The organism is Methanobrevibacter millerae, from assembly GCF_900103415.1.
Classification (GTDB): domain Archaea; phylum Methanobacteriota; class Methanobacteria; order Methanobacteriales; family Methanobacteriaceae; genus Methanocatella; species Methanocatella millerae.
Map to the genome: position 1 here is coordinate 1 of NZ_FMXB01000023.1, position 41,266 is coordinate 41,266.

Sequence of the window (41,266 nt, forward strand, 5' to 3'; positions counted from 1 at the left end):
ATCGAGATTCATACAAAGACTTAAAGATAAATTCCAACTCTACAAACCCGAAGCAGACGGTGTACAATTCACAAACGCAAAAAATACAAGCAAAACATGCCACCACTGCCAACACATCAATGAAGATTTGGATGTAAAAGAACGGGAATGGATGTGTCCGAAATGTGGAAAAATACTTGATAGGGATGTAAATGCCGCAATTAATATACTGAACCGTTGGTGCGACGGGGATAGCCTAGTTCAGACTTAATAGACTATTAAGCAAAAAAAATCTAGGAATCCCCGACCTCTAAAAGGTCGGGGAGGTTCAAAATTTTTATTAAACTTTCATTTTCAAATAATTATACTTTAAATATATTAAACAATAAAAAATAATTTAGAGACTAGAAAATATTTCTGCTCTAAACATGATAAATACTGGTGTTTTTAATGAATAAAAAGATAGGTTTTATTTTAGCTTTAATTGTAATAGCCTTTGTAGTCATGGGTACTGCCAGTGCAGGCTTATTTGACTTTTTAGGTGGTGGAAATAATGCAACTAAAGTAACTAATGATAATAATACTTTTATTGTTGGATTTGATGCAGAATTCCCACCATATGGTTTTAAGAACGGTTCTGAGTACGTAGGATTCGACTTGGATTTAGCAAAAGAAGTTTGTAAAAGAAACAACTGGACTTATGTAGCACAACCAATCGACTGGGACGCTAAGGACGCAGAATTGGATTCCGGCTCCATCGATTGTATATGGAATGGATTTACCATTAACGGAAGAGAAAACAACTACACCTGGTCTGAACCATACATTGACAACAAACAGGTATTTGTAGTAAAAGCGGATTCAAACATTTCTTCAATCGCTGATTTAAGCGGCAAAGTTGTAGAAACCCAAAAAGATTCATCTGCTTTAGCATCTCTTGAAGGAGACAACAAAACCATCAAGGATACCTTCACTAACTTAGTGCAGGTTGCAGACTACAACACTGCATTCATGGATTTACAATCCGGTGCATGTCAGGCTGTTGCAATGGATATTGGTGTTGCACAATACCAAATCAACTCATCCAACTCTTCTAGCTCTTTCATCATCCTGGATCAACCTCTTTCATCAGAACAGTATGGTGTAGGATTCAAATTGAACAACACTCAATTAAGAAACCAGGTACAGGCTACTTTAGATGAAATGTACGCTGACGGTACTATCCAAGCTATTGCAGCTAACTACTCCTCATACGGAGTTCCAGGTTCTCTTATTCTTAAATAGATAGAAAGTATTTTGGAGAATAGTTCATGATATTAAGTTCGATGGTGGAATTATTGATTGGGGGTATGATTACCTCCATCGAAATATTTTTGCTTACATTGCTGTTTGCGCTTCCTTTAGGTCTTCTAATATCCTTTGGAAGGATGAGTAAGTTCGCACCGCTCAGATGGTTAATGAAAATATATATCTCTATCATGAGGGGTACTCCATTAATGCTGCAGTTAATTGTAGTGTTTTTCGGACCGTATTACATATTTGGAATGACTCTTTCACCTGATTATAGGTTCATTGCAGTTATCATTGCCTTTTCAATAAATTATGCTGCGTACTTCGCTGAAATTTACAGGGGAGGAATCGAAGCAATTCCGAAAGGCCAGTATGAGGCTGCTCAGGTTTTGGGTTACGGCAAGGTACAGACATTTTTCACAATTATTTTGCCGCAGGTATTCAGGATTATTCTCCCTTCAGTAACCAACGAGGTAATTACTCTTGTAAAAGATACTTCATTGTCATTCGTTATAGCAATTCCGGAAATGTTTACCGTAGCAAAACAGATTGCTGCTGCAGACGCTTCAATTGCGGCCTTGCTTGTTGCAGGATTGTTCTATTACATATTCAACGTGCTTGTCGCATTTGTCATGGCACGCCTTGAAAACCGCTATAATTATTTAAGTTAGGGGATTATTATGAGTTTATTGGAAGTTAAAAACCTTAAAAAGAGTTTTGATGAAAACGTAGTGCTTAAAGATATTTCCCTTAGCGTGGACAAGGGTGAAGTATTATGTATAATCGGACCTTCAGGTTCAGGAAAGTCCACACTGCTCAGGTGCATTACCAGACTTGACCATGAGGACAGCGGAAAAATAGATTTCGACGGAACATTCGGGTTAGTGTTCCAGGATTTTAATCTCTTCCCGCACCACAATGTTTTGAAAAACATTACCAACGCTCCAATCAAGGTCCAGAAAAGAGACAAGGCGGAAGTGTTAAGCACAGCCCGTGACCTTTTAAAGAAAATGGGTCTGGAAGATAAGGAGGAAGCTTATCCTCACGAATTGTCCGGAGGCCAGCAGCAGAGGGTTTCAATCGCTAGAGCTCTTGCAATGAATCCGGATATCCTGTTTTTCGATGAGCCGACTTCAGCTTTGGATCCCGAGCTCACTTCAGAGATTCTGGTTGTAATAAGGAATCTTGCGGCTGAACACATGACTATGGTCATCGTCACTCACGAAATGTCTTTTGCCCGTAACGTTGCTGATAAAATAATTTTCATGGATGACGGATACATTATCGAAGAAGGTACTCCTGAAGAGGTATTTTCATCCGATAATACCAGAATGAAAGAATTTTTAGGAAAATTTTACGATTAAAGGAATGAGAATTAAATCCCTATTCCTTTAAACATATATTTTTATACTCGCAGTTGCCGCACTTTTTTTCGCTCATTTTTACATTAGGAACCTTTGCGTCGTATTCTATTTCTTTTACTTCATTAATGATGTCAAACAATGATTTTCTGATGTTGACATCCATTACCACAGGCCTTCGTTCGTTGATTTTGGCGTATTCGACGAATCCAACGAAGACTTCAGTCTTGAATTCCTCTTCTATCAGCAGTGCGCACATTCCGACGTCAACGGCATCCTGGTCCCAGACTCCCTTGGCCGGAGGACTGTTGTATTTGATGGAAATGGGGTAATATTTGCCGTCAACGATTTCTATCTTGTCGCACACTCCGCTGACTTCCATGCGGGCATCCTTGAGGTGGTAGGAATACATGCAGTTCGGGAAAAACATGTCCACAATCGCATAGCCGTTTTTTCCCAGAAGTTCCATGGCCTGTTTTGCTTTAATTGCCTGAAGCTTGATGCTGAAATAGGTTTCATTGTTTATTTCAACGATCTGGTCGGTCGTCAAACCCAAATCCATGCTTTCAATGGAGGAGAAAGTGCTTTCAAGATAGCTTGGGATGTTTTCTGAAAGGATTTCCTCCACTTCAACAAGGCCCATTTCCTTTTTCAGCTTTCGCATATTCTTCTGTATAAGGTCCTGCGTGTCTATTTTAATCTTTTTAAGCTCGAGATTTAACTGCATGTCGTTTCTTTGCCTGTTGTCAACATGCGTCTGCAGATACAATTTCATCGGGCAGTACATGTGTGTTTTTATTGAAGATATTGTTATCATTTTTTAACCTCTTAATTTTTGTAATATTAGATTGTACGTTCTGATATAAAAAAATAGAGGTTATTGATGCCGTAAATTCTTATTAAATAAGTAAATATGGTGTGGTTAGGTAAATTCTTAGCTTTGACATGAATTCTTAGGAGTCAGGACAATTCTTCATGCAGGAGGAACTTTCAGCTTGAGATATTCGTCAATGGCTTCCCGTGTGGTGCCGACAACGATCCTGTAATAATCGTCCTTTCCGTCCTGTATGACCTTTTCGACCTTGCCTTTGGCGATTACGTGTTCTCCGTCAATGACTTCGCCGGCATAGGTGTGGGTAAATGAAACGACTTCAACAATGTCCTTTTCAACCCCTTCAAGGGTTTTCACGTTTTCAGCGGTGTATAATGAAGGATTGTCAAATGCTCCAAGGGCACTTATGATGTCGCATTCGATTTTGGCAATTCCCTGAGGCTCGTATCTCGTATCGCCCCAGCTTCCTTCGATTTCATCATAATTCTTGGTGGCTAAAATGTCGAATAACGTTCCGTCAATGGTTCCACGGTTCGCCTTCCTGTTTTCATACCATTTGAACTCTTCAGGTGTAAGGCTGGAATCGCTCATCCTTTTGTTGTAGACGAAATCCCAGTAATCGTCGGTGATTCCGTTTAAAGTGATGTGCTTGTCCTTTTCCTTGATGTAAACTTCAGAGTTTCTGTGCTCTTTAAAAGCTTGAATGGCCTTTCTGTGATTGTCAAGGCCGTAAATCACATAATCCAAATCGGAAACTTCCTTTTTTTGGAGTCCCGGAAGGATTGATCCGGAAATTCCCATGTTTTCATAGGGGATTCCTGCAATGTAGTGGAAAAAGTCACAGACGTCCATTAATTTGGCAATGATTTCGGGATTCTTGACTTCGCCTCCGGACTCGAATGTCTCTTTAAGTCCCAAAAGCCTCTGTTCCGGCTTGATAATCCTTTCAACCTTGTCGATAGGAACTCCCATCATTTCAACGTTGGTAATGTCGCAGAAATATAAGTAATCAGGATAATTTTCACGCAGGTAAGTGTATGCTTCCTCAGAACCCACTTTCCTATATCTCATGCCGTCCTTTTCACGATCTCCGTTTTCATCAGGTATGTATCTTAAAAATGAGATGTATCTGTCTTCGGGATGGATATAGTTCGTTGATGCAAAGTACATTCCGTCCGTCGTGTAGATAAAGTCTCTTGTTCTTACTTGTTCCATATGAATAACACCTTCTAAAAGAATTTTTATTTTAACTATTAAATCTAATTTTCTATTGCTGTTGATATGAAATACTCAAAAGTTAAATGGCTATTGAATATCGAAATAATCATTTTTAGGCATTAATTAATGATTAATGTGCTTGAAACTGTTATTCGTGATGTTTCGTTCAAGTTTCTTATCACGGATAAAAAAGTAAAGTTTATATGCTATTTGTTGTATAATTAATATTACATTAAGTTGGTGGAGGTGAAAATATTAACAAAGTGATTCCAGTCGTTGTTTTAGTATTGGCTATTGGTTTAATCGTTGGAGGTTATTCTTTAACTTTAAATGAAGTGGAAAATGTAGTTGCAGATGTTTCTTCTTCAAATGACGTATCTAATGATAATGTTACAGTTGCTGATGAAAAAATGCCTGCAAAGGATATTTCATTTTCTGCTGATTCAGTGTTTAATTACATTTTAAACAGCATGTCTCCAAAGACATTTTCCGGCGAATCAATTGCTTTGCTTTCCAATGCTGGCGGCAATTCATCTGAACAGTTGCCTGTTAGTGAAGATTCCTCTTCTCAGGGTGGCGATTATCAAACCTCTAAACAACCGAATATTGGGGGCGATTCTGCTGCAAAACCTGCAGGTTATCAATATGGTGGTGCTGCAGCGTATACAATTGGGGAAAGCACTGCTCAGGACAGGATTAACCCAGAGGATCCGTATTCTTACCCTTTAAAGCCGGTAAGTGAATCCTATTTCCCTTTCAATAATATAAACAAGAGTGAATATATGCTGTCTCCTAATTTCAATGACCATATTTTCATTAGGATTGGCCAGGATTTCACGGACAAATATGCTCAATGCGTTGAAGCAGGTTTCATACCGTTGGGAAATATTACAAAAGTTATCCCTAAACTTGATATTTGTGATTTTTCCTGTGGATTGGGCGATAGTTATTTCGATTTGGATAGTGTAGGCATTTATGATTATGATGAGGTTCAATATTATATGAATCATCATACATTCCCATCAGAAACTCAAAAACATCAGGAAGCGCTTCAGAGAGAGTATCTTCTTTCAAATTACAGATTGGTTGATGGTGAAGTAGAGCTATATGTAAATGTAAATCAGGATTTCACTGACATGTATCTGCAATGTGTGGAATGCGGAAGATTTATTCCTTTAGGAAATGTTACAACACCATTAAAGGATATAATGATTTGTGATTATATATACCGTTTTGGCAATGAAAATTATATTAATCTTGGTCCGGGCGTAATTTCCAATGATACTGCATATGAATATTGGGCTCAAAATTCCTTAGAAGAACTATATTCTAACCCGGATTATGTTCCGGTTCATTACGCGGATTCATCTGATGTGGCTGGTGTAGATTATACCGGGCCTGCAGAAAATAACGACGTGGCTTCTGGACAAACTCCAGATAAACAAATTCAGTTCCATGTTGTGGATGTGAGCAATATTGGTCTGAACCCTGTAACAGTAGGTTAAATTTTTATTTCGGAAAAATTTTATTTTTCCACCATTTTTTCTTTTGATAATTCAGGCATTTGCGCACAATTATTCAAATACTACAATCAAAAACTCCAGTTTTAATTCATCATTTTTTCAATATTATTGCAAAACCACTTATTTTCAGGATTTTCTTTCCCATTAATGTACATGTTTTAATGTATAAATAGGATTGATTACATATTATAATTGTCAATTCTGATTATTGATGTGGATGCTGAAATCCACAATTTTAAAAAAGCAGGTTTTAAAGATGGAAATAACTCATAAACATGTAGAAGACATTTTCGAATATGATGGCAGTCAAATCAATCCGTCATGGGCGTTTCAGGAGTTTGGAATCTACGGATCTTCAATAGTAACATGGATAGGTCCAGTCAACATTACTCCGGACAATCTGAAGGATTTCGCCGATGTGGGGCTTGAAATAAAGTCAAATAACATGGTCAATTTCATCTGTGAATTTTTCGATCAGCAGCCTCCCAACATGAGGATTGCATATCTTCGCCAAAGGCTTCTCGTCATGATTTTCAGGGAAATATTAACCGAAAGGGGAGTTAAAACAACCCGTGAAGGGGATGACATTTTTGTCGACGGCAGGAAACTGAGCATTTCAATAGCAAGCGTTTCCCTAAGCTCCGCAAAGATTCATTTTGCCCTCAATATCGAAGATAAGGGAACTCCCGGCGACGTTGAATGCATCGGCCTTTATGATATCGACGGCGGAAAGGTCTTCAATGAAAACAATCTGAAGGATTTAATATTTGAAGTTGCAAACCGCTTCATTGATGAGTTGAAAACCATTGAAAAAGACATTAGTAAAACTAAGGTGTTAGGATGAAAATTTTGGTAAACGGAATTCAATCCAATTTAAGATTCTCATCTGCCCATGTCATTCCCGGCCACGAATCATGCGGTTTCATCCACGGTCATTCCTATTTCGTTGACGTGGAAATCGAAGGGGAAAGGGCAGGTGAATTCGAATTTGTTGTTGATTTTAAGGACGTTAAAAAGTACACGAAAGCCCTATGTGACGAACTTGACCACAGGCTTCTGATTCCAGTGTACAATAGCTTAATAGACTTCAAGGATTTCGATAAGGAATCAGATTCTATTTTCGAATTGAAAAAACAGAAAAGCGTCTACTTCAAGATTGACGGCAAGGGTTATACTCTGCCTGCTGTTGACTGTGTATTTTTGCCGCTTCCATATACGTCAGCTGAAGAGCTCTCCAAATTCTTTGCAGAGACTTTGGCCCGCAAACTGGGCGAAACTTACGACAATTTGGAATACATTTCAGTCTGCGTCAATGAAGGAATCGGCCAGGGAGCTCAATTTAAGAAAGAATTCGTGGAATAGTTATGAAAGCTCCAATTATCGAAATATTCTCTTCATTTCAAGGTGAAGGCTTATTAATAGGTCAGAGACAGATTTTTGTACGTTTTGCAGGCTGCAACCTGAATTGCGCATACTGCGATACGAAAAACAGCATTTCAAAAGATGACGGCATTCTCATGACGCCATCCGAAGTGGCCTCAAAAATCGAAAGTATTTTAACTCCGGACTGTCAAACAATATCTTTTACAGGTGGTGAACCCTCACTGTATCCGGACTTTATCAATGAAGTGTCACGTCTTACAAATCTTGATATAATGCTGGAAACTAACGGGACTTTACCTGATAATATTGATTTAATTGATAATTTGGATATGGTATCTCTTGACATTAAGCTAAAAGAGCATTTTGAAGGCGATTTTAAAGAAGATATTTTTTTAAATGAAATTAAATCACTAAATTTATTAATAGAGAAATCTATAAATGTATATTGTAAAGTAGTTATATTACCACAGTTAAATTTGGAGTCATTTGAAGAGGTAATTAAAAAAATTGATGAAGAGATAATTGATAAGAATAACGTTCAAATTATTATACAGCCGTCAAGTCCGCTAAACGATTGGGAAAATCTTTCCTCTCGCTTATTCGAATTTTCAGAGGCTGCCGGCAAATATTTTGAAGTTTCCACCATTCCCCAAATTCATAAAATTTTGAATATTGAATAATGATTAAATTTAATGTGTGTAATTATAATTTAGAGGTGTATAAATGAAAGAAAAAACATCCATTAACTTGAGAAAATCTATGAATAGAGGATCTGTAGAACAAGAAACTAAAATTCATGATAAACCTGGAGAAATAATGAAGATTGCAACTTCAGACGTTGTATCAATTCCTCCTAGTAAAAGTATTAAGGATACTGCTAAAGTAATGATGGAACATGAATTCAGGAGATTGCCAATCACTGATCCTGGTTCCGGCAAAGTTTTAGGTATTGTAACAGTAATGGATATATTGGATTTCTTTGGTGGAGGAAATAAATTTAATATTATTGAGAAAAAATACGAAGACAACTTTTTAGCAGCTATTAATGAACCTGTACGTGAAATCATGTCACGTGATGTAATTTCATTATCCAGCAAATCTTCCATTAAAGAAGTTGTTGATTTGATGTTGGCAAAACAAATTGGAGCGCTCCCTCTTGTTGACGGCGACGATAAACTCGTCGGTATCGTAACTGAAAGGGATATCGCATTGTCATTTGCAGGCGAATTGGATGAAAAGGCTGTACACGATTACATGACAACCAAAGTCTTCACTACCACTCCAGGTACTCCAATCGAAAGTGCCTGTAAGATTATGGTCAGAAACGGCTTAAGAAGAATTCCTATTGTTGGAGGAGAAGCCGACATTTCAAAGGCAGCTAAAAAATTATTGGGAATCGTAACTTCAACTGATATTATTCGTTTCTTAAACGCAAAAGAGTTATTTGATAATTTAAACTCCAATGCAGCAAGCAAAGTACTCGAAACTAAACTGTCTGATATCATGGTTAAGGATGCAGTAATTGCAGAACCTGAAGACAGCATTAACGAAATCTGCGAATTATTCAAAATCAGCAACATCGGTGGAGTGCCTGTAGTCAGGGATAATGATGTAGTAGGTATCATAACTGAAAGGGATATCTTGAGAGCTATTAAAAACTTATAATTATGGAGAATTAATATGCAAGTTAAAAATTTAATGTCTAAAACGCTAATTACCATCGACAAAGACCAGAGTCTTGCCGATGCATTAAAATTACTTAGGAAAAATAGAATTTCCCGTCTTCCTGTTCTGAACAACAAGGAACTGGTGGGTATAATTTCAGAAAGAGACATTGCAGCTAAGCTTGGTTCTTCAAAATATGAAAGCATGCCTGCTTCAAGGCTTCACGTTTCATCCGTTATGGTCAAAGACATTATTACTGTTCCTCAGACCATGCAGCTTGATGAAGTGGCAAACATAATGCTTGAAAACGGAATCGGATCCGTGCCTGTCATGGAAGACGACAAAATGGTCGGTATCGTTTCAAAAGCTGACTTCGTCACATTGGCCGTAGATGGCGAATACGACAAAATCTGTACAAAGGATTTAATGACCAAGGATGTAAAGACTGTTTCTCCATCCGAAAGGCTTATCCACGCAAGAAGAGTAAGTCTCGATTCAAAAGTCGGCAGACTGCCAGTTCTTGATGACAGCGAACTTGTCGGAATGATTACTTCCAAAGACCTTATGAGGGCATTCATCGACTTCAGGAAAAAGGTTCCTGAAAAGTATCAGAAATCCCAAATCAAGGAAGTGCTCGTTGAAGACATCATGTCCACAAACCTTACCGTCGTAAGCAAGGACACCTGCATTTCAGAGGTCTCAAAAATCATGATGGACACCGGCTACAACGGTTTGCCTGTTGTGGAAGACGATGAGCTTATTGGAATCGTAACCCAAACAGATATCCTAAGGCTCATTGCAAAACTCGAAGCATAGTGTAGCTATAATTAGCTATACTTTAAAATTTTTTCTTTTTTTCATTTCAAGGTGGTATTATTTCTGAATTAATCTCTTTTTTAGGTCCCAGGGGAACATTTACCCATGAAGCGGCGTCAACAATAGGCGATAATCTAATCCCGTACTGTACGATTCCCGCAATAATGGAAAGCATCGTTTCGGGAGAATGCAACAAGGGCGTAGTGCCTATTGAAAACTCAATTGAAGGCTCCGTCGGCATAACTCTCGACTCCTTAGCCCATAAATATGACTTAAACATCGTCGGTGAAATCGTTCTGCCGATCAATCAGAATTTAATCGTAAATCCTGGAACAAGCCTTGATGACATTGATGATGTCTATTCACACGCCCAGGCGATTGCCCAGTGCCAGGATTTCATCAGTTCAAATAATATTCAGCCCCATTATGCGGTAAGTACGGCAAGGGCTGCAAAAGGCATCATAGGACACAAGTCCAAGGCAGCTATCGGAAACGCCAAAAGTGCCGAGCTGTACGGCCTTGAAATACTTAAGGCCAATATCCAGGATGTTTCAAACAATGAAACCCGTTTTGTCGTTTTATCTACACAAGACACTGAGCCTACCGGCAGGGACAAGACCTCAATAATATTTTCAATCTATGAGGATCGTCCTGGAATGCTTTATAAGATACTTGGAATCTTTGAAAGGGAACACATTAACTTAACTAAAATCGAATCAAGGCCTTCCAAGGAAGGTTTGGGCAAGTATATCTTTTTTGCCGATTTTAACGGTCATCAAAAAGATGAAACAATTAAAGGCATAATAAAAGAAATCGATGATAATACTTATTTTTTAAAAGTTCTGGGTTCATACCCTGAATTTTAAGAAAACTTTAAATTATTGTTTCAATATAATAATTAATATTAATAATTTAGGAGGGTTGGTATGTCCACAGATAAAGATAAACTTCTTCAAATAATGGCCAGTCTGGAATCAGATTACGCTCATGGAAAGATATCCAGAGAAAAGTATATTTATTTCCGTTCAAAATATGAAGACAAGCTTAATGCTTTGGATGCAAGAGAGGCTACCAATAGAATCAGATCAATGCAGGGAAAACCTTCCGATTCTCCTAAAAAGGTTGAAAAACCTAGTGAAAAAGAAATAAAAGAGAAAGAGGATTTAGTTCAAAAATACATCATAAATCCTAAAAAGGGTGACAAGCAGCTTAAGGAAAAGACTCCAATGGATTCAGGTACCTTCAAGCTTGTAGCCATTTTGATTTTGGCTGTCGGCTTTACCGTCGGCGCCGCATTTGGTGTATTCAATTTTGATTTCCAAACCTTTTCAGAAACCAATGCTGTAGCTATCGTTACCGATACCGCATTTCCTGATGTTGCAGACATTCATGTAAATACTACAAAAACGGTCAGCAACACCACATATGTCCAGAATACGACGGATTCGTCCTCGGTACAGACTTACCAGGACACTTCAACCCAGAGCGTCGATACGAGCCAGAGTTCAAGTCAGAGCTCAAGTCAGACTCCTAGTCAGAGTCCGTCTCAGGATTCAGGTTCACAGGCTCCGTCTCAGGATTCAGGTTCACAGGCTCAAGCAGGATAGGAATGATTTAATTTAAACGGTGAATATATGAAGAAATTAACTATAATAGGAGCTGTAGTGCTTATATTAATTATTGCAGTTTGCGGATACATTGTTCTAAATGATATCCAATTCAATGCAGGAAGCAGTAAAAATACAGGCAGTACCAATGAATCCGTTACTATGCTATCCATTTCAAAAGGCGGTGTCACAATAGAATATCCTTCCAATTGGGTAATGTCCCAGGCAACTTCAAACAATTCCGTATTGGCAATCTCAAAAGCCAGTTCAGTGGACAATCTTGAAGTCGGCCAGGTTAACATACACGTTGAGAAAAAGGATTTCACGGGCGACTTTGACCGCTTCGTAAACAGCACTTACAATAACATTCAGGCCGATGAGGCCTTCGATCTGGTATCCTCAGGCGAAGTGGACCTTAACGGCGAGAGGGTTCTTCAGTACATCTACACTTCCTCATCAAATAACGGTGTCGTCAAACAGCACAAGGCATTATGGTTCGACAGGGGAAATGAAGCTTACGTTGTCATGTACAGTGCTCCTATCGATAAGTATGAGGTTAACCTGCCTGCTGCAGACTACATTATCCAGCATATCAAAATCAACTAATTTTATTTATTTTTTTAGAGGTATTATCATGATTGTATTATGCGTTACGGGCAGCGTGGCTGCCACACAATCAGTTAAATTGGCTAGAGAATTCAAAAGACAGGGCATTGATGTCAAATGCTTCATGAGCGAGGCCGCCTGCAAAATCATCCATCCTAATTCCATGGAGTTTGCAACCGGCAGCGAAGCGATAACGGAACTTACGGGCAATATCGAGCATGTAAGGTATGCCCAGGAGGATTTGATACTTGTAGCTCCGGCTACCGCAAATACCATCTCAAAATTCGCTCATAAGATTGCCGACAATCCGATTTCCACATTGCTGATAACGGCATACGGTCATGACACTCCGATTCTTTTCGTTCCGTCAATGCACGATTCAATGTTTAAGGCAATCGAGGAAAACATCGAAAAGATCAAAGCAGAAGGATCAGCATATTTCATGCCTCCGGTAATGGATGAGGGAAAGGCAAAGTTCCCGTCCAAGGACGATATAGTCATGGAATCCTTAAGATGCATTAACCTGAATAAGAAGTGATTACCATTCGAGGAAAAAAAGTTTTAATCAGTCTTGGAGGAACGTTCGAGCCTATAGATTCCGTAAGGGGAATCACCAACAAGTCCTCCGGAAAGATGGGCCTTGCCCTTGCAAAGCAGGCATATATCCTGGGAGCAGACGTTACTTTGGTTGTTGCCAATGTCAGCGTTGAGATTTCACCCCTTTTTAATGTAATTCCCGTTGAAACTTCCAAACAGATGGCCAAAGCTATTTTTGAAATCGTTAAGGATTTTGACATTTTCATTTCAACGGCTGCCGTTTCGGATTTTGAGGTCGTCGAGAGAAAAAGCAGAAAAATTGATTCAGATTCCTCGCTAGCCATCAACCTGAAGCCGACGGTTAAAATCATTCGCCAGATTAAAAAGATCAATCCGTCAATATTTCTTGTGGGATTCAAGGCGGAATTCAACATATCTCGTGAAGACATAATCTACTGTGCCCACAAGCAGATTAATGATGCCGGAACCGATCTGGTCGTTGCAAATGACGTTTCACGCAAGGACTGTAATTTCGGGTCCGATAAAAACGAGGTTTTAATCATTGACGATGAGGTCATGACGGTTCCGCTTGCAAGCAAGGACGAAATAGCCAAAACCATCATGGAAGTCATTTCTAAAAAGACTACATGTAGATAACGCTAATGATTTTACATTTTCTTTTCAATGTCATGCATAATTAATGCATTAATGATTAATTATATTGATTTATTTTTCGAAGCCATTAATTTAATAATTCGTTCATTGCAAATGCTTGACGGAAATTTTCATCCTGTTTTTTGATAATATTTTTTTAGGCATGGCTCAATTAACTTTTAAGCTTTTTATTTTTAAATCATTAACTTGCACATATCTAATTTATCCAAAGTTTTGTGTGAAATAACTGAAAATTAATATTGCTTTTTTTGTGATATATGAAGGGTTAATGATAGCTTTTTAGTAATACTTTTTTGAAAAAAAGACAGTATTTTAGCTTAAAAATTAAAATTCATAAAAAAGAGTTTTTGACAAAAAGAAGTTCAATCCTTTAGGATTTACATAAATGAAGTGATTAGTAGAGTGAATTTACCTAAAGGATTATTGAGTGAACTTTTTTTTTATTTGCATTAGCATATATTATATTTAATTTTATGGTATAAAAAGCTATCGAAGTAATACTTTTTCGGGTATTTTTTAACATTTTTTAATAATATTTTAAAGAAGTTTTTCATCTATTGTGGAATGAAAAACAACTATTTTTTTTTAAAAATTTTTCTCTATGAGAAATGAGATATGGTCTTTTTCGTAAGGTTCCAGTTTCACTTTTTCGATAATTTTAAAACCTTTCTCTTTCAATTTCTTCTCTTCTTGTTTGAAAATCTTTTTAGGCTTCTGTACCACGTCGATGCTTCGAGCCTTAATCATCAATATTCCCAATGCATCATCCTTTGCGAACATGTTCATGTTTCTCATAAAGAGGTTCGTCTGGGTAGGCTGGGCAACATCGCAGTATAATAAGTCAACCTTTTCAACAAGGTTCATGTATTCTTTAGGCTTTGTAGCATCACCGAGTATAGGGTAAATATTGGGCCTCTGGCGTGACAGCCGGGTTAACTTCTTGGCGGTCACAGGAGAAAACTCAACCGCATATACTTTTCCCTCATATGCAATGTCTGAAATGTGGGAAACGGTCGTACCGGTTGAAGCTCCGAGATATAACACCTTGGAGTCATTTTCAATTCTTAAATTATTAAGTCCGTTTAGGATGGCGGCAGCAAGTTTTGACCTTCTCGGATTCCATATCCTGTATTCGGCCTCTTCCTCAATCAGCTCTTCGCCGTAGACTGAAATTCCAGGGGTCAAATTTCTGGTTGCGACCTGATCGTCCTTTAAAAAAACATCCATTTTCTATTTCCTCCTTCTTTTTTTGCCTTTTTTACTCTTCTTTTTGCCCTTTTTCTTTTCTTCACTTCGTTTCTTTGACGTCTTTGTTGGAAACGGATTGTTTTTTTCTATCTCTTCTGCCTTTGATTTGAATTCATCGAATATCTTTTCATCAAAGTCATGGGTGAAAACGTCCTTTCTCACGGCCAGTGATATTCTTGATGCAAGCAGCCTGGCAATCTTTCCCCGATTCCACCATTTTGCGCCCCTGACCTGGGGATGCTGGTATATCAGACCGTATTTAGGCGGCCTGTCTCCGCTTTTCAGATGCCTGAATAAGGCCTTTTCAGCACCCATTATCTGAACCGTGCTTGATGGATAGCTTGCAAGCCTTTTAAGTCCGCCGGCATGTGATATCAGTTTGGCACCCAGTGATGAGCCCACCAATAGTTTCAAATTAGGAGCGACGGATTCCATCTTCTCGTCAATGTAGTCAATAATGTTTTTTCTGGTCTGCTGAAGCTCATAAATCGATTTGGCGTAATTGTTCATTATTTCAAGGTCGTTTGGATCTATGTCCTCTTCAATGTCCAGCATGTCTTCGGGAAAGGCATCGATTTTTGCGTTGATGATTTCCTCTTTTGTCTTGTTTTCATAAATCAGCTTGATATATGTCTCATTGTTTTTTATTAAATCCATTTCAGGGAAATAAAGAGCATACCATTCGCGTATCCTCTCGATTAACCGTGCAATTGACTCATCAATCTCGTCAATGGAGTTGATTGCCTGAATCAGGTGCTTGTCCTCTGATGACTGGGCCTTTTTCATCCTGTAGATGGCCAGCTTCTGATAGATTTCATTGTCGCAGTCCAGTTCATATTCGCTTCTTAAAAAATCTCCCGCCTTGTTGGGATTAAGCACCCTTACTTTTTCGCAGCCGTAATCTGACGCTCTCTTGTTTGATTCTATAATGATTGAATCGTAATCTCGAGCCAGTTCATCAATCAATTCCCTTTCCTCTGATGGAATTTCCTTATTGTCAATTTCAATGAGTTTTTGAAGGATTTCATCCTCTTTGAATAACTTTTCCTTAATTAATGCATTGTCCTCGTTAAAAGCATAAAATCCCTTGATAGAGTAAGTAATATAACATTCCATGTTCTTAAATTATTTTCTTTATTTCTAATATATTTTGGCTTTCAAAAAGTTTATTATCATTTGAATTCAAATATTTCTGTAATGTCAAAGCAAAGTTTCAGAGATTTAAAGGACGCAATCGATTTGAAAGACGGTGAAATAGACGAGCTTACAATGGAGCTTGAGGCCAAAAACGAGGAAATCAATAAATTGAAATTGTATTCCACCAAGCTGAAGTACGAAAAGCAGAATCTGGAATACAAGCTGGATAATGAAATCAACAACGAAAAGGCCAAGATAAAAGAGCTTGACGATTTAAACCAGAAAATCGCAGAAAAGCAGCAGATAATCGATGACAAGCAGGATCAGGTCAAATATTTAAGGGGTCTCATTGACGACTACAGAAATCAAGTCAAAAGCAATTCCGAGGAGCTTGAAATACAGCTTAGAAAGATTTCCAAAACCTACGAATCACTGCTTCAGCAGAAGGATAAAATCATTGAAAAGCAGGATGAAAGCATCAAACTGCTGATGAAGGAAAAGGAAGAGATAATCAAATCCAACAAGACCAACGTAATCAGCCTGAAACTGCAGAACGACAACTATCGCCAGCAGCTTGAGAAATATGAAAAATGATTTCTCTTTTTTTCAATCCACTAATTTTAAATTATTTGTAAAACAAACATTAATACATAATAGAAATCTGGTGGAATTATGTTAGAAACTGATGTTTGTGGAGTTCATTTTAGAAATCCTTTAATGTTGGCTGCCGGAATCATGGGAAGCACAGCCTCTTCCATGAACTGGATTTTAGAATCAGGCGCAGCGGGCGTTATAAGCAAATCATTTTCTTTAAAGCCTCATCCTGGATACAAGAACCCGACCACCGTCGGCGTTGAAGGCGGAATAATCAACGCAATAGGCTTGTCCAATCCGGGTGTTGAGAACTTTAAAGAGGAATTAAAACTAATCAATAGAGAAAACAATGTCGTTATAGCATCCATTTACGGAGCCACTCCCGATGAGTTCAGCACTCTTGTAGAGGAAGTTCAGGATTATGTGGACATGATTGAGCTTAACATTTCCTGTCCTCACGCAATGGACGGTTATGGTGCTTCAATCGGTCAGGACTGCAATTTAAGCCATACCATAGTATCCGCTTCAAAGGATGCAAGTGATGTCCCGATTATAGCCAAGCTCACCCCTAACGTGACTGACATTACCGGAATCGCCAAGACCTGCGAGGATGCGGGAGCAGACTGTGTGAGCCTCATTAATACCCTGGGTCCGGGAATGAAAATCAATATCGACGCCGCAAGGCCTGTTCTTTTCAACAAGTTCGGCGGAATGAGCGGAAAGGCAATAAAGCCAATAGCTATAAGCAACGTCTATTCCGTTTATGAAGCGGTTGACATTCCTATTATCGGCGTCGGAGGAGTCTACACATTTGAAGACGTTGTTGAATTCATATTTGCCGGTGCTAGAGCGGTTCAGATAGGCACTGCAATCATGGATGAAGGCGTTGAAGTGTTTTCACAAATTAACGCTGATTTGGAAGCCTTCATGAAGGAAAAGGGCTATTCATCAATTGATGAGATGGTCGGGCTTGCACACGGAGGTGATTAGTATGATTAGGGCACCTCAAATAGTTGAAATCAAGAAAATCGTTGAAGAGACTCCTACAATCAAGACATTCACCTTTGAGAGTGATATTAACGCCAATCCCGGCGAATTTTTAATGGTTTGGAACTTCAATGATGAAAAGCCGATGTCAATTTCAAACATTTCAGACGGTGAACTTTCAATTTCCGTTAAAAACATCGGTGAATTTACCTCACAGCTTCACGAACTTAAGGTAGGCGATAAAATCGGCGTAAGGGGAAGCTACGGAAACGGTTTTACAACAGATTTTGAAGGCAAAAAGCTTCTTGTAATCGGCGGAGGAGTCGGAATGGCACCTGTTACCGCATTAACCCATGAGCTGGTTAAAGATAATGACGTTGAAGTTCTTGTAGCGGCGACCACAAAGGATGAATTGCTGTTTTTGGATGATTTAAAAAATTCAGGCGCAAAGGTTCATCCGTGCACAGATGACGGATCTTTTGGATTTAAGGGATTCGCCTCAGATTGTCTAAATGATTTGCTTGAAGATTCGACTTACGATTATGCATTTGTCTGCGGACCTGAGATAATGATGATAGGAATATTCAATATCCTTGAAGATGCAGGCATTCCGGGAGATTATTCCCTTGAAAGATACATGAAATGCGCACTTGGAGTATGCGGACAGTGCTGCGTTGACAATACCGGCTGGAGAATATGCGTTGAAGGTCCTGTATTCGATAATGAAAAAATAAGAATGATAGATGAATTCGGAAAATACAGGCGTGACTCCTGCGGCGTAAAATACTGATTGATGATTACTATGGAAAAAGACTTAAAAGACTATATGACACCTCCGGTAATGCTGGTACTCTTCTTGCTGGCTGTTTCACTGATATTCATATTTCCGGTTCTTAACATGATTGTGCTGGGGGCGATTCTGGCTTACTGGATAAGGCCTATTGCCTGCAAAATCCAGTCCAAGCTAAGGTTCGAGTCAATCTCGACAATACTGGCAATGATTCTTGTTATAATACCTCTGATACTTCTGGTGAGCTATATTGTATTCGTAATCTCCGGATTCATATCTGATGTCCTCTTAGCCAATTCCAATTTCGACTTCAATGTGGCCATGGCGCAGATTTCATCATACATTCCGCAAAATCCATTCATTGACGCAAACAATATGGCTTCCATGGTTCAAAGCGTCGCAAAATACGTTTTAGGCTACATCTCAGGAAAGGCAGGTTCAATCATGAATATCACATTGGATTTGTTCATACTGGTCTGTTCAGTCTATTACTTTATAAAGGATGGGGATGACTGCTTGAACTTTATCAAATCATTCGTTCCCGATGATCACATTGAATTTTTCGACAATACTGTCAAATCCGTTGAGGACGTCTTGAAAAGCATTTTCTACGGACACTTTCTCACTTCAGTGATAATCGGAATCTTCGGTGCAATAGGATATTCCCTTCTGGGCTATCCTTACGGAATATTTCTGGGTATCATAACCGGAATACTTCAGTTAATACCGATATTCGGCCCATGGCCAATCTACTGGGCATTAGCTATTCTTGATGCAGTATCCGGCAATTATCCGAGAGTCGTGGTCGTATTGCTTTTCGGATTTTTCCTAAGCCTCGTAGATATGTACATCCGTCCGGCCATATCCTCCCACCATGCGGATATCCATCCTCTGATATTGCTGGTAGGTTTCCTGGCAGGACCTCTGGTTTACGGCATTGTGGGATTCATTGTAGGTCCGCTGATACTCGGCGTCACCTATACGATTTTGGACAGCTTTAGAAAGGAATTAAACGGAGCCTAAACAATGGAAAAGGAAGTTGTTATTTTAGACATTGACTATATCTCATATGAAGAAAGGCCTGTAATACGCCTCTTTTCAAAGGATGGGGACAAGAACGTTGTATTAATAGACGATTCGTTCACTCCATACCTTTACGTTTACAGCAAAAACCCTGATGATTGCATAAAGGATTTGGAAGAGCTTTTGGAAGACATTGAAATAGAAAAGGTAGTAAAAAAGGACTTCCAGATTGAAAAAACCTTCATTAAGGTAACTTTCACCCATCCCCAGGAGCTTTCAAAGCACAGGGACGAAATCAGGGATTTGGACAGCGTAATTCAAATCAGGGAATTCGATATTCCATTCTACAGAAGATACCTGATGGACAGGGACGTCATTCCGATGACAAAGGTAAGGGCTTCAGGGGAAGTCATAGATTCCTTTTCGGCTTTAGAAAGTGTTAAGCATGACGTTGAAATAATAAAGCTCGACAAGCCTTTGGAAAGGGTGGATGACAACATAAACGATTTCAGGATTTTAAGCTTTGATTTGGAAGTTAGAAACCCTCACGGCATGCCCGATTCCGAAGAGGATGAAATAATCATGATAGGAGTTGCAAGCAACTTCGGCGTAAATCAGGTAATATCCACCAAGACAAAGTCCTCAGGTGAATGCGAATTCGTAAATCAGGTTGAATCCGAAGAGAAAATGATTCAAACCTTTGTAGATATCATCAAAGAGAATAACGTTGACATTATCGTCGGCTACAACTCAGACAATTTCGATTTTCCATATATAATTGACAGGGCCAAGATTTACGGCATCGACCTGGACCTTGGAATGGACGGCTCAGACATTCGCTTCATTAAAAGGGGCTTTAACAATGCGGCATCAATGAAAGGATTAATTCACGTTGATTTATACCTTGTCATGAGAAGATACATGTCTCTTGAGCGCTACACTCTTGAAAGGGTTTATTATGAACTCTTCGGTGAGGAAAAAATTGACGTTCCCGGAGACCGCATATGGGAATTCTGGGACAACGGAGGCGACGAGCTGGATAATTTATTTGATTACTCTCTTGATGACGTAGTATCCACGTTGAAAATCGCAGAACAGACTCTGCCTCTCAATTTGGAATTGACCCGTATTATCGGGCAGCCGCTTTTTGACGTAAGCCGTATGGCAACAGGCCAGCAGGCGGAATGGTTTTTGGTAAAGCAGGCTTATTTTGATGATGAAATCATTCCAAACAAGCAGGGATCCAACTTTACCGACCGCGCAAACGCCGAGGACAATGAAGGGGGATTCGTTCTCGAGCCGGACAAGGGACTTCATGAAAATCTGGTCCAGTTCGACTTCAGGAGCCTGTACCCGAGCATTATCATCTCCAAAAACATTTCACCGGACGTTCTCATAACGGGGGATGTAGATAATCCCGATGACTATAACATTTCACCGGAACACGATTTGAAATTCAAAAAGACTCCTCAGGGATTCATTCCTTCAGTCATTGATAAAATCCTTCAGGAACGTTTCAGAATCAAGCGTGAAATGAAGGCAAGTGACGATCCCACAGAGAAAAAGTCCCTCGACGTACAGCAACAGGCCATTAAAAGGCTTGCAAATACGATGTATGGTATTTACGGTTTTCCACGCTTCAGATGGTATTCCTTTGAATGCGCAAAAGCCATTACTTCATGGGGAAGGCAGTACATTAAGCATGCCATGAAGGAATCTGAAAAGTACGGTTTCAAGGCAATCTATGCTGATACCGACGGGTTTTATGCTAAATATGAGAAGAAATGATATTTTTTTTTGAAATTAATTCTGTACTTCTCATGTTAATCTTTTTTTTTAATTTATGCGTGTTCGCATTTTACGAACGCTACTATATAAATGACCGCTCGCATTTTACGAACGCAGTGAAATTGTTATCTAAAATTAAAATAATTATTTTTTAAAAGTGATTGTTAATAAATGGTAAACTAATAAAAAAAGAAAAGAGAATTATTTCAATTCTTCTCTTACATCATTGGCGGCTACAACGAGCAGTACTGAAAATGCTAAAAGCAATAGGCTGAACCCGATTACAATGAAGTTCAGCACTGCAATTACGATGTAGGCTTTCCAGACTACATCATCGTTATCATATCTTGTTGAAAGAAAATAGATTACGGCAGCAAAGATAAAGTAAAATATCACGCCGAAAACCAAATCGGAAATGGAAGCTCCTCTTTGAGCCAATAATGCAGCACCGGTATCTGAGTTCAGTGCAAGTGCAACGACCAAAAGCAGGACGCCTGCAATTACATAGGCGTAGGACGTTATTTTTGCTAAGGTTCTTCCTCTTCTTCGCTCTTCAAACATGCCAATCTATTCTTCAAGGTATGAATCCAAATCAATGTCTAAATCGTCACAGATTCCTTTAAGCTGTTCATATAGCTTTTCATCGATTTCGATTCCGTTTTCTTCAGCGTCTGCGATTCTTTTGACTTCCAAATCTCCCGGAATTGCAACGGTTTCGCCGGTTGCCCTTACCTGGGATACGAAGTCCTCGGTATTTGCCACGAAGTCTCCGAAGTCTCCGAATTTGGACGGATCGATTGCTAAATATAAGTCTCCTTTTGTACAGTTCTTGTCAGGGGAAGCGGTACCGGTTACGCCGTGGCCGTATCCTGCCTGTACAAGAGGTCCTGTTAATATTTCAACCATTAATGCAATGGCGTATCCCTTGAATCCGCCGAAAGGAAGGATTGATCCTCCGTCAAGGGCAACTTCAGGGTCGGTTGTTGGTTTTCCTTCCTTGTCAAGCGCCCAACCTTCAGGCAATTCAAGTCCTTTTCTTTTTGATTCGATAATCTTTCCACGTGCGGTAACTGATGTTGCCATGTCCACGGTAATGTAGGTTTCTGATGGAATACCGATAGCTATTGGGTTTGTTCCAATCAATGCTTCCTTACCGCCTAATGGTGCGATTGCAGGGTCGGTATTTGCGATAACTATTCCGATAACGTTTTCCCTTAAGGCCAAGTCTGAGTAGAATCCGGTCACTCCGAAGTGGTTTGTATTGTGCACACCGACACATCCGATACCGACTTCCTTTGCCTTCTTGATTGCAAGCTGCATTGCTTTGTATGAGACAGCCTGTCCGAATCCGCTGTTACCGTTGATTAATGCGATTGCTGGGGTTTCCTTTTCGATTGTAATGTTGTCTTTTAAGTTGATTGTTCCTGCGTTGATGCTTATTAGATATTGCGGAAATCTTCCAAGTCCGTGTGATGTGAATCCTTTCATGTCTGCGTCGAGGGTAGCTTCAGCCACCAGCTGACAGTCCTCATCACTGGCTCCCAATTTCTTTAATACTTCCTTGACAAGAGCCATTTCGTTATCTTTCATTATCTTCATACTTTCCCTCCCTAGTATTCAATCGTTGAGCCTTCGAAAGCTTCAACAACAATTTTTTCATCGTCAGTTACTTTGCCGATTATTTGGCATTTGCAGTATTCATTTAAGGTGCCCATTATCTTTTCGGCTTCAGCCTCACCGCAGATTACGACAAAGCCGATTCCCATGTTGAATACCTTATACATTTCCTTAATGTCAACGTTCTGTTCGTAGATAAGCTTGAATATTTCCGGTGTTTCCGGAAGATCGTTAATCTCGTATCCGACACCCTTTTTGAGGCGTCTGAGGTTTGTGAATCCTCCGCCGGTAATGTGAGCCAAACCATTGATTTCATATCCCTCTTCAAACAATGCTACAATAGGCTTCACGTAGAGTTCGGTAGGCCTTATGAGCTCTTCGCCGATAGTAGTTTCGCCGTTAGGCATCTTGTCTTTTACGTCAAATCCTGCATCGTCAAACAATGCTTTTCTTGCCAGACTGTATCCGTTTGAGTGGATACCGTTACTTTGAATGCCTATCAGTACGTTTCCAGGCTCGATGTCTTCTCCTGAAATGATTTTGTCAACGTCAACGAAGCCTATTCCTGTTCCAGCTAAATCAAAGTCCTTAATGATGCCAGGCAGTGATGCCGTTTCTCCGCCGATAATTGCTATTCTTGACTCTTCAGCGCCTTTTACCAGTCCTTCAGCTATTTCAGCTGCCCTTTGAGGGTCAGGTTTTTCAACGGCAAGGTAATCGACCAAAGCTATAGGTTCGGCGCCGACGCATAAGATGTCGTTTACCACCATCGCAATACAGTCGATTCCAACGGTATCGTATTTGTTCATCATTTCAGCTATTAGAATCTTACTTCCCACTCCGTCAGTACTCATTGCAATAGCTTTGTCTCCTAATCTAACTAAAGCAGCGTAATGGCCGCTGTCAGTAATAATATCTCTACATTCCAATGTTGATTGGAGTTTGGCAGCTATTTCGGATACTGTCTTTGCTTCCAAATCAATGTCAACACCGGATTCTGAATAAGTAACCATCTATTCACCCATTGCATTTTTTTTATTAAATTAATTTATATTAATTAAATATTTGTCATCGATTAGTATATATTTTTTATTAATGGATTCTTACACAATCTAAATTAACAGGAGTCCTGGTTTCGATTTTATAGCTTCTGTGGATTGATGAAGCCAAATCGACTGCCTTTTTAGGGTCTCCGTGACATGTAATGACTTTTTCAGGTCTTGGATTAAGCCTTTTGACATATTCCATTAATTGCCTTCTGTTGGAGTGACCACTGAATCCGTGAATGGTCTTGGTTTCCATATTGACCTTGAATTCCTTGGTTCTTCCGTCATCGTCTTCAAGAGGCACTTCTTTTCTTCCTTTCTGGATTCTTCTACCCAGTGATCCTTCAGACTGGTATCCTACAAAGATTAAGGTGTTCCTTTCGTCTTCGCACAGCCACTTGAAGTATTCAACGGAGTTTCCTCCGGTCAGCATACCTGAAGTTGAAAGTATGATTGCAGGATTCGGACTTTCGACGATGTCCTTTCTCTGGTTGTGGTTTTGAACCTTTTCAAACATGTCTGAGACGAACGGGTTTCTTCCCATATGGAATATCTGGTCCCTCAAGTCCCTGCTTAAGTATTCAGGCCTTGCGGTGTGGATTGCGGTAGCTTCCCAAATCATACCGTCGATGTAGATAGGCACTTCCTCAATCATTCCGTGTCTCATGTACTCTTCAAGCACTACCATAAGTTCCTGTGCCCTTCCCACTGCAAATACAGGAACAAGAACTTTTCCGCCACGTTTCAACGTTCTGTAGATTGTTTTCATCATTTCCTTTTCTGCGGAGTTTCTTGAAGGCTGAACGTCTTCCCTTCCACCGTAGGTACTTTCCATGATTACGGTTTCAGCACGTGGGAACCTTATTGTTGCAGGCTCCAGAAGCCTTGAAGGCTCATACTTGAAATCCCCTGTGTATACGAGGTTGTGTGCGCCGTCTCCGATGTGCATGTGGGAAATCGCTGAACCTAAAATGTGTCCCGCATTGTGCAGGGTTAAGCGGATGTCCGGTGAAATGTCTGTTACTTCACCGTAGTCTAAAGTGATTGTATTTTTAATAGCCTTGTGGATATGCTTTACGTTGAACGGTAAAGGATTGCCTTCCCTGTGTGCAATATCGATATGGTCGAGCTGGAGTAATGTAGTCAGGTCCCTTGTAGGGGTTGTACAGTAAACCGGCCCTTCATATCCGTAATGGTAAAGGTAAGGCACGAATCCACAGTGGTCAAGGTGAGCGTGAGAAATGATTACCGCATCAAGCTCTTCGATTGAAAATTCGGGAGCGTTCAAGTAAGGGAATGCGGTTTTGTTGTCAGGTGCGGCTACGTTAACGCCGCAGTCAAGTAATACTCTACTGTTAGGGGTCTGCAAAAGCATTGATGAACGTCCTACTTCCTTGAATCCGCCCATGGAAGTAACCCTTGCCCAGTCGTTAGGGTATTTGCTTCCCTGGTGAATCTGGCGTCCGAGTCTCTGAAGCAGCTTTTTCCTGTCTTTGCTGCTGTTTTTCAAGGTCGTTCTTATTTTTCCGATAACGTCAGAGCTGATCGGTGGGGTTCTTAAAATCTTAGGTGCCCAACCAGTATTCTTTACGATATTTCTTGACGTTGCACCGTACTTTCCGATAACGAGTCCCGGCTTTTTGGCCGTAATTACAACTTCGCACGTTACCGTGTCAAAGTAAATGTCTGTAATCTCTGCTCCTTCCGGAACGATTTCATGAATCTTTTCGATGGTTTTTTCCGGTTCAAGCAATGCGCTTTTGTCAGATCTAATAATAATTCTTTTTCTAAGTTCTTTTGCAAGTGACCTTATCAGATCACCGTTTTCAGTAATAACCTGAGGATTTTTGGTATAAACCACCACTTCAGGCCCTTCAAACTCTACTTTTGAAACCTGCGTTGTCTTCGGCAGTTTTGCCATAATCTCTTTTTTAATTTCATCTAAAATATCTGAAGTCATATAATCCCTTCAAAAAAAGTGTAGTGTATAGAATAGTCTGTGAAAAGCCTTTCAGCTATAATCAGTTAACTTCACAAACTATGTACACTTATTATATCAAAAAAAGTTAGTTTATGAAAAATTAGTTATCGCTTATATTTTTTCTAGAACTTCATTAATTTTTTCATTGTCTAACATTTCAAATCCGTCTTTGTCTACTTTAGCAACCAAATATCCGTTTCCGGAATATGTGTCACGTTCAGCAGCTGCTCTTATAGCTCTAATGGCTATTTCAATTCCTTCGTCAGTTGTAAGATCATCCCTGAACCTGTCTTCAAGAACACCGTATGCAACGATGGATCCAGATCCGGTTGATATATAAGTATCTTCAATCATACCACCAGCTGGGTCAAGTGAATAAAGGGAAGGTTTGTCTCCATCCATTCCACCGAGCAAGGTCTGAACATACATAGGTCCTGAACGCAATATGTTGGCAGTCAATGATGCAGCTGCTTTAACGCTTATTGCATCGTTGTTTCTCATCTGATAGAGTGAAACTTCTGCTTCAATTATTTTCATAAGACTCTGTGCATCTCCAACTGAACCAGCTATGGTTGTTACGATGTGATCGTCAATTTTAAATATTTTTTCTGCGACTTTGTGAGCTACAAGGTTACCCATACTAGCTCTTCTTTCGCTTGCAAATACAACTCCGTCCTTACAGGTAATACCTACGGTCGTTGTACCTTCCAAAATTTTGTCATCCATTTAAAAACACCTCTATAAGTATTTAAAATATAATTTCAACTACTTCTAGGTTATCTTAATAAAATATTGTTTAATTTTATTTAAAATCAGAATCAATGTGTCAGTTTAAACTAACAATTTAATATTAGCTATTGGAGTATATAAATGTTTTCTTTAATTTCTCAGACATTAATGCTGATTTATATATTTTGGGATTTCTTCTTTTGAAAGGCCTGTGATTTTTTCCAATTCATTTATCAAACTTATATTTGTGTATCCTAAATCCTTATTGTCTTGTTTTCCATCTTAATTAGGCAGGGATACCTTGATCTCTTTTGGTCGTGGAGGAATTGTCCATCTCCAATCTACTAACCAACCTTTAATAGGTTCTAATAATTTTAACTTCTTACTGTTTGTGCTTTGGCTGATAACTGTCCCATCAAATGATTTTAACTGGAAGTAGCCGTTGCTGCGTTTTCCGGTAATGAAACATTCAATGCCGTTATACATTACTTTATCGTATCTTCTAAAGTCATTAATGATATAATGTGATTGGTTTTTTCTGCGTTTTCCTCCTTTGCTTGGTTTGGCTTTATGGATTTGTCGGTTGTGTCTTCTTACTTTTTTAAACAAATATTCAATGCTGGATTGTTCTGCTTGTGGATTGTGGCTGATTATAAAAGCGTCATTGCAATGGGACTTAGGAATGCCTAGTTTTTCACGGTTATATTTGGTTAAATAGCCAAATGTTTCATGAACATTGTCAAATTCTTTTTTAAGTAGTTCCATAAGTCTTTTTCGTATGATATTCATATGGGAAGTATGATTGAATCTTGTTACTTTCTTGTTAAATTTTAATTCGCCGTTATGGACTTTATGATGACATTCGCTGCATAGTGTTGTGAGATTTTCCATTCGGTTAGATCCGCCTTGGCTTTTGGGTATTATGTGGTGAGCTTCGAATTTTACTTGTTTTTTTCCACATATTTGGCAGGTATATTTGTCTCGACTTAAAACGGCTTGTTTTACATTATAAAAATCTTTGCCTTCACCGTTTTGGTATTCAACTCCTTGTACATTAGGATTTTTTAATTTGTGAGTGTCGAATTCTGCAGTTTCAACAATTATATTCTGTATGGGAATAATGTTGCAGACTCGTTTGATAATGGTGAGGTGGCAGTCTATCTTATGCTGAATGCTTGGAGCCAGTTTTCCTTTTTTGCCACGATTTTTAAATCTTGGCGGACGATACCTCAATTTTCTTGTCCTGCGATTTCTACGTAGAATACTTCGGTTTTCTAGTAATTTAGGAATGTCCCGTCGTAATTCTACAGTGGCTTTAAACAATTCCTTATTAGTGGTTGTTGCGGATAAGCCCACATATTTGCTTCCTGCATCAACACCTAAATTAACAGGTTGTTTATGTCCATAACTGCCATACAACAATTGTATGGTGAATGGTGTTCTATTTACCACTTTTGCTTTTTTTTCTTTCAATAATATTCTTGCTTTTCTTGGTTTACATGGCATCAAAGGTTCACCATGCATGTTTAGTACGTAAACAAACATAATGTTTACCTCCTATTCCTGAGTTATTTTATCCCTCGACAAAGTTATCCCAAGGTTTTAGATTGTAAGCAACACTGTTCCTACCATCACAGAACTTGTTTAATCACTTACCGTAGAGCGTGGAACTGGGATTAAACATTCCACGGTACCTATGATATTCTTGGGTAACGTAGACCACGATTTAATGGTCTGAGTCTATTAAACTTGTAGATTCCCAGAAAATTCTAGAAATCTACGGCTTCTATAAGCCGTGGTAGTTTAACTATTAAACCTCTTTTTTTCATATTATCTCCTGTGTGCATTATCATTTTGTGCTGCAGTTGCTTTGTTGTCTGTATGTGGTTATATTTTTTCTGGTTAATGTATGGTGTTGTTGTGGTTTTTAGAATTTCGGAGAGTTTTTGAGTTGGGTGGTTGATTATTGATTTTGGATGGCTTCAATTTCTGTTATTGACAGTCCTGTGATTTCTGATATTTTTTCTAATCCGCAGTTTAGTATTGTTAATCTTGTTATTGCACTTTTTAATGAGATTTCGTTATCATTTAATAAATCTCGAATTGTTTCTATTTTTCCTGTGTTGTATTGTTCTTCTCCATAATCTTTTATAAAATCTACGTTGTTCATAAAATCCCTCACTTGTTTATTAATTTCTTCTGAAAAAATGGTTAATTAACTACCAATAAGCAAAATATATTAATTAAACATAATACTATCTCCATTATTAGTAAAGTTATAACTATTTTTTTATTATATGCTTTTTTTTGAGCAATCATATAAACTATTATTATTAATATTAATGTAATTAGTATTGTGATTATTAACATTATTTTTTATTCCCCCCTAAATCTTAAATATTTAAATAATCATATAATACATCATAGTGGGATTATTAATCCCACTCTGTATTATATAAAGTTAGTATCAACATACACATCCCAATCAGAATGTTAATCATGTTGAATACTAACTCTAAGAACTCAATTTCCACCACCTCCTATTAAGTTCTATACAATATTATGGTTATACTACTATTTAAATTGCTTTGTTTTGAGTTAGAACAATTCTTATGACTCAAGGAAACATTTTTGACTCAAAGCAATTCTTAGAAGTGAAAACAATACTTATGAGTTAGAACAATTCTTAGCAGTGACGACAATTCTTAGTGGTGAGAACAATTTTTATATACAATCCGATTCATATAATCTTTTAATGAAATATAAAAAAATCGGTGATATTCTAATTTTAGATGAAAATCCAGGTAATTTGGATGAATTGGCCAGAAAGCATAATGTTAAAACGATAATGAGAATCAATCATATTCAGGGCACTAAAAGGGAACCTTCTTATGAGGTTTTATATGGCAGCGAAACCGAAACCGTCAACAGAGAGAACAAGTGCCTGTTTAAGCTTGATTTGTCAAAAGTGATGTGGTCAAAGGGAAATACGAATGAACGGTTGAGAATTGCCAAAATGGTCAAAAAAGACGAAACGGTCCTTGACATGTTTGCGGGAATCGGATACTTTTCCATTCCGATAGCTGTCCATTCCGATGCAAAGAAAATAATTTCCATTGAAATCAATCCCAATTCCTATCATTACCTGTGCGAAAACATTAAATTAAACAAATGCGATAACGTTACTCCGGTTTTGGGCGATTGCCTTGTTGAAACTCCAAATTATAAGGCTGACCGTATTGTGATGGGTTATGTCAAGACCACTCATCATTACCTTAAGGTCGCCGTCAACAGCCTCAATGAGGGGGGAATTATCCATTATCATGAAACTGTTCCCGAAAAGCTGATTGAAACGAGACCAATTTCAAGAATAAGGGACGCTGCCGGTGAGAGAAACGTTGAGCTTTTAAAAATAAATAAGATTAAAAAATATGCTCCAGGTGTGGAGCACGTAGTTATAGACGCTTTAATAGATTAAGGGTCTTTTCCAGAAGCCTGTCGTTAAGCCATTCGCTTGTAACGTACTTTTCATAAATGCAAAGCCTTTCTGTTAACTCAAAGCCTTCGCTTACGGTTAAGTTTCTAAGCACGTCTATTGTGGGCCATGGAGATGTCGGATTGACGTAATCGATGCTTACAGGTGAGACTCCGCCCCAGTCGTCGGCTCCGCAAAGCAGGAAGCTCTGGGCGGTATCGTAGTTTAAGTTCGGCGGCACCTGAATGCTTACGTCGGTATCTCCAAAAAGCATTGTGGCTGCCGTAACGGTCCTTATCATGTCAAGAAGGCTAGGTTCTGGCCAGTCCTTCATTTCAATGTCAGGCGTTGAGGTAAAGTTCTGTATGATGATTTCCTGGATATGGCCGTATTCATCATAGATTTCACGGATGTCAAAAAGGGAATCTACAATTTCCTCTTTTGTCTCGCCGATACCTATCAGTATGCCTGTAGTGTATGGAATCTTCAGCTTTCCCGCATTTGAAATGGTTTCAAGCCTTAATTTAGGATCCTTTCCCGGACTTTTTTTATGAGCCGGAAGCTCCATCAGCCTTTCGGAGGAGTTTTCAAGCATCAGTCCCATGGACACGTTAACTTCCTTAAGTCTTTTTAAGGCGTCATAGCTGAAATTGCCTCCGTTGGTGTGGGGAAGCAGGCTTGTTTCATCAAGGGTCATCTCGCAGATGTCAACGATGTAGTCGACCATGCTGTCATAGCCCCAGTCATTCAGTCTCTTTAAAACCACTTTGTCCTCGTCTGCATCTTCGCCGAAGGTAAACAGAGCCTCCTTGCAGCCGTACTCTTCAGCTGTCTTGAGCTCTTTAAAAACCTCTTTTTTGCTTTTCAGAATAATGGCTTCGGAATCGTTTGAATCCTTTTTAAAATTACAGTATCCGCAGTCGTTTCTGCAGATTTCAGTTAATGGTATAAAAACGTTTTTAGAATAAGTAATAAGATTATTCTTCCTGTATCGTGCCGCTTTGGCCATATATTTAAGAAGGTCTAAACGTTTTGCGTTCAATACGGAAAGAATATCTTCTTTTGTGTATTTCGTCATGTTTTTTACTCGACTCTTTCGGAAACGGTAACTTCAACATATAGCGGCGGAATTCCGTTTTTGTCTTCCCAAACTGCGATGATAACGTCAAAGCTTGGAAGTTCAAAAACCTTATAGACAACCACAAGCCCCATTGATTCAAGCTCTTCCTTTACCCTTGAAAAGCCTTTGCCGTCAACGGTTACGGTTGTCAATTCGCTTTCCTTTATATGCTTGTCACCCAGTTTCATTATTTCTTCGATTTTGGTGGATGTTGCAGGAATTTCAACGCCGCCAAGTTCCTCACCGATTTCTAAAACCTTGCTTTCAAGCTCGTCAACCGGTATTGCTTTTCTTGTACGGCTTCTAACGATTAATATCTTGTCGTTGTCGATTGCCGGACGGGATCCTTTAAATGAATCGAAAAATCCCATAACGCTTCCTGCAATTTCGTATCTCTTTAGCATTGCATCAAGTCCTTACATGTTTAATTCGGCTTTCAGTTCGCCCATAGTCGTTACTTTTTCCGCATATGCGTTGTGTCTGTGGATACTTTCTTCGTTTTCCTGTCTTGCAGTAATTAATGTCTCGTCAGGCAGGTCTGAGTATTTCTCAGCAATCATTTCCATCATGTTTCTCACACAGTCCTCAACGAATGCAGGGTTTCTGTGGGCGTTCAGGACATTTGCGTTCTCGTCAGGTCTTTTGAGAAGTTCAAATACTGGTGCAGACATTGACTTTTCGATGATTTCGATGATATCCTCCCCTTTGACTTCCCATCCTTCAGGAACTTCAATCAATAATGTTCCGATACCTCTCTGGTTGTGGGATGCGAAAGTCACTGTATCAAGCACTTTCTGTGTGGTTTCTTCATCCAGGAATTCCAGCAATCTGATTTTGTCGGATTCCCTTACGGATTCCTGGGCGCATGGGCAAACGGTCATTCCAACCAGTTCCGCACCGATGCTTTTCCTGATTTCCACGTTTCCTTCTTCATCTCTTAAGCCGACTGCCTTTGCTTTGAGATTGCACATTTCCTGTGTTTCCCTTTTGGTTGCAGGTGACTCTCTCATGAACATGTAGTCGCTTGTCATGGAAATTTCAACACGTTCAGCGTATTCGTGCTTTTCCATCATCCTTTCAACAATCTTTGCACATAATGATTCCACTCCAACACTTTTGTCTTTAGAAACGTCATCCAAAACTTCGCTGATAGCTTCGGGGTTTCTTGACATATGCACTCCTTTCTGATTGTTTGGCAAATCAACAAATGCATCAAAGGTCGGCAATAGAATTATTGGTCTTTTATTTGCTCGTTCGAGTTGCAATAGTTTTTTAACACCGGTTACTCCTACTCTAGTCAGTTTAATAGGAATATGCGGTGCACCGTCTTGGGTGTCTGGTAAACAAACTGCCAATTTCATAACCTCTAATTAATATTTGATAATATAAGTTTTTTGTTTTCAAGATATTTAAATTAATATCATATAAAAATTTTAGATTTTTTTGATAGATTTTAAAATTTTTTGAAAAAAAGTAGATATTCAGTTTGATTGACTGTTCAATAAATAAAATAAAAATAGTTAATACAGTAGGGTTTTGCTACTGTATCTATAAGATGTTAGATGATCCCATATCCTCTTTGATTACATCCAGTACGGTTTGGGTGTAAGTCCTTTCAATGATTGGGTCTTTCAACAGTTCTTTGATGAATGAATTCAATTCGTTGGTGTTTCTGAATTTAGCTATCAGGAACGCGTCGTATTCTCCTGTAACATCATATATGCCTACAACGTTTTTATTGAAGAAGGTTTTTTCTTCCCAGTTTTTGAGTTTTCCGCCTTTTACTCTTACTCCAATAATCGTTGTCAATACGAATCCCAGTTTTTCATGGTCAATGACCGGTGAAAATTTCTTGATAACGCCGGTTTTAACCATCTTGTCGATACGGTTGTGAATGGTTCCGACTGAAACGTCGAGGTCTCTTGAGATTTGTCTGTAAGATGTTCTTACATCCTTGTTGATGATTTTTAAGATTTTTACATCTGTTTCATCTAGCTTTACTATGTTGTCTTTTTCTTTAACCATTAGTTTTATCCTCCCATTTGGATATGTTTTATAATATTTATATTGTATTATAAATTATTTAAACATTTTGTATTTTTTTATAATAATGTAATATTTTTTTATTGAAATTCATTTATATTAATGTATTAAAATTGTAATAAATTGGATTGCATTCTATTAATTAGGGCTTCGTTTAGCCATTTGTAATATTGTTTAGAAAATTTTTGAAAATTCTAGAAATTTAATAGAATTTCCTTAATGTCATTAATGCCGGCATCTGTTTTTATTCCGATTGGGCTGAAATGGGTCTTGACGGCTTTAAAGCCTTTATTTTCCAGTTCATCAAATATTAAATCAAGCTTTGGGGCGCTAATCTTCAATGCTTTGCAAATGCTGTGAACGTCGTAGAATGTGGCCGGGCTTTCGGCTTCGTTAAGGCAGCTCGTAAGCAGTTTCAATAACTGGTTTTTGGTGTTCAGTTTCTTGTTTTCAGATTCCTTAATCATTTTTGATATGAATTCGCTGTTTTGAATGTCTCCAAGCCATAGCGGACCTGCATGAATCAGTTTTTCGCCGCATTCGGGACATGTTTCAGGGATTGGCGTTGCAAGTCCCTTATTGGTTTCCCGGTAGAGGCACTCCTTACAATGGCTTATGTATCCGATATTTTTTAGTGATTCGTCACTTTTTTTGGAACCTTTCTTGACATATAGGTATAATCTCATGTAATGTTCTGTACTGTGGGACAAAAGCACTTCAATGCACTTGGCGTATTTGGATAGTGTCAATGCGCAGAAGCCAGCAAGGATTCTGATGCCGGTTTCATGGCAGTATTCGCTTTTGTATGGTTTTGAATTGTATTTTCTGATGCACGGTTCCTTGTAGGTTCCGCAAAGGGCTGAAGTGTCCGTTGCGGTAACGCATAAAAGTGATTCCCTTCTGGCGCAGTATCCGGCTGAGTCGAGAAACGGTGAAGGAGTTCCGAACGGATCGATGTCGATGACGTCGAATATTCCTCTGTTGCTTCTTAAAAACATGCTTGCGTCATGCTGGTGGACGCTTATGTCCTTTAAATGATTTATTTTAATGTTGTGCTCCTCGAATTCATTTGCAAGTTCGCTTATGTCGTTAATGTAGACGTCGCCCACACCGTTGATTTCGTTTTTATAGCGAACTCCCCTTATTCCGCTTCCTCCAAACAAGTCGCAGATGTTTATTTCACGGTTCTGCTCTTTTTGAAATGTCTGCAATGCAAGAATGGAGATGTCCCTGTTCATTTCCATCTGGGGATTGTAGAAAACGGGAGCGTCTGATGATACCTTTTCGTACTCGGGAAATTCAATTTTCGTCAGTCCCTCTTCAATTGTTATAATCTTATAATCGTCCAAAATAATCACTTTTAACTTTAATTAAGTAATATTTTAAATATTATTAAATTTAAATATATTGTAAAAGGTGATATTTGTGTCAGAAATTAAAGTTCCAATAGCAAAACCGATTATAGGGCAAGAAGAAATTGATAACGTGGTTGAGGTTTTAAAATCAGGAATGATCGCTCAGGGACCTAAGGTTGCTGAATTTGAAAAAGAATTCTCATCATGGGTAGATGCCGATTACGGTATCGCAACCAACTCAGGTACCGCAGCGCTTCACGTTGCATTGTTGGCAGCAGGCATTGGTGCCGGAGATGAGGTAATTACAACGCCGTTTACTTTCATCGCAAGCGGAAACTCAATCGTCTACACCGGAGCAAAACCTGTCTTTGGAGATATTGATTTAAAGACCTACACTCTGGATCCTGAAACCATTGAAGCGTTAATCACTGACAAGACCAAGGCAATAATGCCCGTTCAATTGTATGGTCAGTCTGCAGAGATGGATGCAATCTGCGATATCGCAAAAGACCATGACTTGCTTGTAATCGAAGATGCCGCACAGGCTCACGGAACTACATACAACGGCAAAAAGGTCGGTTCTTTAGGTGACATGGCATGTTTCAGCTTCTATCCGACAAAGAACATGACAACCTCAGAAGGAGGAATGATTACCACAAATGACGAAAAGCTCGTTGAAGAGGCTCACATTTTCAGGGCCCACGGCTCACGGGTAAAGTATCACCACGATGACATCGGATACAACTTCAGGATGACTGACATTTCAGCTGCAATCGGCCTTGCACAATTGAAGGTAATTGATGAATTCAATAAGAAAAGGGCGGACAATGCGGCCTATTTAAACAAAGGCCTTGCTGATGTTGACGGTGTAATCACCCCTTACGCAAGGGAAGGCTCAAGACACGTTTATCACCAGTACACAATCCGTGTTGAAAAGGGTGAAAGGGATAACTGGCAGGAAATATTAACCGAAATGGGAATCGGAACAGGCGTTCACTATCCTATACCTCTCTACAATCAGCCTATTTATGAGAAAATGGGATTCACCGGCCACTGTCCTAACGCCGAGCTTGCGGCAAGCTCCGTTATTTCACTTCCGGTACATCCTTCATTAACCAGTGATGATTTGGATTTAGTTATCGATGCAGTCGAAACTGCAAGTAAAAAAATAGCTTAAAAGTCATGTCAAATGACTTTTAATCCAACATTTTTTCAACCGTTTCTATTTTTGCATTTAGCGTTCTTTTTTCAACATCCCTTCTGTCGTCTACCTTGATTACCGTATAAACCCTGCCGACGCCTACTTTAAAGACCGCTTCCTGGGCTTCAGCTATCACTTCATATAATTCTTTCAGGCTTTCGGCTTCAATCTGCGTTCCCATTCCCGTCAGCTGGAAATTGAGTCCGGAGTCCTTCACTACCTGAACGGCAGCGGTTACGTAGTCCTTGCATTCGGTTGAATCGCATCCGACCGGCAAAATTGCAAAATCACATGTTATCATATATTATCACTTCCAAAAAATTATTTATTAATCTAATTATAAATCATTTGTTATGGCGAAACTGAATAAGGATGAATTCAATGGGATGATTTTTAAAAGGATTAATGACCTGATTTCAGATTACAAACTGATTAAACAAAACGAGCTCATAGCCGTTGCTTTATCCGGAGGAAAGGACAGCGTTCTGACATTGCATGCCCTTAAAGGATATCAGGAATACGAAGACTTTGATTTGGTAGCGATAAGCGTTGATGAGGGCATTGAAGGTTACAGGCCTCACGGCATTTCATCAGCAGTTAACAATGCAGAAGCCTTAGGGGTGGAGCTGATTCAAAAGTCATTTCTTGAAGAGGAAGGATTTGCCCTTGATGATATCTATCAAGACTTTAAAAGCGCCTGCATTCCCTGCGGAGTTTTCAGAAGAAACATTTTAAACAAAACCGCTTATGAACTGGGCGCTTCAAAAATAGCTACAGGCCATAACCTTGACGATGAAATCCAGTCATTTCTAATGAGCTTTGCAAGGGGCGACACCATCAAATTCTCCAAGTTCGGCCCCGAGCTTGACGTAATCCATCCCAAACTGATTCCAAGAATAAAGCCATTGTGGAACACTTCTGAAAAGGATGTCGGTCTCTGGGCTGTGTTAAACGATATAGATATCCACTTGGATGAATGCCCATATTCGCATCTCTCATTAAGGGCTAAAATAAAGGAATTTCTAAACAACAGTGAGGATGCATATCCCGGATTGAAAAATAATATAATGGAGTCATTTAAAAAGATTTTAACCTTTGAAAATGACATTCAAGCTAATTTAAATGAATGCAAGTTATGCGGCGAGCCGACTTCATCTGAAATCTGCAAGGCCTGTGAAATAAAACAGCTAGTTTCTCAGGACTGCGAAAGCCATGTAAGCGATGAATAATGCCACAAGAATGGCTCCTTCTTTTTTATCGTATTTGTCCTGGGTTTTACCGAATATAAAGAAGAGTATTGTAACGCCAAGCATTAATGCAATGTCTATTATCATGTTCGGGTTAATTGCAATTGGGCTTATTGCGCTGCTTGCTCCGAGTACAAAAAGAATATTGAAAATGTTTGAGCCTATGACATTACCTATGATTAGCTGATTTTCGTCTTTCTTTAAAGCGGTAAGTGAAGTGACAAGTTCCGGCAAAGAGGTACCTATTGCCACAATGGTTAAACCTACCAGTGTTTCACTCATTCCGAATCCCATTGCTATATATGAAGCGCTGTCAACTACCAAATCCGCACCGATTGCAATGCCCGCAATACCGCCGATGATATAGATGGCACTTCTTAAAAGACTCATTTTTGGCTCTGATATGATTTCGGACTCTTTTGATTTTTTTGCATTGTAAACAAGATAAAAAAGGTATCCGATAAGGATAACTAACAGTATGATTCCTTCGATTCTTGAAACGTTCCAGCTTATGAGGATAAACGCAGACAGGATTGCTGTAATAATGACTAAAAAGGGCAAATCCTGATTTAAAACGTCACGGCCAATTTTAAGTTCATTTAAAAGTGCGCACAGACCGATAATCAGGAGCATGTTAAAGAGATTGCTTCCGATAACGTTACTGACAGCCAAAGCGTTGTTTCCGGTTAACGATGAAGTTATTGAAACCGCCGCCTCGGGAGCGCTCGTACCGAAAGCCACAATTGTAAGTCCTACAATCAGCGTTGGAATCTTGAGTATTGAAGCGACGTTGCTTGCCCCGTCAACGAAAAAGTCTGATCCCTTGATTAAAAGCACAAAACCGACAATCAGTAAAACGAATTGTATTCCCATAGCTGCAAAATCCATCTAATCCTCCTCTTGTGAATTGTAATCTTCGCCTAAATCCGTTACAAGAATCTTGTCAATCTGATGGCCGTCCAAATCGACGATTTCGAAAATAAAACGTTCCCATTCGTATTTGTCCTTTACGTCCGGAACGGTTCCGCTTATGCTTAAGATGAAACCTGCAAGGGTTGTAAAACCGTCTTCGTCCTCGTCAGGGAACTTGTCGTCGATATTGAATAATTCCTTGAACCTGTCAATTCCAAATCTTCCGTCTATTAACCAGGTTCCGTCATCTCTCTGGGTTGCTATCGGGTCATCGTCCTCGTCGATTCCCGGAATGTCTCCCACGATTCCTTCCAGCAGGTCGTTTAGGGTAATGAGACCTTCAACGCTTCCGAACTCATCGACTACAAGGGACATGTGAACGTATCCCTGGTTTTCCTTGAACTCCTTTAAAAGCTCTAAAGTCTCCAGGTTTTCTGAAACAACCAGAGGTTCCTTTACGATGGAATTGATGTCGAACTTTTCTCCGCTGAACATCATTGAGAGAATGTCCTTTGCCTGAACGACTCCTATGAAATCGTCAAGCTCTCCATAAGCTATTGGAAATATTGACCTTTTGCTCTCCATGATCTTGACCTTGTTGATTTGCCTGTCGTCTTCAAGGTCAATCCAGATGATTTCGTTTCTCGGAGTCATTATTGATTCGACTTTCTGGTCGTCAAGCTTGAAGACCCTTTTGATGATGTCTTCCTCTTCCTGCTCGATTGTTCCGCCTTCGATACCTTCCTTAATCATCAGTTCGATTTCCTCTTCGGTAACGGTGTCGTCATTCCTGTTTTCAATTCTTAAAAGCCATAAAAGGAAGCTGCTTGACTTTGCAAGAATAAAGCTCACTGGCTTTGAAACCTTTGAGAGAACAAGCATGCTTTTTGCAACTTTAAGTGAAATCCTTTCCGGGTCATTAAGTGCGATTACCTTAGGAACGATTTCTCCTACAACTAATGTAAGGTAGGTGGTGACGATAACGACGATTGCGACGCTTATCGGTTCGCTGTAGGGAACGAATGATATTAATTTGGCCAATGGTTCGGCGAGGGTTACTCCACCGAATGCACCTGTGAGAACTCCGATAAGTGAAATTCCAATCTGTACGGTTGATAAAAATTCGTTTGGATCTTCGAGCAAATCAAAAACGATTTGTGCGTTTTCATTGCCGTCTTCCAAGTATTTCTGCATTTTCGCTTTCCTAACCGACACAACGGCAAGCTCTGCCATTGATAAGTAACCTGTAAATATTATTAAAATTAATATTATAATTATTTCAATTATTTCTCCAGCCATTTTTAACAGACCTTAAATCATAAATCACTGGCCAATATAAAACCAGTGTTACCGTATATTTCGTCCTGCATCTCCTGAACTGCAAGGGAAGCTTCTTCTCTTGTATTAACCTTTTTAAATATTCTGCGCCCCTTGACTTTTATTGTCTTGCCGCATACGCATTTTCTGGTGGCAACGCCTTCCTTTGCGTATAAAACCCTTCCACAGTCACAACGAAATATAAAGTACATGTTAATTTTTCCTAAAATTCAGATTATATTATATTTTTCTTATATATATAAAAAACTTTTTGCAAGTATTAATAGTTATTGATTTTCAAATCCTAATGATTTCAAGTGTTTTCCCGCTATCCTCCGAATATCTTCATGAATAGTGGTATAAATACCTGTGAAGGAAGTATTACTAATGTTGCGATACTTACTGCAAGGTTTGTTCCGATAACCACCAGCAATATTCTGAAAATGTTATTGTTCCACAAATCCCTGAAGCCTTCGACATGCGCAAGGTTCTTGATGTCCCTTTGCCTAACCTTTCTGTATTTGGCTTCGGTGAGGCCTGAAAACCATCCTGCCGCAAGCAAAGGATGAATTATGGTCAGCGGTGCAACCACTCCTCCAACGATAGCTGACTGGATTTTGGAACCGGACAAGATTGATCCTAAAAATCCCATGAGCATGCTGATAACGATGAACTGGTATATGTCATAGGTAATGTTTATCCCGCTAAAAAAAGCCAGAAAAAATATCACAACGAAAAGGATTGGGATTAAAGCCAGGAATACTTTTGTCCATGGTATTCCCTTGCTGTCCTCGATTTTATTGAGCTCTTCGAGAGGCGGAATCGTTTCGGGATTGTCAAGGTATCTGTTGATTCCCGGCTGGTGGCCTGCGCCGACTACTGCAATTACTCTGTCTTCAGGGATTCTAAGAAGGCTTCCCGCAAGATATGCGTCCCTTTCATGGACTAAAACTTCGTATATTTCGGGAGCCTCGTCCTTGAACATGTCAAGCAGGTCATCCAGATTGTCTGGGTTTTTCAAATCCTCGATGTCAATTTCCTCATCTTCCATGTCTGAAGTCAGGATTCCGTAGAGGAACTTGATTTTATCCAAAAAGGACATCCTGTTCAGTGCACGTTCGAGGGTCGTATTGATGTTTCTGTCAATAAGGGCAAGGGGAATTCCCAAATCTTCCGCAGCCTCGATTGCACCAACCATTTCAGAACCAGGGGCAACGTCAACTTCAGCTCCGATTTTGGACTGGAAATAGCTTAAGACTGTTGTAACCAAAAATAAGCTGACCTTGTTTTCCTTTATGATTTTGGTAACGGAAATTGAGTCATCCTCTTCAATTCCCATCATGGACTTCTTAAGTTTCGTATATCTTGCAAAATCAAGCTCAATTGCTACACGGTCAGGCTGTATCTCATAAATCTTGTCCTTGACCTCTTCTACACTTTCAGCAGAAACGTGGGCAGTACCTATGATTGTTAAACATTCTCGTCTCATTTAAAAAACACTCATCAAAAAAATTTTAATATTTTATATTTATTTTTATAAGGTATTTAACTTTTTAGATTATTGGATGATGTCGGGCAGTTCTTTAATGTCATCGATAATTTTTAATGGATAATCGCTTTTGAATGCGTCATTTCTTCCATAGCCCCATCCAACAAGAACAAAATCGATTTCACCGTTTATTGCAGTCTTGATGTCAATCATGGTGTCTCCAATAAAAATCGTTTCCTCTTTGGGGATTTTTAACTTGTGCATTATCTTTTTAACGCCGCATGCCATAGGTTTTGCCGGATTTGAAAAGTCATGGCCTCTGATGTCTGAGAAATTGATGTCATTGAAGAATTCGTCAACGTAGTATTTTATCATAATATTGCAAGAATACCCCAACCGTGCGACAAGCTAGGATCAGTAATTTGTTATATGCTTATTAAAGCATATGTTAGTGCAGTTCTATAAACTGATAATGTTGTTGTGTGCATTATTCTCCCTTGAAACTGCGTCACCGGCAACGGTGAGGTGGGTTGCAAGATAGGTAAAGCATAATCGATGCCATAACTTCCAATGGCACGAATGCGAGAGAAAGATTAGTATTGGTTAACGACAGTGAACTCCTAAAAAAAGCATCGTTATATTCGGCAGTGGGTAGGAAGTTTCGAAGAGCTACTG

Annotated in this window: 45 protein-coding genes; 23 read left to right on the plus strand and 22 right to left on the minus strand. The window is 39.2% G+C overall.

Annotated features, from left to right (window positions below; translation table 11 throughout):
• The 4 genes from F3G70_RS10585 to F3G70_RS10600 all read left to right on the plus strand — a co-directional run.
• On the plus strand, positions 1–250 hold a 250-nt coding region (locus F3G70_RS10585; protein WP_149732673.1), incomplete at its 5' end, for a zinc ribbon domain-containing protein.
• 179 nt (positions 251–429) lie between these two features.
• A complete protein-coding gene (locus F3G70_RS10590; protein WP_149732674.1) occupies positions 430–1,263 on the plus strand; it encodes an amino acid ABC transporter substrate-binding protein in 834 nt (277 codons plus the stop codon).
• Positions 1,264–1,289: 26 nt separating this feature from the next.
• The gene (locus F3G70_RS10595; RefSeq protein WP_149732675.1) at positions 1,290–1,940 is read left to right on the plus strand and encodes an amino acid ABC transporter permease; all 651 of its coding nucleotides are present in this window, start codon (positions 1,290–1,292) and stop codon (positions 1,938–1,940) included.
• Between the two features lie 9 nt (positions 1,941–1,949).
• Positions 1,950–2,633, plus strand: a complete 684-nt coding sequence (locus F3G70_RS10600; RefSeq protein ID WP_149732676.1) for an amino acid ABC transporter ATP-binding protein — start codon at positions 1,950–1,952, stop codon at positions 2,631–2,633.
• 19 nt (positions 2,634–2,652) lie between these two features.
• Here F3G70_RS10600 and F3G70_RS10605 read toward each other — a convergent pair whose 3' ends face one another.
• Entirely contained in the window at positions 2,653–3,447 is a 795-nt protein-coding gene (locus tag F3G70_RS10605) for a CRISPR-associated protein Cas4 (RefSeq protein ID WP_149732677.1), read from the minus strand.
• Between the two features lie 156 nt (positions 3,448–3,603).
• Positions 3,604–4,677, minus strand: coding sequence for a DNA polymerase subunit beta (locus tag F3G70_RS10610; protein WP_149732678.1), 1,074 nt, complete (start codon positions 4,675–4,677; stop codon positions 3,604–3,606).
• 266 nt (positions 4,678–4,943) lie between these two features.
• Here F3G70_RS10610 and F3G70_RS10615 point away from each other — a divergent pair, with 266 nt between their 5' ends.
• The 11 genes from F3G70_RS10615 to F3G70_RS10665 all read left to right on the plus strand — a co-directional run bounded on the left by F3G70_RS10615 (position 4,944) and on the right by F3G70_RS10665 (position 13,474).
• Positions 4,944–6,185 carry a hypothetical protein gene (locus F3G70_RS10615; RefSeq protein ID WP_149732679.1) on the plus strand — a complete coding sequence of 414 codons (1,242 nt, stop codon included), beginning with the start codon at positions 4,944–4,946 and terminating at the stop codon, positions 6,183–6,185.
• Between the two features lie 274 nt (positions 6,186–6,459).
• Entirely contained in the window at positions 6,460–7,047 is a 588-nt protein-coding gene (locus tag F3G70_RS10620; RefSeq protein ID WP_149732680.1) for a DUF366 family protein, read from the plus strand.
• Positions 7,044–7,565 carry a 6-carboxytetrahydropterin synthase gene (locus F3G70_RS10625; protein WP_149732681.1) on the plus strand — a complete coding sequence of 174 codons (522 nt, stop codon included), beginning with the start codon at positions 7,044–7,046 and terminating at the stop codon, positions 7,563–7,565. Before F3G70_RS10620 ends, F3G70_RS10625 begins: the two co-directional genes overlap by 4 nt.
• Positions 7,566–7,567: 2 nt before the next feature.
• Positions 7,568–8,266 carry a 7-carboxy-7-deazaguanine synthase QueE gene (locus F3G70_RS10630; protein ID WP_149732682.1) on the plus strand — a complete coding sequence of 233 codons (699 nt, stop codon included), beginning with the start codon at positions 7,568–7,570 and terminating at the stop codon, positions 8,264–8,266.
• A 43-nt stretch (positions 8,267–8,309) separates the two neighbouring features.
• On the plus strand, positions 8,310–9,251 hold the full coding sequence (locus F3G70_RS10635; RefSeq protein WP_149732683.1) for a CBS domain-containing protein: 942 nt from the start codon (positions 8,310–8,312) through the stop codon (positions 9,249–9,251).
• A 15-nt stretch (positions 9,252–9,266) separates the two neighbouring features.
• On the plus strand, positions 9,267–10,067 hold the full coding sequence (locus tag F3G70_RS10640; RefSeq protein WP_149732684.1) for a CBS domain-containing protein: 801 nt from the start codon (positions 9,267–9,269) through the stop codon (positions 10,065–10,067).
• A 59-nt stretch (positions 10,068–10,126) separates the two neighbouring features.
• The gene (gene pheA / locus F3G70_RS10645; RefSeq protein ID WP_149732685.1) at positions 10,127–10,933 is read left to right on the plus strand and encodes a prephenate dehydratase; all 807 of its coding nucleotides are present in this window, start codon (positions 10,127–10,129) and stop codon (positions 10,931–10,933) included.
• A gap of 60 nt (positions 10,934–10,993) precedes the next feature.
• Entirely contained in the window at positions 10,994–11,674 is a 681-nt protein-coding gene (locus F3G70_RS10650; protein WP_149732686.1) for an endoglucanase, read from the plus strand.
• Between the two features lie 27 nt (positions 11,675–11,701).
• Positions 11,702–12,280 carry a PsbP-related protein gene (locus tag F3G70_RS10655; protein ID WP_149732687.1) on the plus strand — a complete coding sequence of 193 codons (579 nt, stop codon included), beginning with the start codon at positions 11,702–11,704 and terminating at the stop codon, positions 12,278–12,280.
• Positions 12,281–12,308: 28 nt separating this feature from the next.
• The gene (locus F3G70_RS10660; protein ID WP_149732688.1) at positions 12,309–12,818 is read left to right on the plus strand and encodes a flavoprotein; all 510 of its coding nucleotides are present in this window, start codon (positions 12,309–12,311) and stop codon (positions 12,816–12,818) included.
• Positions 12,815–13,474: a phosphopantothenoylcysteine decarboxylase domain-containing protein gene (locus tag F3G70_RS10665; protein WP_223166077.1), complete on the plus strand. Its 660-nt coding sequence runs from the start codon at positions 12,815–12,817 to the stop codon at positions 13,472–13,474. Before F3G70_RS10660 ends, F3G70_RS10665 begins: the two co-directional genes overlap by 4 nt.
• Before the next feature lie 603 nt (positions 13,475–14,077).
• Here the strand turns inward: F3G70_RS10665 and F3G70_RS10670 are convergent.
• Both F3G70_RS10670 and F3G70_RS10675 read right to left on the minus strand, forming a co-directional pair.
• The gene (locus F3G70_RS10670) at positions 14,078–14,719 is read right to left on the minus strand and encodes a fibrillarin-like rRNA/tRNA 2'-O-methyltransferase (protein WP_149732689.1); all 642 of its coding nucleotides are present in this window, start codon (positions 14,717–14,719) and stop codon (positions 14,078–14,080) included.
• Between the two features lie 3 nt (positions 14,720–14,722).
• Positions 14,723–15,856: an NOP5/NOP56 family protein gene (locus F3G70_RS10675; protein WP_149732690.1), complete on the minus strand. Its 1,134-nt coding sequence runs from the start codon at positions 15,854–15,856 to the stop codon at positions 14,723–14,725.
• An 81-nt stretch (positions 15,857–15,937) separates the two neighbouring features.
• Here F3G70_RS10675 and F3G70_RS10680 point away from each other — a divergent pair, with 81 nt between their 5' ends.
• The 5 genes from F3G70_RS10680 to F3G70_RS10700 all read left to right on the plus strand — a co-directional run bounded on the left by F3G70_RS10680 (position 15,938) and on the right by F3G70_RS10700 (position 21,059).
• Entirely contained in the window at positions 15,938–16,471 is a 534-nt protein-coding gene (locus F3G70_RS10680; protein ID WP_149732691.1) for a glycosyl transferase, read from the plus strand.
• 78 nt (positions 16,472–16,549) lie between these two features.
• Positions 16,550–17,461 (plus strand): dihydroorotate dehydrogenase, encoded by a 912-nt coding sequence (locus F3G70_RS10685; RefSeq protein WP_149732692.1) that lies wholly within the window; start codon positions 16,550–16,552, stop codon positions 17,459–17,461.
• Position 17,462: 1 nt separating this feature from the next.
• The gene (locus tag F3G70_RS10690; protein ID WP_149732693.1) at positions 17,463–18,248 is read left to right on the plus strand and encodes a dihydroorotate dehydrogenase electron transfer subunit; all 786 of its coding nucleotides are present in this window, start codon (positions 17,463–17,465) and stop codon (positions 18,246–18,248) included.
• 12 nt (positions 18,249–18,260) lie between these two features.
• Positions 18,261–19,271 (plus strand): AI-2E family transporter, encoded by a 1,011-nt coding sequence (locus tag F3G70_RS10695; RefSeq protein WP_149732694.1) that lies wholly within the window; start codon positions 18,261–18,263, stop codon positions 19,269–19,271.
• A 3-nt stretch (positions 19,272–19,274) separates the two neighbouring features.
• A complete protein-coding gene (locus tag F3G70_RS10700; RefSeq protein WP_149732695.1) occupies positions 19,275–21,059 on the plus strand; it encodes a DNA-directed DNA polymerase in 1,785 nt (594 codons plus the stop codon).
• Positions 21,060–21,260: 201 nt separating this feature from the next.
• On the opposite strand, the gene F3G70_RS10705 is transcribed toward F3G70_RS10700, so the two are convergent.
• From F3G70_RS10705 to F3G70_RS10735, 7 genes are all read right to left on the minus strand, one after another.
• Complete coding sequence (locus F3G70_RS10705) at positions 21,261–21,620, minus strand: hypothetical protein (protein WP_149732696.1); 360 nt, start codon at positions 21,618–21,620, stop codon at positions 21,261–21,263.
• A 6-nt stretch (positions 21,621–21,626) separates the two neighbouring features.
• Complete coding sequence (comC, locus tag F3G70_RS10710; RefSeq protein ID WP_149732697.1) at positions 21,627–22,658, minus strand: L-sulfolactate dehydrogenase; 1,032 nt, start codon at positions 22,656–22,658, stop codon at positions 21,627–21,629.
• An 11-nt stretch (positions 22,659–22,669) separates the two neighbouring features.
• Positions 22,670–23,689, minus strand: a complete 1,020-nt coding sequence (gene purM / locus F3G70_RS10715; protein ID WP_149732698.1) for a phosphoribosylformylglycinamidine cyclo-ligase — start codon at positions 23,687–23,689, stop codon at positions 22,670–22,672.
• A gap of 79 nt (positions 23,690–23,768) precedes the next feature.
• The gene (locus tag F3G70_RS10720) at positions 23,769–25,682 is read right to left on the minus strand and encodes a beta-CASP ribonuclease aCPSF1 (protein WP_149732699.1); all 1,914 of its coding nucleotides are present in this window, start codon (positions 25,680–25,682) and stop codon (positions 23,769–23,771) included.
• Between the two features lie 132 nt (positions 25,683–25,814).
• Entirely contained in the window at positions 25,815–26,429 is a 615-nt protein-coding gene (gene psmB / locus F3G70_RS10725; protein WP_149732700.1) for an archaeal proteasome endopeptidase complex subunit beta, read from the minus strand.
• A gap of 285 nt (positions 26,430–26,714) precedes the next feature.
• Positions 26,715–27,977, minus strand: a complete 1,263-nt coding sequence (gene iscB, locus F3G70_RS10730) for an RNA-guided endonuclease IscB (RefSeq protein WP_149732701.1) — start codon at positions 27,975–27,977, stop codon at positions 26,715–26,717.
• Positions 27,978–28,395: 418 nt separating this feature from the next.
• Positions 28,396–28,602 carry a hypothetical protein gene (locus F3G70_RS10735; protein ID WP_149732702.1) on the minus strand — a complete coding sequence of 69 codons (207 nt, stop codon included), beginning with the start codon at positions 28,600–28,602 and terminating at the stop codon, positions 28,396–28,398.
• Between the two features lie 585 nt (positions 28,603–29,187).
• Here F3G70_RS10735 and F3G70_RS10740 point away from each other — a divergent pair.
• Positions 29,188–29,910 carry a class I SAM-dependent methyltransferase gene (locus tag F3G70_RS10740; RefSeq protein WP_149732703.1) on the plus strand — a complete coding sequence of 241 codons (723 nt, stop codon included), beginning with the start codon at positions 29,188–29,190 and terminating at the stop codon, positions 29,908–29,910.
• On the opposite strand, the gene cofG is transcribed toward F3G70_RS10740, so the two are convergent.
• The 5 genes from cofG to F3G70_RS10765 form a co-directional block, all read right to left on the minus strand.
• On the minus strand, positions 29,888–30,985 hold the full coding sequence (gene cofG / locus F3G70_RS10745) for a 7,8-didemethyl-8-hydroxy-5-deazariboflavin synthase subunit CofG (protein WP_149732704.1): 1,098 nt from the start codon (positions 30,983–30,985) through the stop codon (positions 29,888–29,890). The two genes, F3G70_RS10740 and cofG, sit on opposite strands and share 23 nt — an antisense overlap.
• Positions 30,986–30,990: 5 nt before the next feature.
• Positions 30,991–31,431, minus strand: coding sequence for a DUF2120 family protein (locus F3G70_RS10750; RefSeq protein ID WP_149732705.1), 441 nt, complete (start codon positions 31,429–31,431; stop codon positions 30,991–30,993).
• 12 nt (positions 31,432–31,443) lie between these two features.
• Positions 31,444–32,382, minus strand: coding sequence for a GTP cyclohydrolase MptA (gene mptA, locus F3G70_RS10755; protein ID WP_149732716.1), 939 nt, complete (start codon positions 32,380–32,382; stop codon positions 31,444–31,446).
• Positions 32,383–32,575: 193 nt separating this feature from the next.
• Positions 32,576–33,052, minus strand: a complete 477-nt coding sequence (locus F3G70_RS10760) for an Lrp/AsnC family transcriptional regulator (protein ID WP_149732706.1) — start codon at positions 33,050–33,052, stop codon at positions 32,576–32,578.
• A gap of 212 nt (positions 33,053–33,264) precedes the next feature.
• A complete protein-coding gene (locus F3G70_RS10765; protein WP_149732707.1) occupies positions 33,265–34,419 on the minus strand; it encodes a tRNA (guanine(10)-N(2))-dimethyltransferase in 1,155 nt (384 codons plus the stop codon).
• 76 nt (positions 34,420–34,495) lie between these two features.
• On the opposite strand from F3G70_RS10765, the gene F3G70_RS10770 reads away from it, so the two are divergent.
• A complete protein-coding gene (locus F3G70_RS10770; protein ID WP_149732708.1) occupies positions 34,496–35,602 on the plus strand; it encodes a DegT/DnrJ/EryC1/StrS family aminotransferase in 1,107 nt (368 codons plus the stop codon).
• Between the two features lie 19 nt (positions 35,603–35,621).
• Here F3G70_RS10770 and F3G70_RS10775 read toward each other — a convergent pair whose 3' ends face one another.
• On the minus strand, positions 35,622–35,927 hold the full coding sequence (locus F3G70_RS10775) for an MTH1187 family thiamine-binding protein (protein ID WP_149732709.1): 306 nt from the start codon (positions 35,925–35,927) through the stop codon (positions 35,622–35,624).
• 52 nt (positions 35,928–35,979) lie between these two features.
• Between F3G70_RS10775 and F3G70_RS10780 the strand changes: the two genes are divergently transcribed.
• Positions 35,980–36,855, plus strand: coding sequence for a TIGR00269 family protein (locus F3G70_RS10780; RefSeq protein ID WP_149732710.1), 876 nt, complete (start codon positions 35,980–35,982; stop codon positions 36,853–36,855).
• Here the strand turns inward: F3G70_RS10780 and F3G70_RS10785 are convergent.
• From F3G70_RS10785 to F3G70_RS10805, 5 genes are all read right to left on the minus strand, one after another.
• Positions 36,814–37,761: a calcium/sodium antiporter gene (locus tag F3G70_RS10785; protein ID WP_223166078.1), complete on the minus strand. Its 948-nt coding sequence runs from the start codon at positions 37,759–37,761 to the stop codon at positions 36,814–36,816. The genes F3G70_RS10780 and F3G70_RS10785 overlap by 42 nt on opposite strands.
• On the minus strand, positions 37,762–39,084 hold the full coding sequence (locus tag F3G70_RS10790; protein ID WP_149732711.1) for a hemolysin family protein: 1,323 nt from the start codon (positions 39,082–39,084) through the stop codon (positions 37,762–37,764). It abuts the gene before it with no gap.
• Between the two features lie 17 nt (positions 39,085–39,101).
• The gene (locus F3G70_RS10795) at positions 39,102–39,314 is read right to left on the minus strand and encodes a DUF1922 domain-containing protein (RefSeq protein ID WP_149732712.1); all 213 of its coding nucleotides are present in this window, start codon (positions 39,312–39,314) and stop codon (positions 39,102–39,104) included.
• Between the two features lie 116 nt (positions 39,315–39,430).
• Positions 39,431–40,591, minus strand: a complete 1,161-nt coding sequence (locus F3G70_RS10800) for a TraB/GumN family protein (RefSeq protein ID WP_149732713.1) — start codon at positions 40,589–40,591, stop codon at positions 39,431–39,433.
• A gap of 69 nt (positions 40,592–40,660) precedes the next feature.
• Positions 40,661–40,966 carry an HAD family hydrolase gene (locus F3G70_RS10805; protein ID WP_149732714.1) on the minus strand — a complete coding sequence of 102 codons (306 nt, stop codon included), beginning with the start codon at positions 40,964–40,966 and terminating at the stop codon, positions 40,661–40,663.
• Positions 40,967–41,266 lie beyond the last annotated feature (300 nt).

Bases quoted from the DNA above. Each gene is read 5' to 3' on its own strand.
- F3G70_RS10610 (WP_149732678.1), bottom strand. From the start codon at position 4,677: ATGGAACAAGTAAGAACAAGAGACTTTATCTACACGACGGACGGAATG.
- F3G70_RS10760 (WP_149732706.1), bottom strand. From the start codon at position 33,052: ATGGTTAAAGAAAAAGACAACATAGTAAAGCTAGATGAAACAGATGTA.
- F3G70_RS10805 (WP_149732714.1), bottom strand. From the start codon at position 40,966: ATGATAAAATACTACGTTGACGAATTCTTCAATGACATCAATTTCTCA.
- F3G70_RS10605 (WP_149732677.1), bottom strand. From the start codon at position 3,447: ATGATAACAATATCTTCAATAAAAACACACATGTACTGCCCGATGAAA.
- F3G70_RS10620 (WP_149732680.1), top strand. From the start codon at position 6,460: ATGGAAATAACTCATAAACATGTAGAAGACATTTTCGAATATGATGGC.
- F3G70_RS10735 (WP_149732702.1), bottom strand. From the start codon at position 28,602: ATGAACAACGTAGATTTTATAAAAGATTATGGAGAAGAACAATACAAC.
- F3G70_RS10655 (WP_149732687.1), top strand. From the start codon at position 11,702: ATGAAGAAATTAACTATAATAGGAGCTGTAGTGCTTATATTAATTATT.
- F3G70_RS10720 (WP_149732699.1), bottom strand. From the start codon at position 25,682: ATGACTTCAGATATTTTAGATGAAATTAAAAAAGAGATTATGGCAAAA.
- F3G70_RS10590 (WP_149732674.1), top strand. From the start codon at position 430: ATGAATAAAAAGATAGGTTTTATTTTAGCTTTAATTGTAATAGCCTTT.
- F3G70_RS10625 (WP_149732681.1), top strand. From the start codon at position 7,044: ATGAAAATTTTGGTAAACGGAATTCAATCCAATTTAAGATTCTCATCT.
- F3G70_RS10675 (WP_149732690.1), bottom strand. From the start codon at position 15,856: ATGGAATGTTATATTACTTACTCTATCAAGGGATTTTATGCTTTTAAC.
- F3G70_RS10775 (WP_149732709.1), bottom strand. From the start codon at position 35,927: ATGATAACATGTGATTTTGCAATTTTGCCGGTCGGATGCGATTCAACC.
- F3G70_RS10795 (WP_149732712.1), bottom strand. From the start codon at position 39,314: ATGTACTTTATATTTCGTTGTGACTGTGGAAGGGTTTTATACGCAAAG.
- F3G70_RS10750 (WP_149732705.1), bottom strand. From the start codon at position 31,431: ATGCTAAAGAGATACGAAATTGCAGGAAGCGTTATGGGATTTTTCGAT.
- F3G70_RS10780 (WP_149732710.1), top strand. From the start codon at position 35,980: ATGGCGAAACTGAATAAGGATGAATTCAATGGGATGATTTTTAAAAGG.
- F3G70_RS10670 (WP_149732689.1), bottom strand. From the start codon at position 14,719: ATGGATGTTTTTTTAAAGGACGATCAGGTCGCAACCAGAAATTTGACC.
- F3G70_RS10680 (WP_149732691.1), top strand. From the start codon at position 15,938: ATGTCAAAGCAAAGTTTCAGAGATTTAAAGGACGCAATCGATTTGAAA.
- F3G70_RS10740 (WP_149732703.1), top strand. From the start codon at position 29,188: ATGAAATATAAAAAAATCGGTGATATTCTAATTTTAGATGAAAATCCA.
- psmB (WP_149732700.1), bottom strand. From the start codon at position 26,429: ATGGATGACAAAATTTTGGAAGGTACAACGACCGTAGGTATTACCTGT.
- F3G70_RS10800 (WP_149732713.1), bottom strand. From the start codon at position 40,591: ATGAGACGAGAATGTTTAACAATCATAGGTACTGCCCACGTTTCTGCT.
- F3G70_RS10635 (WP_149732683.1), top strand. From the start codon at position 8,310: ATGAAAGAAAAAACATCCATTAACTTGAGAAAATCTATGAATAGAGGA.
- comC (WP_149732697.1), bottom strand. From the start codon at position 22,658: ATGAAGATAATGAAAGATAACGAAATGGCTCTTGTCAAGGAAGTATTA.
- F3G70_RS10685 (WP_149732692.1), top strand. From the start codon at position 16,550: ATGTTAGAAACTGATGTTTGTGGAGTTCATTTTAGAAATCCTTTAATG.
- F3G70_RS10705 (WP_149732696.1), bottom strand. From the start codon at position 21,620: ATGTTTGAAGAGCGAAGAAGAGGAAGAACCTTAGCAAAAATAACGTCC.
- F3G70_RS10595 (WP_149732675.1), top strand. From the start codon at position 1,290: ATGATATTAAGTTCGATGGTGGAATTATTGATTGGGGGTATGATTACC.
- F3G70_RS10695 (WP_149732694.1), top strand. From the start codon at position 18,261: ATGGAAAAAGACTTAAAAGACTATATGACACCTCCGGTAATGCTGGTA.
- F3G70_RS10600 (WP_149732676.1), top strand. From the start codon at position 1,950: ATGAGTTTATTGGAAGTTAAAAACCTTAAAAAGAGTTTTGATGAAAAC.
- F3G70_RS10650 (WP_149732686.1), top strand. From the start codon at position 10,994: ATGTCCACAGATAAAGATAAACTTCTTCAAATAATGGCCAGTCTGGAA.
- cofG (WP_149732704.1), bottom strand. From the start codon at position 30,985: ATGACGAAATACACAAAAGAAGATATTCTTTCCGTATTGAACGCAAAA.
- F3G70_RS10640 (WP_149732684.1), top strand. From the start codon at position 9,267: ATGCAAGTTAAAAATTTAATGTCTAAAACGCTAATTACCATCGACAAA.
- F3G70_RS10660 (WP_149732688.1), top strand. From the start codon at position 12,309: ATGATTGTATTATGCGTTACGGGCAGCGTGGCTGCCACACAATCAGTT.
- F3G70_RS10690 (WP_149732693.1), top strand. From the start codon at position 17,463: ATGATTAGGGCACCTCAAATAGTTGAAATCAAGAAAATCGTTGAAGAG.
- purM (WP_149732698.1), bottom strand. From the start codon at position 23,689: ATGGTTACTTATTCAGAATCCGGTGTTGACATTGATTTGGAAGCAAAG.
- F3G70_RS10700 (WP_149732695.1), top strand. From the start codon at position 19,275: ATGGAAAAGGAAGTTGTTATTTTAGACATTGACTATATCTCATATGAA.
- iscB (WP_149732701.1), bottom strand. From the start codon at position 27,977: ATGTTTGTTTACGTACTAAACATGCATGGTGAACCTTTGATGCCATGT.
- F3G70_RS10630 (WP_149732682.1), top strand. From the start codon at position 7,568: ATGAAAGCTCCAATTATCGAAATATTCTCTTCATTTCAAGGTGAAGGC.
- F3G70_RS10790 (WP_149732711.1), bottom strand. From the start codon at position 39,084: ATGGCTGGAGAAATAATTGAAATAATTATAATATTAATTTTAATAATA.
- F3G70_RS10785 (WP_223166078.1), bottom strand. From the start codon at position 37,761: ATGGATTTTGCAGCTATGGGAATACAATTCGTTTTACTGATTGTCGGT.